We start from the raw sequence: 57671 nt of genomic DNA on the forward strand, positions 1-57671 counted from the left end.
TTAAGTTTAGCTTGGGGAGAGTTATTAAGTTTAGCTTGGGGAGAGTTATTAAGTTTAGTCTGTGGTGAAATATAGTTGACATATCAGGGGAAATAATGGTCCACTTATTTAGGGAAGTATTAGGTTGCTACTTCTCCACAAGATTACTAATAGCAAACGAGAAAGAAAATTTTTTTCCCAAGGTTTATTCAGAGAACAGGTACAGTTTCTTGGGGCTCCGCTCTTATTATTGAGGGACAGATTTTGCTTATTAGTATTTCTCTATTTTTAAGACTTTTGCCTTTCCATATCATTCTTGAAACTGCAGAGTTGCTCACGTTTAGATAATCGGCCATGCTTTTACCGGAGAAATTGAAAACTACTTTTCCTATATACGTAAAAAGCTGACGAGCCCGACATTTTGTATCAAGACGTCCCTGGAAAAAAAGATCTTTATCGGAAAGCTGCATACATTCTTCGACCTTTTTTCTCAGTAATTGTAAAGTCATGCTTCCATCTGCATGCTGGGCCAGTCGCAACTTTCTAAGCCGGTCTTTTTTAAGAACATGTTGAATGAAACTCGAATCTCCAATGATCCAGGAAAGGGCATTGGAGAAGGATTGTCTGCCTTTATGTGCTTCTCTTAGAAGGCTTATAAACTTACTGTTACACGTATTTTTTTGGTATGATTTAATAAATACTTCATAAACTTTAATTTCGTCAGGTCCGGAAAAATGACTCAAAAGAAGATCTTTATCGATTAAAAAATCAGGTTTATTGCCGAGGATTTCGCTATGTCCGCTCCATTTATAGGTGTTTAATCTTTCAAGACTGCATTCACCTGATCTTACCGGGTTGAGGTGAACGTGTCTGATAAGTTCCTTGAGTTTGTTTCCCTGTACTATCACTGATGAAAAACGACTTTTTAGAACGACTCCTTCTCGTTTATTTATTCTGTTATAATGTTTTGCTAAAACCGTGTCCAATCTATGCATAAATGTAGAAATGGAAAAGTGACTTGAGAGTAAAACCAAATTGAAATGATTGTTAACAATTGACCAACCAAGCAAGCTATAGGAATACTTTTGCAAAGTTTTTCTCAGTTCTGAAAGAAAAAATTCTCTGAAAGCATTATTTCCAAACACGTTTAGCTCTGGTAGGCATTTGGTAGTAACGTCGTAAATAACATTTTGAGCGACTATTCTTGGCTTAGTACACATAAGCGTTCTCTTTTTCACTATAAGGAAAACCTTGAACCCAAAGAAACAAGAAAAACTGAGCAAAACATAGTCCAATTAGATGATCGAGACTGAAAAATCGCGTCTGATGTACAAAATAACCTCTGGGGTAAAAAATCACGCCTGGGGTACAAAATATCAAATCTGTTTCAACATCCCCTTACCCCAAACGGCAATCTTTTTGCTCTCACTTTTATAAAAACAAACAGGCAAAAATAATGACCAATCAAGAAGATGACAAGCTCAAAGCTGAACACAATAAAGAAGCAATTAAAAGCAGGGTCATAAATAAGAAAAACTACAGTTACATGGGGGATGCTGTTTTAGGCAGTATTGATGGCTGTGTGACTACATTTGCCGTTGTTGCTGGAAGTATGGGGGGAGGATTTACCGCAGGGGTTATTATTGTACTCGGATTTGCTAACCTCTTAGCCGATGGATTCAGCATGGCGGTCAGTAACTATATGAGATCAAGAAGTGATAGGGAGGAAGTCGAGAGTGCCAGGAAAGATGAGGAGGAGCAAATTGATAAAATTCCTGAAGGGGAAAAACAGGAAATAAGAGAAATTTTTAAAAATAAAGGATTTTCGGGTGAAACACTTGAAAAAGTCGTAGAAGGAATCACTTCAGATAAAAAGCTTTGGGTTAATACAATGATTACAGAGGAATTGGGGCTTCAGATTGAAGGACCTCGACCCAGAAGGGCCGCGCTGACAACATTCTCCGCGTTTCTGTTCACCGGTTTAATACCAATATTACCGTTTGTTCTGTTTCAAAGAGAACTGTCAACCCAGTTTGTCATCAGTATAATTGCCACAGGCATCACCTTTTGGGTCATAGGCATGGTAAAAGGTGTAGTCCTTAAAAGGCCGATCTTGTGGTCCGGTATTTTCACTTTTCTCATCGGTAGCGGCGCTGCTGTTTTGGCCTTTCTTGTAGGATATTTCATAAGTCAAATATACGGTGTCTAGTCTTATAAATCTCTCTGAAGTACTTTTTTTAGAAACTTAGCTGTGTGTGATTTTTTACTGCTCTTAAGTAATTTAAAAGGAGTTCCTTCTGCGATGACGTTACCACCTTTACTGCCCCCCTCAGGGCCCAGGTCAATTACCCAGTCTGCTTCAGCTATTACGTCCAAATCATGTTCAATCACCACAACGGTATTGCCTTCATCTACCAATTTTTGGAAAACACTGATAAGTTTTTCGACATCGCCCATGTGAAGACCTATGGTTGGCTCATCAAGTACATAAAGGGTGTTAACAGCTTTTTTTGTTCTTGATGAAGCTGTACGTAGAGAACGCCTAAGCTCTGAAACCAGTTTTATGCGCTGTGCTTCTCCGCCGCTGAGTGCTGGGCTTTGTTGTCCCAGGGAGAGGTAACCAAGCCCGACATCCTGAAGTAATTTGAGGGTTTTATGGATAGAAGCATGGGAGCTGAAAAACTCTACCGCTTCATCGATACTCATCGCCAGCACATCGCCGATAGATTTACCCCTATAGAGCACTTTCAGGGTTTCAGCTGAAAATCTCGCTCCATTGCATACTTCACAGGGAAGTGAAACATCTGGAAGAAAGCTCATCTCAATCTTGGTTGTACCCTGTCCCTTGCAGGCCGCGCATCTACCACCTTCTACATTGAACGAGAATCTACTTGGTGTGTATCCGCGTATATTGGCTTCATTGGTTCGGGAGTAGAGTTTGCGTATCTCATCCCATAACCCAACATAGGTAGCAGGGCATGATCTTGGGGTTTTTCCTATAGGGGTTTGATCTACCTCGAGAACGCGGGCTATAGACTTATAACCTCTAATGTATTTACATCCAGTAAGTGAAGAGTTTTTAACTGTTTTCTTACTTAGTAAGGTTTTAAGATTATTAAAGAGAATATCTCTGACTAACGTGCTTTTACCACTGCCGCTGACACCTGTGACACATACAAATCTTTCAAGAGGAATAGAAACATCTACGCTCTTAAGATTATGCAGGCTGGCACCCATGATTTGTATGGAATCGTTATTAGATGAACGTTTTGTTGCAGTTGTATGTTCAATTGGTTCACGAAGGTATTTGGCTGTAATGGATGATTTGCTTTTAAGGACCTTGTTTATTGGTCCATGCGAAAGAATTTGCCCCCCTCTAACACCACCTCCGGGGCCAAGATCAATTAGATACTCAGCACGCCTGATTGTTTCTTCATCGTGTTCTACCACCACCACCGAATTCCCTTTGTTTTTTAATGCGTACAGTGTATCAAGTAACATTAGGTTGTCTCTTGGATGAAGACCTATGGTAGGCTCATCAAGGATATAACATACACCCTGAAGATTAGAGCCGAGTTGGGAGGCTAAACGTATTCGCTGTGCTTCACCACCACTTAAAGTTGGTGCTGCTCGATCGAGAGTTAAGTACCCAAGCCCCACACTTTCCAAAAACCAAAGGCGCGAAAGAAGTTCTTTGATAATATCTCTGGCGATTTTTTCTTCTCTTGTGCTTAGTGTTACATTTTGAAAGTAAACGATCGCCTCCTGTACAGTAACAAAAGTCAAATCGTAGATGGATTTACCTTTAAATAAAACTGCAAGAGCTTCAGGACGTAATCGTTTCCCATTACACTTATCGCACAAACGCTCCTCACCATCCCACCACTCATTCCACAAGGCCTCTTCTCCGGTTTGAAGCTCATCAAACCCTTTGATTTTAAGCCCTGTTCCATAACAGCAATCACACCAACCCTGTTTTGAGTTAAAAGAGAAAAGGCGTGGATCCAGATCCTGAAAACCACTCCCGCACTTGGGGCAGTTCCTCTCTGTGGAATAAAGTAATCCTTTGGGGTTGCCTCTTCCGACAATCTCAACCTTTATAGTGCCCTTACCATATTTTATTGCAGTAGAAATATATTCACGGAGAACTGACTCGCTTGAGGTATCAACAATTAACTCTCCAATTGGGAGCTCAATTGTATGCTCTTTAAACCGGTCAAGAGTGGGCCAGTTATCTGTCGGTAAAAACTTACCATCTACTTTCAACCTGGTATAACCTTTGTCCTGTGCCCATGCAGCAAGATCTTTGTATATTCCCTTTCTCGAGCTTACAAGCGGTGCAAGAATCCTGATTTTTTTGTTGTTATTGGTTTTTATCAATGACGAGACAATTGAATCCTGAGAACGCGGTTCTATAGGTATAGAGCAGTCAGGGCAGTACTGAGTGCCAAGTTTAACTAAAATGAGGCGTAAGTAATGATATAGCTCAGTTACAGTTGCGACAGTACTTTTTCTTCCTCCGCGGCTGGTTCTTTGCTCTATCGCGACTGTTGGTGGTACTCCATTTATACTATCGACGTCCGGACGAGCGGATGGCTGCACAAACTGGCGAGCATACGCGTTGAGTGATTCAAGATAACGACGCTGTCCTTCTGCAAAAAGTATATCAAAAGCGATAGTGCTTTTACCGCTGCCACTTACTCCTGTTATTACCGTAAACTTATTGCGTGGAATTGTAATATCTATATTCTTCAGGTTATGCTCCCGGGCATTACGGATAGTAATATCGTCGGGCATAGTCAAAAGATTATTACCTTTAGAATGCTTAACTGCTGCTACAGAGGACACTTTTGTTGATAACAAGGCTGCACCAGTAAAACTGGATGTGCAATTGGCTATCTGTTTTGGGGTTCCCGCGCATACAACTTCACCACCTTCATCACCACCTTCAGGACCAAGATCAATTATCCAGTCACAATTACTGATAACGTCTACATTGTGCTCTATGACAATAACTGAATGGCCGGAATCAATAAGGCTCTTGAATGATTTCATGAGCAGTGAGATATCTTGAAAATGAAGACCGGTTGTGGGTTCATCAAAAAGGAATACAATATTGTTTGCTGTATTGGCCGATGATAAATGGCCGGCGAGTTTAAGCCTCTGTGCTTCTCCACCGCTTAAAGTTGGCACTGGTTGTCCAAGGGTAAGATAACTAAGCCCAACATCTGCTAACGGTTGAAGCTTTTTGCAGATCTGAGGATAACGGACGAATATTAATAGTGCCTCTTCTACAGTTAAATCAAGAATATTAGCTATTGAATAGGGTCGGTCATTTCCTGGACTTAACGTTACATCCTGTATCTCTGATCTAAATCTTGTGCCATTACAATCTGAACATCGAATATAAATATCGCTTAAGAATTGCATATCTACATGTTCATAGCCATTGCCATTACATGCAGGACATCTACCGTTGCCAGAATTAAAACTAAATGTCCCCGGTGTGTATCCTCTGGCTCTTGAAAGTGGCTGTGAAGCAAATAGTTTACGTATCGGATCGAGCGCCTTAACGTAACTGGCAGGATTAGATCGAGTCGTTTTTCCTATTGGAGATTGGTCCACAAAAATCATCTCTGAGACCTGCTCTATACCTTCTATTTTCCCGCAAGCAGCCTTCAGTTCACCACCCTTACCGTTTTGTCGAAGCCAATTATTATAGAGTACATCATGAATGAGAGTGCTTTTACCGGAGCCACTAACTCCTGTAACGCAAACCAGTCGGTTAAGGGGAATCGATACATCGATGTTTTTTAAATTATGCTCAGAAGCTCCACGCACCCGGATACAGTCTTTATTTAGAGCTACCTTTTGTGGATTTGTGCTGTAAACGCTTTTTTCACCGCTTAGAAATGCAGCGGTATTGGAAGTTTTGCATTTGATTAGTTGACTGATCGTTCCATCAAAAACTATGTTGCCACCGTTTTTCCCAGGTCCGGGGCCAATATCTATTACATGATCCGCTGCCCGAATAACATCCGGATCGTGTTCTACAACGATAAGACTATTACCAGAGTCACGGAGGCGTTGTAAAATAGTAATTAATCTGCTAATATCTCTGGGGTGAAGACCAATACTGGGTTCATCAAGAACAAAAAGGGTGTTTACAAGAGATGTCCCCAGTGCCGTTGTAAGATTAATTCTTTGAACCTCTCCGCCACTCAATGTTCGGGACTGCCGATCAAGGGTTAGATAACCAAGACCAACTTCTACAAGATAACCCAAACGTGTCGTTATCTCTTTTAAAATTAGCTCAAGAGCTTCATCATCCTTTACTTCAGAATTCATCTTCTGAAAAAAATGAAAACACTCCCTAAGAGAAAGTAACATAATATCGTGAATCGAATACCCCTCTATTTTCCACCACAGCGACTGATCCTTTAATCTTGCCCCGCTGCATTGCTGGCAAGTTTGATAAGTCCTGTAGCGGGACAAGAGTACACGTATGTGCATTTTGTAGCTTTTAGATTCAAGCCATTCAAAAAATCGATTTACACCATACCAGCAGCCATCTTCCCAGCTGCCTTCTCCTTCAAAAACCCACTTTTTGTGTTTTTTTGAGAGCTTATTCCATGGTTTATCCAGGGGAATCGAACGTTTTCGGGCAAAACTGAGTAGGTCATCCTGGCACTCACGGTAGCTATCTGTTTGCCAGGGACGTACTGCACCTTCCCGCAGGCTTTTGGTTGGGTCGGGTATAACCAGTGAATAATCGACCCCAATAACTTTGCCAAAACCTTTACATTTTTCACACGCACCAAGAGGTGAGTTAAAGGAGAAGTGGTTTGGTTGTGGTTCACTGTAATCTATATCACAGCTCGCACAGTGAAGGCCGGAAGAAAATCGAACAGCTTCTACGCCAATCGTACCATCACTTTCCATCGGATAAACCGAAATAACCCCATTGCCATGCTTAAGTGCATTTTCGATGTCTTCTACTATTCGCTGGCGGTTACTGGTATTTAAATGAACTCTGTCCTGAATAACTTCAATAGTACTACCACTTTTTGAATGGATACGGTTATAGCCCTGATTACTCAGGAGCTCAAGAACCTCTGACTCTGTAAAACTTTCCGGGACCTTGATTTTAAAGGTAAATGCAATCGCAGGTGAGCTTTTCAGTACTTCATTATCTAAGATGTGGCTGTAGATACTCTCTGCGGTTTCTTTCTGAACGATTTTTCCGCACGATTTACAGTAGAGCTTAGCAGCACGGGCGTAGAGAAGCTTGAGGTGGTCATTAAGCTCAGTCATCGTTCCAACCGTGGACCTCGAAGTCCGTACCGGGTTGGTCTGATCAATTGCAATAGCCGGGGGTATGCCACTGATCCGTTCAACTCCCGGCTTATCCATTCTGTCTAGAAATTGCCTTGCATACGATGAAAATGTTTCAATATACCTACGCTGCCCTTCAGCATAGATAGTATCAAAGGCAAGAGAAGATTTACCTGAGCCACTTACCCCTGTAACAACAACAAACTTATTTAAAGGAATAGAAAGGGTAAGATTTTTCAGGTTATTTTGAGTTGCCCCTTCTAGTAATATATGGTTTTTTGACTTTGCTTCTTTTTTGCTTCTACTCATTAGCTTTTCTGGCACCTATTATTCATGGAACATTAAAGATTTTATAGTACGTTTGTGGTTCAAAGAGTGGTATGATGGAGTGCAATGTGTGACTTTTTTTTGTGGGGTGTTGATTAGTATGGCTTTAAGATGCCAATGGACATTTTTTTTTAATTTTCAAATAGTTTCAAATACTCAGAGGAAGTCTTTTCCCAATTATACTCTCGCCTAACGTATGATTGAGCTTCCTGGCGCTTTGCTGCCCTTTTCTTTTCCGGGAGATTGAAATAATTATGAATGGCCTCTGCAAAAGCCCTGTAATTTTTGGGTTCAATGAGATATCCTCCCTCTCTAACACTCTCAACCAGGGCATCGACTGCAAAAGCCACAACAGGCATTCCGGAGTACATACTCTCAAGCTGTGTCATTCCAAACCCTTCTATATCATTTTTATACGGAATATTGGGAAAGACAAAAAGGTCGGCACTGTTTCGAAGCATTGCTATAACCTCATCACTTGGATTCCTGAGAATGATGATACGCTCTTTAAAAGCACTGTTTTCCCGAATCTGGCAGATTCTCTGGTAATCAGGACCATCACCGCCAATGATGAGCTTTATGTCATTATCAAGCATTCCAAATCCATTTTCCAGAAACGCTGCCACGCCCTTTCTTGGTATAAGACGGCCAAAATTAAGTAGAACCCGATCTTCTTTAAATGAAATATTGTACTCTTTTTGGAATTTTTCTCTGAGGCTTTTGCGCCTTTCTTCTGATACCTCCGGTGGTTCTACACCTACATAAATCAGCTTTAGTTTCTGAGGCTCCACACCCAGTTTCAGTGTTGTTGAGCGGGTGTTTTCACTTATCACAGCCACTTTGTCTGCAGTGCGTACCCCATTAACCATCAAATGACGTGCAAAAGCATTTTTATAGGTCATTTCTAATCCATAGACAGTAATCACTATCTTGGATTTACATAGTTTTTTGAAAAACGGTGCAAGAAAACCAGTAACTCCATCAGCCAGGTAGATAACATCGACAGAATTTCTGCAACAAAGAATTGTCCCTTTTATTATTACGTAGGGAATGAACCACAAGAGGTGAACTAAAGAATTACGTCCCAGAGCTAATAGCTTAATGTCGCATTTTTCAGATAAATGTGTGTAGAGCTGATGGCAGTGTGTTTGAATACCGCCGATACTGGGTGGAAAGCGACGCGCGATAAACAGTACTCTGAGGGCCATTATTTCCAGTCCTTAATAAAGAATTGCTTAGTAGGGTATTAATCTTGTGATTGGGAAAAATAATATTATCCAGTGAAGAGTGAAAACCGACGCAGTCTAAAAAGAGTATAAAGCGGGGTACTGTTAAAAGGGCAATCCGACATTCAGGTGAAATCTACCGGGAAAAATTACCTCTGGTAACAAGGGCTGACCGTAATCGAGGCGTACCAATCCTATGGGGATAATCACTCTTATTCCCATACCTACAGCCCACCTGAAATCTTCGAAGCTGAAATCAGTTATATCACTCCATACATTTCCACCATCGATAAACAGCGCCCCTTCCAAACCATCGGTTACTTGGTAGCTAATCTCAACGGGATTAACTATAAGTGCAAAATTACCTCCAGGAAGAATGTCCTCATCATCAAAAGGTGTAACCTCTTCAAGTGTGTATCCTCTTACATCACGTACCGGTGCTTCACCTGTTCTGAATCGCTCCCTGGTTGGAATTGCCTGCTCCTCACCATATGGAAAAGCAATGCCTGTAAAAAAACCACTTGAAACCAACCCTCTCTCAAAATGAAATGGTAAATACCCCCGAAAATCGAAAAGTAACCGTACATATTGGTTACCAAATCCAGCAATTCCAGCGATTTCGGGCTGAACGGAGGCAAAAAGAGCGGACCCCGGATCAACGGCAGATGCTCTGTTATCATAGATAATGGTTGTTGCAATCAGATGAGTGGGGCTGATTGGTAAAAGGGGAAACAGATCGGCAGGAGGCTCTTCTGTTGCCCACTCGGTACGTTCAAGACGAGTCCAGAGATTAAACCGTAAGTTTTGTCTAATTTGGCCCCGGAGGGCAGCTATAGCTCCATCAAAGTATCCTTCAACATTTGTCTCATTTCTCCTCTCAGCGTAAATGCTGAAATCGGCCCAAATCGGAAGGGAAAGAAACCAGGGAACAGAATAGGTTGCCTGTGCGTTACGAACTGGTTGGGACGCACGTCCAAGCAAAGATATGCGGTGCCCTCTTCTGAAAAGATTACGATATGCAGTTTCGATGCTTAAATAAAACTGTTCTTCTGAGTCGTATCCAATACCAGCCTTTAATGTTATAAATGGTGCTTCTCTGAGTTGTACCGATACAGCGACATTAGCTGTATCATGTAGCATGGTTTGTCGTGTTGTGTCGGGTTTTACCTGTACAAAATTAAAAAGTGCTGTGGAATAGACTCTTCTGAGACTCTCGTGAATGACCGGAGTCGACAGTACTGTACCAGAATCAAAAGTTATCTCTCTTTTTACTACCGTTTCATGCACTCGCTGCAATCCATAAATATTAAAGTTTTTTACAATTATCAGAGGTCCCGCATCGATTCTATGATAAACTGTTGCTGTTAAGGTTTGCTCATCAATTACCTGCTTAGAATAAACACTTGCCTGAAGGTAACCAAGCCCCCTTAAACTGTCGCGAATCATTCGCCCATCAGAATGCACACCCGGACTATCAAGAGGTGCTTCCGGTAAAACCTCTATAAACGCATAAATGTCGTTTGATGACAAAATCTGGCTGTTAATAATTTTGACAGTATCAACGACTACCAGGGGGCCTTCCGTTATATCAAGAGTTATGACTACGCTCATGGTGGCAGTATCACGCTCTATATTATGTATGTATACAGAAGCGTAGGGATAGCCAATTGTTCTATAAAGAAGTTCAATGTTTTCAATGTCCTGATCGAGAGTTGCAAAATCAAATTCCTCTCTTATTAAAAAACGAGGTGGGGTGGTCTCCATATTGGCCAGAAGTTCACCTCTGCTCAAGGCCTCATTACCCCGGAATTGCACATCTGCTACAGTCCACTCCTCTTCACTATAGATAGAAACGGTTAAAATAGCTAATATCCAGAAAACCGATTTAAGGTATTGCATATATACTTTCAGCCTATCTTCTAATATATAACCATAACCCAAGATTCCCTGTACCCTCGGTTGTACCGGAGCTGTTTATATATAAGTAGGGTAAAACCTGGTAAGTCAATCTTAAACCTTGTCTATGGGGTTGTCCCAAACGAATATTGTACATAATACAGGTTCTTTCGGTAAGCATTTCTGTAAGAGTCAAAACCGGACCATCTTCACCGGTAAATTCAAGCAGATTTCCTCCAATGTTAACATTAGTAATACCAAGCCACTCTCGTATTCGCCATGCCACCGCCGCGCTTGTGTAGATGCTTATAAGTTCTGCTGGTTCAGTTATATAGTCAGGTAACGCTGTTATAGTTCCAGTAGTGAGAAGGTTAATGATCTGCTCCTCTTCAAGCGGCGGATGAGCGGTAAGAATAAAATTAGGCTCAAATATACTTCCGCTTAGGGCAACTCCCAATTCATAATCCCTTTGACCATCAAATAAAAACGAACGGATAGTGATATCTGATGTAAGGTCAATTAAAGGATCTATCAAATTTAAATCAAATTGCCGTAAAAACCCCTCCCTTAGTTCAGTCTCCCGTTCAAGGTATTTTATTCTGGCCTCAGCAAGGCGCACTTCACCATCTAAATATGGAGCTGAGGGGGTTCCGCTGATGATTACTCTCCCCGTAAGTAACGCTCGGCCAATGTTTGTTTTTACAATCAGATTTCGGTTTAAAAATAGGTCGAAAAAGAGATGGCTTTCATCCAGAAATGCGGGTGGAATAACTTCAGGTACTACTGCAGTTGCCCTGATTTGTTCTAATACATCAATGAGTTCAACATACTGGTAATACCGGGTTTCACCAAAAGTAAGCCCACCTGTGATGCTGTCAACCCTGTTTTCTGATCCGATAGCAGAGAGGTTTAGGCTAGCTATACCGATATCAGCCTGATTATTATATCTGAATCGAAGATCGCTCGCAAGAAGATTGAATTCCAGGCTGTCGATTCCTGTGTCAGATAAAACAAACCGCCCCTGTGCAGAAATAGGCCCTCCAAGAGAACCGCGTGTTTCCAGTGTGATTACATCCCCTGCAAGAAGCAGCTCTCCAAAAAAGGGACCAATCGAACGGTCGATCTGCTCGTGTTCTAACACCAGAGAGTCTACACGCGTATACCCTGAAGTTTTCACCAATGTATCTACTGATACACTGCCTTTTCCGTTGAGTGTGCCGGATGCAATATCTACTTCCGGTAAAAAGGGAGTGAAAAATTGTAAATTCGCATGATTAAATTCAAATTCGCCCCTGAGCCCGTAAAAAGGAAGCCGATCATCGGGCCACTGAAGAGGTATGAAAGCTTCAGCTCTGATAAATCCTTCATCTGGCAGGTCAACCTCAAAATTCTGCAACTCAATATGGTCTGGAGTGATCACCGCAGAGAGTTGTTCTAATTGTGAAAACAAATCTTCGTATCTGAAAATACCTTCAGAGGAATGAAGATAAACTGATGGTTCGCTGATGGTACCATCAAACAAAAAGTTTAATGGGAAAGAGTACACATGTAGTTCTTCATCGGGAATAGTAATAGTGTCTATACTAAGCTGTGATGTGCCGTTAAGCTCCCATTGTTGATCGTGCTTTAAAAGCATGGCATCTATTGTAAGAATAATGTGGGTGTCTAATCGGGGGAAAAGGCTGTTTATTATAGTACCCAGGGGAAAATTATGAGTGGTAACATTTATTACAGAGCCATCCTTTAAGGGCGAGTCAATTTGATGTCTGAGTGGCAGATTAACTGAGAACACAACTGAACTTCTGCTGGTCGCTGCCCCATACACAACAGGGCGGATAAAACTTGACCCAATCAATGTGTCGTTAAACAGCAAAAATTCGCCATCAACCAAAGTAGCTACATCACCCGATAAGTTCTGTTCAAGTTCAAAGCTGACCGAACCATCCGGAAATGCAAATGGCCCCTGCACAGAAAGCCGAAGATTTAGGGAACCTTCTTCTACAATTGGTGCTCCCGCAAGCTCCAGAAACGGGGCAGTGCGCAAATCACTTACCGACACATTTGCCTGAATATAGTCATCATCAAACTCTCCGGAAGCTCTTATCACTCCAGAGCGTATATCTTCATGTTCAATCAACATTAAAAACGCAAACTGGTGCAGATATTCACTCAGTATCAAAGTGCCCCGACTTTCAACTGAAAAACCCTCATTTAACACAAGGAGTTCCTCTAAAGCCAGTGTGTCTGCATAATACGCTAAACTTGCACTGATCTGCTCAACTCGTTGGTGCTCATAGGCAACGTTTTCTCCGTGTACTGAGGCATAAGCCCTCAGGTCAGCAATATCCCCCTGAGCGCCAAAAGTTGCCCAAACCTTTCCATCTGCCTGTGGGGGCATTGGTCCCGCTTCAGAAAGATCGGCACTGAGCATTGCGATAGATCGATTGATTGTAACTACATCCTGTGCGTAACGCAACTCTGCTACAAGTGTATCTAACTGTATACCATACCACTGTATCCCCGGGGAGTGTACACCAAGAGTTGCATAAAGGGCATCAAACCATCCCCCAATCCTACTTTCAAGAAAAAGAGCGCCTGTAGCTGACGGACTGATAAACAATGAACTCAGCAACTCTAAATTTCTCATCGATACAGAAAGATCCCCCCACAGAGTATCTGAATAAAGCATCCCTGCTGCATCGATGTCATTTCCTCGTCCCGTCACACCTCTAAACTCCCATTCATTCTCAAATAATGCCCCACTTATCCTGAACGGTTCATCTTCTAAAGGGGGAGGCATGTGAAATGTCGCTTCCAGCGCTGCTAGGTGCGGAATATCAGGCTCATCATCATCGCCCAGGATATAAACATCAACATCTGCTCTTATTGGGGCAATGGGAAAAGGGATATCAAATAGCTCTAATAAATCGGATATATCGATATCTCTTGAGCTTATGCTAAATTCGTAATCACTAAGCGAAAGCTCCTCTTCCAGTGACCCTTTTAGGAAAACAACGCCATAAGCGTCAACATCACCCAGGGGAGAACGCAATGTAAGATCGGCCTGTATTGAGTCTGGCAGAGAATAGGTGCTGTTTATCAGTAATGTGTCGATCTCGAAATCTTCGATAATGATATTTTCTGAATGGGAGATCAGGCTTCCAAATGGGGACAGTTGGGGACCGTTTACTGTAAGGTCAACATTTAATCTTCCTCCAAGATCTATAACCCCTCCGTTTAAAGCAGGTTCTGCCTGGGTTAGGGGGATAGATGTGTGTGCATAAAGATCCCAGTGTGCATAGGGTTCAGCCGGAATGTCACCTGCAAGATCAATGATCGCCGAATCAGCTTTTACAAATAATTGTTCAAAATTTAAAATCTCATCATTGAAAAATGAACCTGATATATAAATTGAATCAATCGGTCCATTCCAAAGTGGTGAATTAAACCATCCATACGCCAGGGGTATCGTTGCACGGATAGTATCTGGTTGCAGGCTAAGTGAACCAAACGCCAGCAGTTGGGTGTGGATATCGCTTTGAAGGTCTGAGAAACGGAAATCAAAATCTGTAAATTCGAGGGTGTCTATGAAAAACTCAAACAGGGGATCTGGTTCAGGCTCAGGAGGTCCAACCGGAATCAAAGGGAAGCGAAGTGTCCCTTCGTTATCTAATAGTGCAAAAGCCTCTCCGTTTTGAGCTGTGATTTCGGTAATTTGTATGCGCCCCGTTAGTAAGGCGGGGATAAAATATCTGATAGTAACCATTTCTAAATACAGAGTATCACCGAAGGGTTCACCAGTTCCTGCACGTATGTTTTGAAGGGTTAAGGTGGTAAACAGATCTGTTTGAAAATCTCCGATTCGTATCTCTCCCACAATCTCCTCGTTTACAGCTCCTTCGACTCTGTTTAGTATTTCTCTTCTAACCGGCTCCAGGGAAATAAGGAAAATGAGAAACAAAACTATAATTGATGCACTTACAATTATAAAGAGACCAATTTTAAGCCCTATTCTTCTTGCCCGTGGTGCGGCCATATGTACTCCTGAGTTGGCCAGTTATAACCAAAAACACAAAGGGTTGCAAAAGGAATGCCGCGGTTTATAACTGATTGTTTTAGCATTCTTTGGGGGCGTATTTTTCCGGTTATTGGAAGTTAAACGTGTAAAAAAGAACACTTTTTTAAAAAAAAGTGCAATCCAGCACACAATAATCTTTGTACATGGAGCGAAGTACTCGTGTACCTGGAGGTGATATATATGGACAAAAGAATGATTATTCCAGATGAGATTTCACTGGAGCTGTATCTAAAAGAGATTAGTAGAAATGAAGCGTTGCCAGCTGATGAGGAAGCCAGATTAGCTGTTCAAATCAGAAAAGGTGACAAAAAAGCACTCGAAAAACTCATCAAAGCAAACTTGCGCTTTGTAGTCAGTGTCGCTCGTAACTATCAAAATCAGGGGCTTCCGCTGGGTGAACTCATCAGTGAGGGCAATCTGGGGCTTATACAGGCTGCAAAACGCTTTGATGAAAAGCGTAATTTTAAATTTATCTCTTATGCCGTGTGGTGGATCAGGCAGGCAATCCTGCGCGCGCTGGCCGATCGCTCACGCATAACCCGTGTTCCTCTCAATCGTATCGGTGTTATTCACAAAGTCGGTAAAACCCAGTCCAGACTGGAACAAAAGTATAGAAGAATGCCTTCCCTTGAAGAAATCGCCAACGAGCTGGGGATAAATGAGAGTGAGATTGTTGCTATTCAGAAAATCGGTAACCGATATCTTTCCCTGGATACCCCCGTTCAGGCTGATGATAGCTCAGAGCTTATAGATCTGCTTCAGGATGAAGAGCAGGAATTGCCAGACAGCAGGCTTATGGAGCTTTCAATTCACGAAGGTGTCAATCGCATTCTTGATACGCTAAGTGAACGAGAAAAAAAAGTACTAAAACTCTATTTTGGGGTAGGTGAAGATACCGCTCACACTCTCGATGAGATTGGAAGAAGGCTTCAACTCACACGGGAAAGAGTGCGTCAGATTAAAGAAAAAGCGATTCACCGACTCAAAATATCCTATCGCAACAACACGCTGCAAACTTTAGACTGAAAACTCGTCCCTTTCAGTCCCTGCAGGCCGGTGCAAGCCGGCCTGCAACTAAGCTTACACTCCTAAACAAAATTGTTGATAAAAAAAATTACTGAAGAGTTTCCTGGTATTCAAATGCATCTTGTATTGAATAACATTTGCAATTTGTCTCACTGATGAGCATCTTTTCAAAGTGGAAAAGAACAGAGGCGTCTTCGCTAATGCAAGACAATAGCTGTTTGTCACATAAACTTTGCGCTTCCTCAAATCTTCTTAGTCGGCGCAGAATATCGGTGAGTATAAGCTGCTCTTCATGGTAGGAATCTGCAAATGATTCTTTCTGGTCACGACATTTGATAAATAGGTTCAGGGCTTTGTTTCTGCAGTAATCAGCAGATTCATCGAACCCGTTATCATCACAAATCCAGGCACCATGAAGCGTTGTCCAGCCAGCCTCCGCGATTTGGCCTGCAGACAGAACCAACATGGTATAACACAGAAATGAGTTGGCTGTTTCGGGAAACAAAGGATTGTTTAGCTGCTTACGGTAGGGTGACATCTGTATCAACTCACTAAACCCCGAAACACCCATAGTCAGGTCTGGGGAGCAGTAGCCACAAAAAATACAGCGGTGAATACTGTTATAAATGCCTGAACGCTGAAATCCGCTTGGACGCCCGTCTAAATCTCTGGCGCCAGATAAATGAGAAAGAGGACCCGATTCATACTGTTTATTTTTACCACCACATAGGAAACACTCTTTTTCCATCAAAAATACAGTAGACATAGGCTTCCTTTCCTGTTCCGTGTATACTATAATGGTATAATCGGGTGAATCTATTTTTCAATACCTTAACTACAAGATTCTGAAGAACAACACAATATAGGTGTAATGCCGTTACAGGATATATTTTTTGTTTATTACTGTAACTATTCACAGACTTATAAACGAAACGTCAAAAAGGTTATGAAACAGCAGACAACAGCATTCAAATCAGGCTTCATAGCATTTCTGGGAAGACCAAATAGTGGCAAATCTACTCTCATGAATAATATCCTGGAAGAGCAGATATCTATCGTAACCCCTCTGCCTCAAACTACACGGCAAAATATCCGGGGAATATTTACCTCAGATAAAATGCAGCTGGTATTTGTAGATACCCCCGGAATTCATAAAGGGAAATACAGTTTCAATGAAGTGATGATTCAGCAAGCTGCCAATGTCCTTAAAGAACAGGAAGTTGATCTTGTTTGTTATATGGTGGACCTGTCAAGAAAATTTGGTGAAGAAGAGGGATGGGTCGCACAAATGGTCGTTTCATACAACCGCCCTGTTCTTATCGTCTTTAATAAAACAGACCTGTGCCCCGATGTTGAAAAGAAAAAGAGAGAGTTTTTTGGCCTGTTTCCAAAACTTAACTCCTTCCCTCAGCTATCACTATCGGCAATAGATAATGAGGCTAAAGTGACGTTTTTGAATATTGCGGAAAAGTTTATACCGCAGGGGCCTCCTTACTTTGATCAGGATACGCTAACTGATGCACCCATGCGTTTTATCGCCTCAGAGTTTATTCGCAAACACGTTATTCTTAATACCAGGGAAGAGGTGCCGCATGCAACGTTTGTGGAAATAGAATCCTACAAGGAGTCAAAAAAAGGACATGAAATCACCGCAACCATTCATGTGGAGACCAATGGGCAGAGAGGTATAATTGTGGGAAAAAAAGGCTTTCTGATCCAAAAGATAAAGAGAGATGCAAAAGAAGACTTAAAAAACATCCTCGAACAACCCGTTTCTCTATCTTTGCATGTAAAAGTAACTCCCAATTGGAGAGATAATAAGAACTTTCTGCGTCATATGGGGATGCATTAATAGTAGAAGAGGACGAGTATAAGAAGTAATTGCACTCGCCCTCTAAACTAGCTTTGTGGTTAATTGATCATCTAAACCACGCTATGCAGCCTCTCCGGCAGCCTTATGACGGCGCGTCTCCACTCTCCGTGATAGCGCCGGAGAAATCACTGCTACGTAGATTGCAGATAACCCCACCAATGCATAAATAATTCTTGAAACAACTGTTAAGGGGCCAAATATCGCTGCTACAAGATCAAAAGTGAAAAAACCTACAAGCCCCCAGTTGATTCCGCCAATAATCAAAATAACCAGTGCGGTCCAGTCTAACCCATTTAGTTGCCTCATATAATCCTCCAGTATAAACAAATACCTCCAGCACAAACTGAAGTGCTTATCTAAATTCTAAAACAAAATCCATGCCTGAGAAGCAATACACTTTCTCCCCACTTAACCCCTAATTTTAAAAGGCCCCCTACTGTAGTATAATGAAATTTTTGTATATTTAAGATTTGAGAATAGTATTGAGAATCTTACCTCTATTATAAGGATTAGCAAAAAAAATGACGTTCATACTACAGGTACTGTTTAAACGTAAAAGAGCTGCCGGCTTCAAACCTGCCCTGCATACACTCGCCTTTCTCACCGCGTTGCTTTCTATAACCGCTACTTCATCTGCAGCAAACACCCTTTCAAACACCATTGAAAAGGAATTCGAAACCGTAGAAAAGGCCATTGAACAACTCGTCGCTTCGCCTGAATTGAAACGAGCAAACCGGGAGGAGGCAGATGAAAAACTACGAAGATTCACGCGCCAATACCCCATGGTACGTCGCATTTTGAGAACAAATGCAGAGGGGGTTACGATTAATGATATAACTGCAGGGGTGTGGGAAAGTGGGGCAAGCAGAAGTATTGCTCATCAGAACTGGTTTATAACCATAAAAGAATCAAAGAGCGCATATTTTTCCTCTACAACCGATGACAGCGGCACACGGCTGCTCTTTTGGGCATGGCCATACTCTTCCACTTCAGACCCGCAAAGCTTTAGTGGAGCTATAGCTGTTCATATCGATTTGGCTGTAGTTTTTGCGTTACTCGGAGAAAGTCAACCATTTCAAATTAATTACGACCATAGTCCGCTCTACAGGCATGACTGGCAGGGCACCGAACAATCAATAAGTATTCCTCTTGAGATAAAGGGATCCGAGGAGATCTCTTTAGAAATTATCTCAACAGGGGACGAGAAAGAAACTGTCCCGGCTCCACAAAATGATGAAGTTGACCCCACTGTTACCCCCATTGATACCGCCCAAAAGGACCAAAGTGAAGCTGCCTTGGATACGAGTGCCGAAAAAGGTAGATCCGCTTCGCAAAGAAACGTCGATTCGATGTTTCCGGTAATCATTATTGTTTTGATGATCATTATTCTTCTTTTGTTTGGAGCAGGTAAGAAGCAAAATCCTGCTAACCGTAGCAGAAGAAAAACGTCTGTGACCCGTGACCGCTCTTCGGTGTCCCAATCTGAGAAAAAAGGTAATTCGCTGTTTTCACTGTCACAGGCAGGAAAAAGTAGCTTTCCGCCCTCTCTTTCAGAGGTACAACTTTCAGATAAAGAACGGCAGGATGTGAAAGAATCCTCTCAGGAGCAGGCGGTGGTAATATATAAAAAAGCCTATGAAGAGATGGCTAACTGGGTTGTACAGGAATTTGAGCGTTTGGAGAAAAAGGTAGATGGTCTGAATGTTCAGATTGAAACTCTCACCCAAAAATTAAACCAACAGGATGTTGGTGTTAAAAAGAGCTGTTCTGAAAAACTTTCAGATGAGAGCCAATCTGATGACAGCAGAGCTCAAAGATGAGCTTCTGCTGAATCCATAGTTTGAGTGATAAGAGTAGAGATGGTCATGGGGCCAACACCACCGGGAACAGGGGTGTACGCACTTGCCCGGGTCGCGGCGACTGTAAGATCAATGTCACCTACTTTTTCAGGATGGTATCCTGCATCCACCACAACCGCTCCCTCTTTAACCCACTCGCCTTTGATAAACTCAGGCCTTCCCACTGCTCCCACAACTATGTCTGCCTGTGAGATCAATGCAGGAAGATCTTTTGTTTTAGAGTGGCAGATCACTACTGTGGCGTTTCTGTTAAGAAGCATTTGGGCCATAGGCTTTCCAAGTATAGGGCTCCTGCCAACCACCACCGCAAGCTTACCTTCTATTTCTATATTATAGTGATCCAAAAGTTTCATGATACCTGCAGGGGTTGCACTACCATAGGCGCGTTCACCCATTGCCATGCGTCCAAACCCAAGACAGGTAACCCCATCAACATCCTTTTCCAGCGCAATGGAATCAAATGCAGCACGTTCATCAATCTGTTTGGGGACCGGGTGTTGGAGCAAAATGCCATTCACTGAGGGGTCATTGTTGAGACCTTCTATTACATCCAAAAGCTCTTTAGTGGTAGTGCTTTGGGGTAATTCTATACGCCTGGATAACATACCAACCCTGGCACAGGCATTTCCCTTCATCTTCACATAAGTTGCTGACGAAGGGTCATTTCCTACTAAAATTGTTGCAAGCAGAGGTACTCTACCACTCTTTTGCTTGAATTTTTCAACTCGGCCAAGAAGCTCTTCCTCAATCGATTTAGCCAATTTTTTTCCATCAAGAACGACTGCCATATTTGCTGCTCCTCACTTTAGTGGTGAAAGGGAGTAAAAATATAAAAGATGTAGCAGCGCTTTTAAACAATATGTTTCTTTGCACCCATTGTTTGGCTGTAATCTTTTATATTGAAAGCAAGGGGTAAGCGGCTCTGTACACTTATACAAAAAAGGATAACAGATGTTTTTGCGATTATTGCTTCTTTTTACCATCTTTCCCCTAATCGAACTCGCACTTCTTATCTATATTGGCGGCTTAATTGGTGCCCTTAATACAATCCTCATTGTGATTGCCACTGCTTTTATTGGTGCCGCACTGGCTAAAGCTGAAGGACTATCCACTCTCCTTAAGATCCGTACAAGCATGGCAAAGGGACAGATCCCGGCCGAAGAGATACTGGATGGCTTTTTAATTTTAATTGCAGCAGTTGTACTTATCACTCCCGGACTTATAACCGACCTTCTTGGGTTTGGGCTGCTTATAAGACCAACCAGAAAACTATTTAAACGATACCTGAAAAAAACAATAAAACGAAAGATCGATAAAGGATCAATGGAGATTCGTATGCATTGAGGTATGGTTTTTGCATCACTAAAGAAAAAATTTAACCCTTTCATTTAGGAGGATGCATATATGAAGGCGACCGTTAATAAAAGCACATGTATCGGCTGCGAGCTTTGTCCAAGTGTTTGCCCCGAAGTATTTGCAATGGGTGATGATGGCCTGGCGTATACAATTGTCGATGAGATCCCCACTGATGCTCAGGCAACTGCTCAGGAATCTGCTGACAGCTGCCCGGTTGATGCTATCGCTATCCAATAAGCCTTCTCAAACTACCGATTTTTTCACCGCAGTAACTCTTTTCCCCGCTGGGAGAAGAGTTTTTCTGCTTTCAGAGACTACATTTTGCCAAAGCTGCTGATTAAGTAGTAGTTTTTTCCTATACAACTCATTTAAATACCATATAATCTTCTTTAGTTACAGATTATTGGAATGAGAAGGCACAGTAGTGTATTTTTCAGAGTTGAACACTTCTGTGCAGTGCTGATTTTTTGTTCGTAGTACCATTCAGTATTTCAGTGCGTTGGAAAGGAAACCACGATAGGCATATGTTGATATTAAAAAAGGAAAACAGAGTTTTGAGCACCATATCCAAGATTTCGCTATTTACAGTTGTACTTTGCTGTTCAGTAGTTTTGACCCTTGCACAAAACGATTTTAGGAGTAATCAATCCCAAACATGGGACAGCAGGCAACCGTTAGCCTACGATTCTCGCCTTTCCGATTTTCAATCTCCCACAAGAAGTTCTATAGATACACAAACATTTGATCAACAAAGACAGCTCCTTCCTCATCAGCAAAGATTGAGTCGTGAACAATTAGAGCGGATGCGATCTCAGCAGCAACCTCATCAGCTCCAGCCCCCCCGTCAGCAGGAAATGCAGCCCTCGATATGGGACTATGAAACCCATTCCAAGGACCATGACTCAGCACTCCTGTTTGATACGCTTGTAGACTTTCAACCACCAGATTCCTTTGATTTAGCCGATACTGCTGCTTTGACCTATTATGGATACGATCTGTTTACCGAAATTCCTGAAGTGTTCAAACCTTCACCTATAGGGCCTGTTGATCCGGGCTATACACTCGCTCCGGGTGATGTGATGCGGTTATCGGTGTGGGGGCAGGTTGAATTTGAACATGAGCTTACAGTTAATCAAGAAGGTAAGGTGATGATTCCAGTTGTAGGGATGGTACATGTATCCGGCATCCCTTTTGAACAACTCGAACAAAAGTTAAAGGGAATGCTTTCAAGACACTTCTCTGGTCTTACCTCCTCTCCACCTCGCACTTTCATGCATCTTACTGTGGGAAGATTAAGGCCGATCAGGGTTTATTTTATGGGTGAGGTAAAGCAGCCCGGAGGGTATACCGTTTCAAGCTTTGCCAATGTATTCAGTGCTTTATATAGTGTTGGGGGGCCCCTTAAGAGCGGATCACTCAGATCGATCTCTGTCATTCGCAATGACTCCACCATAGCAAACGTTGATCTGTACGATTATCTGCTTAAAGGAAGATCCGATTCTGACGTTCGATTACGCAACAACGATGTGATCTTTGTCCCACCACGGGGGAAAACGATATCCATCTCCGGGGCGGTTTTTAGGCCTGCAATCTATGAGCTTAGGCCAGATGATCATCTTTTATCCCTGCTTCAATTTTGTGGGGGGCCAAAAAGTGCTTCAAACATCGAACAGGCCACTCTCAGACGAATTGTGCCTTTTGAGCAAAGGGCTAATGCCTCACAGATGAAAAAACTGCTCAGTATCGATCTTAAACGCTATCTTGAAACAGACAACGATTTTAAACTCTATGATCAGGACTCGTTGCATGTGTATCCTCTGTTTTCTGATCTGCGTAACTTTGTTCGACTCTCCGGGGCTGTTCAGTATCCCGGTACTTATGAAAGCTCTGTATCGCTCTATGACCTAATATTTAATCATGGAAAAATAATCGATAATAAAACATTTAAGGGACGGGCCGATCTAATCAGATTTAATGATGATCTGGTTACGACTACTGTTATTCCAATCGACCTTAAAAGGCTAAAAAGTGACCAAACCTACAACATGCAGATGGAGCCGGGGGATGAAGTTATCGTCTATGAGCTTGATGTTGTAAGTCCTACAGATCTTAGAATTACAGTGGATGGGGAGGTACGGGAGCCCGGGGTTTACCTCATGAGTTCCAATATGACCGTTGCCGATGCGATCCTTCGCGCAGGAGGCTTTTCGCGCCGTGCACATAAAACCAGAGTTGATGTGTTCAGGCCCGATAACAGTGGAAGAAACAGGCTCTCAAGGGTATTTAATATCGATCTGCCTGATTCACTCAATTATTCCAGTGATAAGGGAAGAGAGTTTGTCCTTGAAGACAGGGATCGAATCGTGGTACGGCCGGATCCTAACTACAGAGAAGAAAACTATATCACTATCCAGGGATTGGTACGGTATGCCGGAACCTACGGCCTTGAAGAGAGAAACGAGCGTCTTAGCGATCTTATAGACAGAGCCGGCGGGTTGATGCCCGATGCTTACCTCAAGGGTGCAAGCATTATCAGAGATGATAAACGACTTGTGGTGGATTTTGAAGCAGCTTATGTTTATGGCAGAAACAGAGAAGACGTGATCCTTCAAAGTGGTGATAGCATCTATATACCCAGCAGGCCCAACAATGTTCTGATCCATGGCCAGGTGAACAACGAAGGCCTCTATGGCTACGTCGAGGGTCAGCGCCTGAGGAGTTATCTGGATCGGGCCGGAGGGGTCGCTGACAGTGCAAACTTCATCCTGGTAACAAAACCCAATGGAGAAACACAGAAACATAGCTTCAGAAGATTTGCCAGAAACCCTAAAATCTCCGATGGCTCTACCATTCACGTTACCAAAAAGCCCCGCAGGGAACCCAGAGAACGTACGGGAGCTTCTGTTTCAGATATTATTAAGGATACTTTGGCTATAATCACCAGCGCAGTAACCATTATAGTTCTGGTTCAGCAGATTAATGATGATTAGATAAAAAATAGGAGGGAATGATTCTGGTGTTTGCAGTGTCATTACCCTCTCTTCCGTTCCCTAAGTACTACTTTCTTGCCTCTTAAGCCCACATCGTTATAAGACTTAAACAACCCGTGTAATAATGGTAAGCACTTTAAGCTAACTTTTTGGTTGTGGTTGTGAAAAACAGATATGTATATTAATCGGTGATAATGGACTTTGAACCGTATAAACTGAAGTTCACACTAAGTGAAAGCAAATGCACTACTTTCACTAAACATAAACCAAAAAAAGGAAGGGACCTATGGGACGATTCTTCAAAAAATCGCTTGTGACAGGGCTGGCAACTGTCCTGGCTGCCTCCTCATCTCTCTTTGCCGAAAATAATGCTGTGTTTGATGATCTCGAACATGGATCAAACCAAAACCTTTTTGGCGATTACTGGTACTTTTATGATGATCAGGGTGATAATAATCCCGGTACATCAGAAGTTGAAAACGCCACTCGGGATGGTGATGAATTACTGTTTGAAGGTGGGTACGGACCTGGTAAGGATTCAGACTACGCCGCAAGACTGGAATTCGCTATGGGTAGTGCCTGGGAAGATCCACAGTGTGCAGGAATGGCTACATGTTGGGAAATTTCTCCATTTGTAGGGATGGGTTCAAATCTTGTTCCAGATGGTGCGGTGTACGATCTTACCGGTGCCACTGCTATCTCTTTTTATCACAGAGGGTCATCTGAAATTCCCGTTGCATTCAGACTTGAACTGGCAACAGTTCTGGATGCTGCTCACTATCAGTACATGTTCACAACTGCTACAACAGATTGGGAGCGTCTTACTGTAGAGATTACTGGTGGTGAAGAAGGAAGTGGTATGCTTGCACAACCAGAGGAATGGGGTGATGAAGCAGATTACGACCTTTCACAGGCTTCAAAGATATCCTGGCAGTTTCAGGGTGAAGAACCTACTGATGGATGGTTTGCTATTGACAGCATTGTGATTCATAATCATGAATTTATTCCTCCAGATATGTGTACTGACTGTGTTGGTGAACCTGACCCACCAGCTAACGAGCCATTCTCAGACTTTGAAGAAAGCGGTACACAGAACGCCACAGGCTTTTACTGGTATGAATATGATGATGGTGAAGCTGGTGGTTCTTCTGATATCTTCTTAGGTGTTGATCCTGATGCAGATGAAGATATGCCTACACTTATCCTCGAGGGTAATGGTAGGGAAGGTAATGGCGCAATGATCGGCTTTGAGTTAGGATCAGCTTTCACCAGTGGCGGTGAAACTGTACAGCCTTTCGTAGGAATTGGTACTAACCTAACCGATGAAGGTCTTGAAAATCCATTTATCTATAATGCAGACGCTAATGATGCTACTGCCCTCTATTTTGAATACAGAACAGATGGCTTAGATAAGATTACAGTCGAAGTTTCAGATCACTTAGCTTTTACAGGTTCACGTGGTGAAGGTGTTGTATATTACATCGATCTTCCAGGCACAGACAATGAATGGAGATCTGCTACTATTCCATGGAGCACATTTGTGCTGCCTACATGGGACTCTGTATTAGACGACTCACCACTTCAGACAGACCGTTTAGCTCAGATTCAGTTCAAACACCAGGGACGTGCAGGTACAGTGGGTGAAATGGCCCTTGACAATGTCTACTTTGTAGGTGCGACCGGTTACGATCCTCAGCCACTAATAGGAAACAGCGTTCTCAATAGCCGTGCTCATTCTGTCGCTACCGGTATCACAGGTGCCTATAACAGAGGAACCGTTACAGTGAACTGGAATCCTTCAACTGAAATTCAGGATGGAAGATTCACTCTGATTAACACCAGAGGTGCTGTTGTTTCATCTGCTCCGGTTACCCGTACTTCCGGAAATCAGATCTCTTCAACACTGAATGCTGCTTCTATTCCTGCAGGACTTTATTTCATACAGGTTAGAGCAAGAGACATTCAGGGTAAGAGTGTAAATCATCAGATTCCTGTAAATATTGTAAAGTAGTTTCTCACTACGCATACATGTAAGAAAAGGCCCTTAACGGGCCTTTTCTTTTTTCTCCCGAATCGAACCGCCACAACTATATAGACCACTAAGATTTATACAGGAATTAAAAAAATTTAAAACCTAATTCGGGGACTGTTTATAATGAAACGACTATCTTGTTTTTTAGGCATTTTGCTTTCGTTATCTGTTGTCGCGCAGCCTTTAGCGCTTAATCTGGACCAGCTACATACTACCCTGATCGGCTTTTACCAGTATCAAAGAGCTGGACGATCCGATGGCAGCAGTGGTAATCCTTATTACAGTAGTATCACTAGTAATGAACCTCATTACTACGATAACCATAATGGTAACTCCCTTGAGGGAGGATGGTATGATGCAGGAGACTTTTTAAAACTAGGACTGCCTCTTGGGTACACAATCTATTGTCTCTTAAAGGGGTATGATGTGTTCCCACACTCCTATGACAGAGGAACCAATGGTATACCCAATGTTCTTGAAGAAGCGAAAGTGGGTACCGACTACCTGTTAAAAGCCATTATTTCAGAAACAGAGGTGGTTATGGATCTGGGAGATCCAAATGTGGACCATATGGGAATGGACGAAAGCGGGCCAGACAACAGCCAGAGAACACAAAGCAGCAGACAAAGAGGAAGAGTTGCAGATGGTGTGGATGTACCAGCCTACTATGCCGCGTCACTTGCACTCATGTCAATAGTGTATCGTGAGTTTGATGAAGACTATGCGGATCAGTGCCTTGAAAAAGCGAAACAGGCATTTAGAAGGGCCGAAACTGCTTATGATCAGGGTAATATGGTAAGTACTCCTACTACCAAACATTCCCACGGGGTACTCTATAGCAACAGTGAAGGACGGGACAAAATGGCTGCCGCCGCGATCGAACTGTACAGGGCCACAGGAGAAACATCCTACCGTGATTGGGCAGAAAGTTTAACCTTTCCTACAATCAGCAATGTAATGGGGTATGGAAATGCTGTGCCTCTGGCTTCTTTTGAAATGTGGAGACAGGGAGTTGGTGCCAGTTCTACAGGCCTCTTAAACGATATGAGTTTTATATGGCGCAACCGGGAGGGGGCCGATAATCCCCGAATGGAAGGAATATATGTAAATTCAGATTGGGGTACAGCAAGAGACGCGGGAAATGCCGCATTTGTCGCTGCCCTGGCCTATATCGTCACCGGAAACGACTCATATATGGATTTTGTGGAGACTCAAATAAACTGGTTAACCGGGAATCACAGTGGTAACAGCCAGTCCTTTGTGGTCGGATTTAGTGGTGGTCCTTCCAGAATTCACCACAGAAACGCCCGTCATTACGGAACTCCTCCTCGTGGTGGTGTGGTTTCCGGACCCGATGATAGAGGGGAATGGGATGATGACTACAGTTACAGAAACTGTGAAGTAGCTCTTGACTATAATGCCGGGGCAATTGGTGCAGTTGCTTTTCTCAAAGACCTAGCCAATCCACCAGCAGGACAGATACAGATTCCGGAGCGTCTCGAAGTTTCACCTCAAAATGTTGATTTTAACAGTAGTGATGTAACCATAAGCGCACGCCTTAGCGGGACTGTTGATTGGACTATCGATATACGAGGGGTTCGTTCAGGAGCCACAAAGCTTATTACTGGATCCGGCAGCAATATCAATGAAACCTGGATTGGCGACGCTGATCAGGGCACATTTATTGTTGGTGAAGAAGTAAGGTTTAACCTTGATGCTGGGGATAATGTCGCGCTGTATCATTTTTCAAGAACTTTTGCAAACATAGAACAAATCGGTGGTGTAAAAGTTTTCCCATTTACAGACAGTGATGTGCTTATTGATGATTTTACTGGTGGTAATACTCCCGAAAATGCTCTCGGGGGAACATGGTCTACTTTTAATGATGGTGTTTCATCATCAAGACCTACCGAAATTACCGAAAGTGCTGTAACTGATGATGGCTATGATGGGTCACCTGGTCTTCAGATTAGGCTTATCGGACAAAGTGGTGAAGATATTCCTTATACAGGGATAAAAACTTCTTTTCATCCTGAAAACAGACCTATGAATCTTGGAGAACCCACCAGTATTGTCTTTGATATTAAAGCCAGCAATACCGAGATACGGGTAGAGGTAGAACAGACTACTATTACCGATGGGGCCTATTATGGGTACACAGTAGGGCTGCACGGTAGTAATCAGTGGACTCGGGTCAGGGTGCCAATTTCTGAGCTTAGACAACCTGAATGGGCCACCGAATCAAAGGACCTTGATCTTAGAAGTGTAAATTCACTAAGGTTTACCTATTATGGAACAAGTATGCCGCAGGTAACCATCGACAACGTTCATATCGAAAACCTTAGCCTTAGCGATGGTGACGTTTCCGCAGCAAGGCGCCCGGTAACTATGGAGCAAACCAGAGCATCGGTTTCCGGTTCATCGTTGAACTACACTCTTTCTGCTGCTGATGCCCGCGGTAATTTGCAGCTTGAGATCTATAACGTTTCCGGAAGACGTGTTGTGAGTAAGAACTTTGCCGGAACAAATCAGGTTAGCATACCACTTTCAGGACTGCCTGCAGGAGTATATACTGTTATAGGAGTTGTGGATGGAAGAAAAATTAATCCATCACGATTCGTTTGGTCCGGAAGATAGCACTAACTTTTAAGCACAAGCTTTATGGCACACTTGCTGATTTGCAGCGGGTGTGCTTTTTTTATTTAAATAGCTCTATTCGATAAGTTTTTTTACAGAACTTATAAGGTGATCGATGTCAAAGGGTTTGGTAACATACGCATCAGCTCTTAGAATAGATCTGCCGATTAACTTATCTCTGGCTGTATCAAGAGCAGTAAGCATTATAATGGGCAGCGTCTCATCGGTGTCTCTTAGAATCTTGCACATTTCCCAGCCATCCAGATCAGGCATAATTACATCTAAAATTACAAGGTCTGGCCGCGTTTCTTCAATACTCTGAAGTGCATCCATACCATTTGAGAATGCCATGACTTCATACCCTCTGACCTGAAGATTAAAGGTAACAAGCTCTCTTATAACCGGATCATCATCAATTACGAAAATCAAAGCTTTATTTGAATTCATCAGTTATGCTCACCTGAAAATATCCTCAATTAAGACCTTTGTTTTGGGACAAACCTTCAAAAGCTATACGGTAAAAGTCCCTCATATATTTTGCATTTCTGTACTCTGAATACCTGCCTACAGAGTTACCCCGATCCAAATGTCCTAAAAAGGTGGAATGACCAGTAAAAATGGAGAGTATAGTAAAACCCGAAAAATTACAGATCTGCAGGATATTCTGGCGGTGCGTAGATGTTTATGGTAGTTAAATTTTCTGTTGGAGAGGCAAAAATCTCGTGTACCTCTCCGGCTTCAATGAGTACTAATACCCCGGGTTTTAGATCGATTGAGAGATCCTCTATTATTGCTTTTCCATTTCCGGAAACGACATAGAGCCACTGATCGCTTTTTAGGTGCATGTTATTGGTGCTACCGGTACTTTGGCCTGCTTCAAGGGCCATAACTGCTGCCTGGGACCGTTCGGTGGCTGCTACTATTTTAAACTCACTATCTGCTTTTATGTGTTTATGATACATCTTCTACTCCTTTCTTTTTATCTATCTGCTTTAAAGAGCATCATCTGTGCCAATGGCTCGTTGTCCCATTTTCAGAAGGTTGAATCGGACTGTATAAGCAGCTCTTCACAACGACCACAATAGGGATTAGCCAGATCCACCTCTTTTCTATGCAATGTGGCTGAGTTATGCATCACACAATAGCCGTGAGGACAGTGCAACAGTCCCAGTGAATGGCCAAGCTCATGCAGTGTCTCCTTTAAGACGCGATTTAAAAAGATCGTCCTGTCGGTATTTCCATCTATCAGATTTAAACGTGGCAGCGCGATAACCAGTTCTTCGCCTTTTAAAACGGATTCTCCCAAAACATACTCAGATCCATCCTCGTAGCAGTCTTCATTGATGTATCCAATTTTGTAGCCGCTTGTATCCTCAAAGTCGTGTAATAATTTTAAAACCGCACGTATGTCATACTGGTTTCTTCGTGTATCGAAAATTCCTGAGGGCAAAATATGCATAGGCCGAATAAACACTTCTGTGTTTAGAATAGTTGAAAGCTTTTGTTGAATATATTCAAGAATAGTCTGCTCTACAGGCCCCACCGGTATCAACGAAATACTTTCTTTCAGTTTCATGTGTCCTCGTTTCATTACAGTAATGGTCATAAAGGTTTGATTCTTTACAGCATCTCTAATTTCATGCCATGGTGATTGTAATCATACTGGAACTCTAATTGCTCTTTTTAACACCAGAACACTTTTTTTTTGCCCTAAAAGATCAGTTGTTTGAAAGGGGGAATGCATGGGCAGAGATGAACGGGAAGCAGTGCGTGAGAATTTTCTTGGGGTTGAAGACGGACATATCTACTTTTTTTATCGTCCTGTTAAGGCAAGCGCAAATGATCTGCGGGATGTTGAACAACTGTATATCGTCATGCATCCACTTGTATCCAAACACTATCGCTTGCTCTCACTTGAAACAGCAAAATTGCCTGAACCCCAAACGCCATTTAACCTTGTTACCGCAACGGTAAACAAAGTCGATCATAAATATCAACCGATTTTGCATGAACTGGATGAAAAGACGGTTACTGTGGATGGTATAGCAACAATGGGCAAAGGTGCAGCACGGCCCTGTGGTGAAGGGGTTTACTCACTTATTCCAGGAGAAAATGGTATGCACCTTTTCTACGTGGTTGAATATTCCGGAAATGATCATCAAATTGTCACACAACTGGGGATCGGTGATGATGGCGAATTTCTCATCGGAGTCTATAACCCCTACTACGGAACCGATATAGAAGATCCCGATCCGGATGTAAGGCCACGCTTCCCGGAATCCTTAAAGAGTGCACTGGGAAACGAGAGGATTGTGTTTAAAGATGTTCACCTTCTCCTTGATTATGAAGAGGCGAGGGTGGGTCTTTTCAGAGAGGCCCGGGAGAGTAAACCAGAGGAGATTCGGCCCATAAAAGAGAAAATGAGCACGGCAGATATATTTTCCGATTTACGACTAAGTCGTGAACAGTATCCTGTTGAGCCGCTAATTAAAGGAAAGTGGCGATAGGTGATATAAAACAGGTTACTTTGTGCTTGAAACAAGCCAGGAAAAGATGCTCAGTACTATTGACCCAACCACGGCCGAGAAAAAAGTGCTGATGGTGAATCCGGGTAAAAGGGCTGCTACAAGGGCCAGCATAGATGCATTTATCACCAGCAGAAAAAGGCCCAGGGTTAAGATCGTAATGGGAAGGGTAAGGATGAAAAACAGTGGCTTTATGACCGCATTAACCATTCCAAGAAGAAGGGCTGCAAATATGAGTGTCGGGATACTGCCGATCCGTATCCCCGGAACAATGTATGCGGTAAGTCCAAGGCCCAGTGCACTTATAACCAAACGACCAAGAAATGCTTTCATAGCTGTTTTATCCTCCGCTTCAAATATAATAAAAGGGTTTTCAGCTATGGGTGTTGATAAGTACCAAGAATAAGCTGGAGTTTTACCGATGGCTCGTTTACGTGAAAAGGTAAGAAGGGAATTGTCCGGAGAAACTATCTCACAGGGTGTTGCAATTGCAGATGCCCTGGTCTTTAAACCCATTGCTCTTGAGGCTCTGGAGATGAACAGCTTTCCCATCGATGATCTTTTAAAAGAGATCACCAGGCTTGATTATGCAATTCAAAAAAGTGAAAACCAGTTACTGCAGATTTTCGATCGGCTTAAAGGTAAAAAGGAGAGTGATGTTTCGGAAATCTTCCAGGTCCAGCTTCAACTGCTCAGAGATCAAAGTTTTATCGATGAGATAAAAAATCTGCTCAAAGCTCAGAAAATGAATATAGAGCATGTAATAGCAAGTAAAATGCGCGTTTTAGAAACGAGATTTAAAAGTATCACTGATGAAGTTATGCGAACCAGGTTTCTCGATATTCAGGATGTTTATCACCGAATACTGAGAAACCTGCTTGAAATAGAGCACGTTAGAACTAATCCGATGCAAAGAATAGAAAATCCGGTGATTTTTGTGGCGGAAAAACTCCTTCCTTCGGATGTGGCGTTGCTGGATTTTAGCAAAATAGTTGGTATAATCATCGAAGAGGGCAGTCGGTTTTCGCATGTAGCCGTTATATCAAAATCGATGAACATACCGGCAATAATCAGAACCCCGGGCGCAGGAACTCTTATAAAAACGGGAGATCCGGTTATTGTAGACGGCTATACCGCAAAAGTAGTGGTTTTCCCAAATGAATCAGAACTATCGGTATATAAAGAAAAAAGAGAATACTTTCTCTCAAGCATAGACCCGAAAAGTAGTAGATTACGGTCTAAAATATGCCAGACCCGTGATGGAAGAAGAATTAAACTGGAAGCAAACATTGGCTCAGTTAATGAAGCGCAAATAGCAATGAAGTACGGGGCCGAAGGGGTGGGCCTGCTTCGTACTGAACTATTTTATATGTCATGCAAACACCAGCCATCAGTTGATGAAGAGGTACGTTTCTATACCGATATAATCTCAATTCTTAAAAACAGACCACTTACGATCAGATTACTTGATCTGGGTGCTGATAAATCACTCCCGTTTCTAAAAAGCTATGAAGAGGAAAACCCACAGTTAGGGATACGGGGAATACGCTACCTGCTAAATAACAAAGAGCTATTTAAAAATCATCTAAAAAGTGTTGTCTTGGTAAGTAAAATTACACGTATAAAAATTCTGTTGCCCTTTGTGGCAATTATTGAGGATCTTGATCAGGCACTAAGTATTATAGATGAAGTATGCAGGGAAACTGATTCAAACAAAGATGATATATCAGTTGGTATAATGGTTGAAATTCCCTCCGTTGCGCTCTCCATAAACACATTTCTTCAAAAGGTAGATTTTGTAAATGTGGGCACAAACGATCTGGTTCAGTATGTTTTTGCCGCAAGCAGAGAAGACAGTGGGCTGGAAGATTACAGACAGAGCATGCACCCCGTTATTTTAAAAATTATTTCCCACATTGTGGAATCAGGCATTGCAAACGATAAAGAAGTCTCTGTATGTGGTGAAGCCGCGTCAGACCCAATGCTGGCTCTGCTTATGGTTGGAGCAGGAGTGACTTCACTTTCCATGCAGCCCAGTTCAATTGTTACGGTTAAAGATGCTATAAATCACTGGGAATTTTCTCACCTGTTCAAAGTATTTAAAGAAGCGGCATTGGTTGACGGAAGCAGGGATGTGGTCGAACTGATCAATCGTAATCTAAAAAAGTCAAAACGATAGATTGAAACGGTGATAAGAGAATAGGTCTGCATAGTGTTCCTTTACTAATCCTGCCAAACGTACTGTTGTAAGAATACAATTGATACACTATTCCATCCTCAACATTATTAAAATCAGTTGTTCAAGGAGCCCTCGTCCGTAGGGACTACCTATATATATGTATATTGGTTATGGAGGAGGATGAAATAAACGCAGAGGGCGCAAAGAACGCAGAGTTAAGACGCAGAGAGAAAAAAAGGAAAGGGCGCAAAGGGGAAACGCTTCGCGATTAGCTTTGGAGAATGTCATAAACACAACTTATATCCTCTGCGCCGGAATTTTCGGATACCCCTTAAATGCAGTCGTTTCCATCCATCAGAGTAACTCCGTTGAAAACCAAATGCAGTGTTCACAAATGATGCACGGGTAATTCGCGCTATGGGGGACGGCCTGCCCTACGCCCGCTTCCATAGCTGTGCGGAGGGCTACGGAGGTCAGGGAAGGACATTGTGCCCGAATGGGTAGAACCGGTGACGTCCCGCGGCAGGCGCCCGGGATATCTCTATGCTTAGCTGTTTCACTATTTTGGTGTTCGTAATGGTTTGCAACACGCTCGGTTAACCCCTACGGAGCTTCGGTTAAGAGCATCTGAGTGCGGGGGAGAGGTTAAGTACCTACAGATTTACGGTTACTCCACGCGGGGTTACCTTAAATCTGTAGGTGTATTAAGCTCCCCCCGTGTGGAGTAACAGTAATGGAGCAGGTACATTACTGTTGCCCCGCGTGGAGGAAGGCTTAAGGAGCTACAACATTAACATTCCCCCGCGCTCAGACAGGCTTAAAGGGCACTATTGTAATACTCCTTATGCTCTCTCTATACCAAAAAAAGGCAGTGGGTATCAGAAATACTTTTTCGATGTATAGTAAAAATGCTTACGGGGATCATTACGAAAGACTCTGCGGGCAAAGGCTCCTATATCATATATCAAATCAACCGTTTCTCGGATTACGCCGTTTCGCTTTGTAGTCGCGGCTTTAATACTATCTCTGTTTATAATGGTATCTGCTATAAGGTGGGATAGTTTCCATGATTCATCATAGGCCTTCTGAATAAGTGACATGTCAAACCCGGTCCCCTCAAGCTCATCCTTTAGATAACGACCCAGATAATTGAGATCGTGGAGATCCTGCACAAGATCTGCTCTGCATTTGCTTTTTGCGTAAGAGGGAATTTGCGCCGAAAGAGGCTTAAGATCATTAACAGCACGCATCTTCGTTACTATTTCTCTTCTTAATCGGCGGCACTTATCTATGTATCGGTTTAGCTGAGCAGTCTCTTTTCTGCAGCCCTCTCTGCATAATACCAGATCAGCTTCCACATGCATACATTGGATTCCCAATACAGTTAATCTATCTGTTTTTTTCCAATCAAAATGAGCCTTTTCGAGGTCCTCTCTGTCATATCTGCACCGTACAACTATATCATTTGCTTTTTGAGCAATTGATGAAACAGCTATTTTCGGAGCTTTAATGGGAACTTCTTTAAAGAATTTATCCATAGTACCTCTCTTGTGTTATTTGAAAATAATTAAGTGGCATTGACTCCAAAAGAGTATTTTAGAAAATGTTAGCGTTAACCATATGCTATAATCGGGAATAGGAGTAAAGTATCTTTCGGATAGAACAAATTTGGTAGAAGGGACTGCGAGTCATGGCTAAGAACGCCTCATTTACCTGTACTTCAACCCACCATGGTTGAGGCACTCAGTGTGCATCTGGTAGAAGATTTTCAGACTAAAGTTAAAACCTTTTTCAGTATTCTTTAGTAGCATCCCCTTTTTGATATGGCGCCTGTTAAAATGGATTAGCTTCTTTGCTTTCAAACTTAACGGGGGTAACGGTATTTTTATCTGTCGTATAAGGGTGCAAAATGAGCGCGGGCGCGGAAATATAACGGTTGAAAGTAAGGTCTTCTGTATTCCTTCCCTGACAAACATTGACATACCCCTGTGCATTATTTATTATGTGGGATACTCTGACCAGATACCAGAATAGTGCATACCAAATTGTTGAATAATGTCGTATTGGAAAAGGATGGGATAAATGAAACTGCCAGTAAAAGGAATTTTACTATTTATTTTGTTGTTATTTCTGCTTCGCTGTAAATCCCCTACACATCCCTTTGAAAATTATGATCGTGCAGATATAGAACATATCGAGTTATCTGAGGAACAAAACTTCGTTGTTAATGATACAGTGGGCTTGATCATCGAAATAACGATGCCTCATCTTTTTAACAGTATCACGTACCGTTTTGATGATGGGGAGGAAAGAAGTATTGAGTTTAGTTCAGCTGAAAAACACAAAGATACGGTACAAATAACCCACCTGTTCACTTACGATGGTGAATCTGAACTAACTATCACCGGATACCTTGGCAATGAGACGGTTATTACTTATACTGCGCGATTTAAAGTAGATCTCCCCAAAAAACAGCACAGTGTTATTTATACGAGTAGCAGTCATGATGAAGGAGATGTGCCAACTGATACCAACAAATACAGGGCTAATGATACGGTTCTTGTTCAGAATAACACCGGTGATCTTACAAGAACCGGTTATAGTTTTGCAGGGTGGGTACGAGATTCTGAAGAGCAAAAAAGGGTGTATTCAGGAGGAGACACACTTATAATTGGTGAAAAAAATGTTACCCTTAAGGCAAAGTGGGTTGTAGTAGAGGAGGAAACTGCCTACAAACTAACCTATCAAAGTGCCCAAAGTGACAGTGGTAATGTACCAATTGACACCAATTCATATAAAACCGGTCAGAGTTTAACCGTTTCGGGTAATATTGGAGGTCTGCAAAGAACCGGTTACAGCTTTGCAGGGTGGATGAAAAAAGTAGAAGAAGATACAAAACACTACTCAGGCGGGGATACACTTGTAGTTGGAGAAAAAGATATAACCCTTAATGCTGTTTGGGATATTGTTGAATACACAGTTATTTTTGAGCCCCGAAACGGAGAACGTGAAATATCGAAAAATATACCCCATGGCTCAACAGTTGACCTGCCCGAAATACCTGAACAGAGCGGCTATGTATTCTCCGGTTGGTTTAAAGATACGACCGGTACAGAGATATGGGATTATGATGAGGTCGTTACTTCAGATATCACTCTTTTTGGAAATTGGGTTTCTGCGGAAAACCTGTTAGTGTTTTATTCCAATGATGGAACTAATCGTTCCTACTATCAGGAGATCCCTTTCAATGAGACTGTTTCGCTAAAGACTGTTACCTTTAGTAGAGAGGGTTACTTTTTTAAGGGATGGGCATCAGATCCCGAGGCCGCGACTATAGAGTATGAAGATGGTGAAGAGTTTACTATGACCGCGGAAGAAGCTGTGCTGTATGCTCTGTGGGGTTTGGATACCAATACCATCACCTTTCATTCAAACGATGGTCGAAGCCATACAACGAATCAGTACGCGGTGACCAATAGTGACGTTTTCCTTAGGGATAACTCTTTTGATCGCAGGGGACACAGTTTTGAAGGCTGGTCATTAAATGAGGAGAGTGATTCTGTCGCGTTTACGGATGGTCAGCAGATTACAATGAAGGCCGGAGATTTGAATCTTTATGCTGTATGGAGTACAATCAGGTATAGCATCATTTTTCATAAAAACGATGGAAGTGGTGACACTGCGCTCGTTAAAGCTCCAATGGATGATGAAGTAGTGTTGGATAATCCTTTCAGCCGTGACGGGTATGAGTTTGATGGCTGGGCACTTAACGAGACCAGTAGTTCGGTTAATTATGACGAAGGAGAGCAGGTTGCAATTGATGGTGACCTAAGCCTCTATGCCGTGTGGGATGCAATTAGTTATAGTATCACCTTGCTTAAAAATGACGGGACCGCTGATACTGTTACAATCACTGCTGCAACAGGTGAAGAGATAGAGTTGGATAACCCCTTTAACCGTGATGGTTACGAGTTCGATGGCTGGGCACTGAGTGGAGATGGTCAACAGGAATACAGTGATGGTGAAAAAGTCACTGTAGAGCCAGACGGTTTGACACTCTATGCATTGTGGAGTGCTAATACCTATGAGGTAACATTTTACAAAAATGATACAAGTGACAGTACGGCTGTCCGTAGCGCACAAACAGATGAAACTGTTAGTTTGTCTCTTCCGTTTGCTTCCCTTACCGGGCACAATTTTGATGGTTGGGCAACTGCTCCTGACGGAGATGTAGTTTACAGCGACAGTGTGATAAGCATGTGGCCTGGAAATATTAATCTGTATGCGGTTTGGAGCGTAAAAGAGTTTACCATTACCTTTGATAAAAACAGTAGTCAGGCAACCGGTAACATGTCTCCCCAAACGTTCAATTTTGGAGATAGTCAGGAGCTTTATGCCTCTGTTTTTTCCAAAGAGGACTGGAAGTTTATGGGGTGGTCGGAAAGTGCAGACGGAAGCGGCACTATTATAGAGGATGGGGCAGAATATGAGATGGGTTCGGAAGATATTACTCTCTATGCAGTATGGAGACCGAAGCCAGTAATGGTGGCTTGTGGTAGTCAACACACAATGCTTCTCATGGCAGATGGAACACTGTGGGCTACTGGAAGAAATGAAGATGGGGAACTCGGAAACGGTGAATCTGGGCAAGGAACTTCCAATACAACTTTTGAAAAAGTTAAAGAAAATGTAGAGTATGTTTCAGTCAGGCAAAGACAGACCATGGTGATTAAAAGTGATGGAACACTCTGGGCAACAGGGAATAACTGGATGGGGCAGCTTGGTAACGGTAGGACACGATCGCACGAGGAACAATTTACAGAAGTTCTCACAGATGTGGCTCATGTTGCTACTGGGGACAACCATACTATGGCAGTAAAAAACGATGGAACACTTTGGGCAACGGGTAGTAATGTCATGGGGCAATTGGGAAATGGTACTGAGATAGATACGAGTGTGTTTGTTGAAGTACCGCAATCAGAAAGCTTTGTTCAAGTAACAGTTGGAGTCTCTTCTTCTATGACCCTTAAAGAGAACGGTACCTTGTGGGGAATGGGGAGTAACAGTAGCGGCGAACTTGGCTTAGATACTCTTAGTCGCATTTCTGTTCCTACCAAGGTTGATGAAAACATTGAGCTAATTCTTTCCGGAGGTTTTTTCAGTGCTTCAACTACTATTGATGGTAGAATCAAGGTAACAGGGAGAAATTATTTCGGTCAATTTGGAGACGGTACAACTGAAGATAGGACTACTTTTTCGGAGTTATCACACACCAATGTTAGTAGCTTATCTCTTGGAGCTAATCATACAATGTTCCTCCTTGAGAATGGCAGCTTGCTTGCAACTGGATACAATACTTACTGGCAGCTTGGTACAGGAGATCACCATGATGTACATACCCCTGTAGTGGTTGCACTGGATGTAGCTTATGTCTCTGCAGGAATTACCCACACAGTTGCTATTAAAACTGATGGGACAATTTGGGCTACAGGCTCGAATTCGCGTGGCCAGTTCGGTAATGGTACCACTGAAAGCAGTAGTGAATTTATACAAATTCCTCTGGATTTTTATGAACCATGATCAGGTTTCTTAGTGGAACTCTAAACGGTACTAATTGCTTTTCCAACTAAATTACGGCTGTAGTCTTAATTATAAAAAATAAGGCTACGGCCGTAAACCGTTAATGAGGTGTTTGGTCGGCGGGATTTTCACCAAAGACAAATCTAGGTTGTCGCCTTTTTACTCCGACTTCCTGTTTCGGCCCGGGGAACTCTTTGCGAACGTTTCGTACAACCATCAACCAAAAGCAATCGGAAGGTTACTCACCCTCACCCTCTTTATCCGGAACCACTCTGGTAATCATGGAAGTTTTGCGCCCAAGCGAATCGTAGGTGTATTCGGTGTAGTTGGTGAGAACAAAGCCGTCTTCAAGGTTTGAGTAGTTTTTAAGGCTGAAAAAGTAGATTCTTTCTACCTGGTTGTGTTCAGTATAAGTGTAAAAATTAAACCGTATGACATCACCCTGGTTAGAGTAGATTCCTAAACTGTATTCATATTCCCGTTTCTGAGAGGGGGTATAGGTGTAAAGTTTAATTATGAATGGATCTTTATCTGGTTCTTTTATGTATTCAGCACATAAGCTATCGAAAGGTGTAATATAGTACCATCTAATATCATTGAATTTAGGCTTACCATTACGAATTTCAATAGATTCAATATATTCATCTTTAGGAGTAAAGGTAAATTCAACACCTCTGAATTCTTCATCATCGCGGCACTTTCTCTTTTCACTCTTGCGCTGACCCCATGAATTGTAGGTAACAAGGGTAGAGCAATTGGTCTTGGGATAGACATAGATTATGTTGTTGTTGTATTTTATTTCAAGATAATTATTAGTTGTATCAAAACTTGTTTGGGATATTGATATTGCTTGTATGATAATGGTATCTTCATGCGAGTGATGTTTTTCGAAGCTCTTACTTGCAGGAAAACCTTCAATATTAAGGTATCTAAAAACACTGTCAACCTTATCAGAATCATCTTTATAGAAATAATACCAACTATCACTCTTATGTGTATGGTTAGAAATATCAACCATATTATCGGTAACTTCAGGCAAATGTAGGTTATGTTTTTGAATAAAGTGCTCAGGGTTAAATTTTTTTTGTCCCATCACCATCGTAGTTAAAAATAAAACAATTAAAGTTATCTTCATTATATGTACCTCAGTAATAGTATTGATGTATAAGTTTTGATGCATGTTCTTCAAACGTCTCAAAATCAAAAGCGTATATAATTTTTGTGTTGTTATAGTATTTTGGATACCGGTCTAACAGAAAAAGTTTTCCTTTTCCGGTAAGTGCTTCTTTGTACTCTATCTGGCCTTTCAGCTTTTCAATCAGATTATCGAATTGTTTATTTAAGGAGATGTGGGGTATTCCCCTGTTACGTGCCCATTCTCTATAAAGCGCTTCTTCTGACATCTGAACATAACGAGCTCTGTTTTCCCGTACCCACTCATCCCTTCTCTGCTTTTCCTCTTTCCACAATGAACCGATCTCTTCAAGCGCACAGAGCATCTCTGTAAGGCTGTTCTGATACGGTATATCAGGATCGGTCCTTACTCCAAACCGGTCATAAATCTTAAGTTCTTCATTAAAATAGGTGATTATCGAGCTGTCGGTGTTAAACTTTTCGGTAGTTTTGGAGATAATCTCATCTACATTAAAATACCTGACCCTCTCTCTCATTATTCCAAAAAGAGTAGAAACATTGTTGATGGCAACTAAATCGACCTCCTGAACCCCGGGAACATCATCTTTGTACTGCAACAAACTCCTGATATCATCCATGGCATCAAGGGTAACACTGCATGCGTCCCGTGCGCCTTTCACTCCCGCACAAAGAATCCGTAGCAGCGCAAAAAACTCCATCGTCGCATTGGTATTCCCTAGTTGGTTTAAAAACAATATAAATTGGTCGGTGTTGCCTATCATGCCCCCGTTTATTCCGGCAATGGCTCTCTGGGTCATCTCTCTTATGTAGTTACGGTTCCGGTGAAGCACCGCGAGTGAATCCACATGGCTTCTGATCGATTTAAATGAATTAATCGTGCCAAAAAGATTCCCCAAAACCGCACCGGACTGACGTGAAGATGATTTGGCCAGTGCCTCCATTACATCAGGAGTGGTGATTTTTGATACTACATTTCTGTATCTGCAACTATACAGCATCCTTACCGTATTAGCAGAGCCATTTCGGTACGCCCGTGCAACCCGGGAAAGCCTCAGAAAACTTCCGTAGGTAACCACACTACCAAATATCTGCAACAATCCATCAAAGGTATTCCCCTGAATGAGCCGCAACGCTCCGGTTACAACTCCAGCACCAGGAAGCAGTGCCATAATCTGAACAGCGGGATTATTAAGAAACTCATCTATTCTTTGGTTGCGCTCAATAATCTGAGAATAGGTGGTTATCTGTTCGATATACTCCGCGGGCGGATGAGAGTCTGTTTTAAGATACTGTGCTATAGCTTTCTCAAGCTCATCTAACCTGTTAACGTAAGGCATTATAAATGTATTTATATAGGTTACAATCTGATCCCAATTTTCACTTTGAGCACTTTCCATCTGCTCTAAATACCGGATCGCGTCCTTGTAGTTGGCAAGTACCTCATAATATTCGTTCACCGCACGAATATGCTGAAAATAGGGGTTGTTTGAGGTCTTTACAAGATGTTCTATTTTCTCCAGTGCCTGTTCTACTGTCTTTGTCTCTCTCTCAATTACAGCGGTAAGTGAACTACTATGATCATAAGTTCTGGCAGGGGGAGCAAAGGATTCCCAATCAGACATGCCATTTAAGAGGGTGGTGCAGTGTAGCAGATTTAAATCATTCAGTTCCGTCCGTGTATGGAGCATCTGTAGCAACTGCTCGTAAGAGTACTCTCCAAGAAAATAGGACACCGCACTGTGGGAGCTGCCCAGATAGGTTCCGTCCTGGTTTTCCAGTATAAACCCAATCTGAAACTTCCCATCTGCTGAGGGTTCTGTTTTGGTCCCTATGACCACCGGAAAGGTGGGAGCTTTGGTGTCGTTGTCTGCCCTGTTAAGCACCGTATCAGATTCGTTACAAAACGTAATAAGAAAAAAGGGATATAGTGGCGTTTGAGCCCAGTCTACGGGCTTTTGCGGTTTCATGGAGGAGAAGATAAATTGCCCACCGCGGTGTTCAAGTTCGCCCTCAAATACCGCGACTGTCTTGTCTGCCTTGCTTTCGTTAACGATACAGTTGGTTTCATTGAAATCATTTTCAAGCTCAAGAATTTTTACCCGCACCGCTTGCTTTTCGCCTCTCGGTATAGGAGTGCAATGCTTAACAAACAGTCGCATGACATCACCATTTGAAGTGATCAGGTCGGAATCAAGAAAACCACTGAAATCCACCGGGTTAGCAGTATTGCGCACTTTAAGAACAACCTTAGTAGTCATTGTGCGCCTCCCTCTTTTGCATCAGGAGCCGTAACGATAACGGGTTGCACGGGATAGGGACCATTTCCGGCAATCCAGTTCAGTGCATGCGTAACAACGTGTCCCTCGTATTCACACTGTACAGTTAGTGCGGTCTAAGTGATCCCCGATACCTCGAGCGCTCCGTCGCTGAGAGTGTCATTAAACAGCTCTTCAGTACCGGTTTTTAGAATAGCTTTAACTCCCTGAACACTTCTGTTACAGTTGTCGATAACTGTAACTAACACCCCGCCTCTGATATCACCCTCTGCGGGCATCTCTAAAACCGGGCTGTTTATAGTATTTTCTCCCCGCGTATGGGAGATGTTTTTAATGCTATAGGAGCAGGGGGTCATAGGATCTTTTCTCCATGCATTGTAATGCCGGTTGCCAACAAACCACAGGTGTTCGATATTTATCAGCGCAGTGCCATCACTGTCAAGTTCGCCTGTTACCTCCTGGCACAGATCCTCCTCCTCGCCATCAAAAGTACAAAATAGTTTACCTCTAAGTTTTACTCTGATTGTCTCCTTTAGAAACTCAGCATTCACCTTAAGAAAGCACTGATCGTTGTGGCAAAAACCATTTGGTCCAGGGATCCACTCTGCGGAAAGAAGACGGACCTCGGGTTCGGGTGGCTCCTCGTTTGTTTGATCACCTTCAACCCCGGTGATAAATTTAGGTGGTTCTTCTGGTTGGTCTTCTTTTTTGCTTTCTTTTCGTTTTACCGGAGGCGGCGCGACACTCCAGTCAAGGTCTGGGTGGGTTAAGGACATGGGTAATCCTTTGTGGTGTTCAGGTGTTTCTATGGGTAATTAAGTTTGTAATTAACACTATTAATATAAATAAGGTAGGGTGAGGAGTAAAGGTAAGTGCCATGCTGGCAGGGGACTGGTAAGGTGGTTGGGCACGGGGAAAAATGGAACAGCATTATAAATGCAGAAAGTACTGGTCTGTGTCTTGCTGATTACTATAAACAGATGGGTTTTGATTTAGAACTGTAGTATAAAGTGAGCCAAACGAAAATGAAAAAGAGGCTGTTACTTTATCTATTGATAGTAAGTGTTTTTTGGGGGTGTCTTAAGGAAGATGCCTTGAGTGTACTTAATGGCCATGACCTAAGAGAGGCCGGGCTATATTTGGGGCCACTTGATCCGATTGAAACAGGGTTTGGCAGCAGAGGTCCATTTAAGGTAAACTACCAAAAGATTTCTGGTGTACATGAAGACAACAAGGATATACACCTCTTCATTCCCCAAAAAGAAGGCGAAGAAATAGCGGAAGAAAAATATCCGGTGGTGTTCTTCTCTCAGGGATTTGCCATGTCAGATCCTTTCATTTATGATGTCTTTATAGATCATATTGTAAGCCAGGGAGCAGTAGTGGTGTTTGTACCTCACCGAAACATCTTCAGGCTTCCAGGAGGGCCGGGTAACTACGAAATGCTTTTTGATGGCTATACTAAAGCAGTAAGAAAAGGGATCTCTTTTATAGACACTTCAAGAATTGGTGTAGTTGGAAGATCTTTTGGGGGGGGGGCTGCACCATGGCTAACATATAAAATGATAAATGAACATGGGTGGGGTGAAGATAAAGCATTTATGTTTATAATGGCTCCCTGGTATTTTCATAAAATAACAGATGAGCAGTTAGCAAGTTTCCCCGACCATGTTAAGCTGCATATTCAGGTGTATAGTGATGACAAAATCAATGATCCGGCAATAGCTTCTGAACTTTTCGGGACTATATCAATTCCCGAAAAAAATAAACTATTCAGCATAGTGTACAGTGATACCGGTAAAGATTACAATGGCGATTTCTATATCTACAGCGCAAATCATCAGGTGCCCAAAAGTAATGTGGACACCAGAGCTGTTTATGATGGATATCTTTACCATGCCGTTATAAAACAGTATCACATACTTTTTGATAGTGTGATGAATCAAGAAAGCGAAGCAATGGAAATCCTCAATACGGGGTTAAAAAATCCCAAGCTGTGTTCTATGGGTGTATGGCCTGATGGCAGGGCTGTTCGCCCCATTAAGGTAACCCGTAACCCCCAGTTGGACAAAGGATCTTTGTCGTTCTATTTTCCATTTACCAGTATTTTAAACCCCCGAAGATAATTAAAAGCTTGCTCTAAAAAAATGATATGGTTATATTCAGTATCAGAACTTTTTTCTCTCTCCTTTTTTTCTTTCCCGGCAAAATGTTTTTCAATGGATTCTGGTATAAACTCTATCTGAGGGGTTATAAAAAATGAGGGCAGATCAATGCTTCAATACTCTTCCTCTTTTTGAGTTCACTCACTTGCTAAACATGAGCGACAGGGCTGGAATGTTTCAGCATGCCAAATTTTCACTTCCTGATTATTTTCACGGTTACTGTACCGATGATAATGCAAGAGCTTTAATTCTCACCATTAAGCTTGAGCAGCTGGGGATTGTGACACCCGAGCTGAAGCGTATTGCTTCAAATTGTCTTGCGTTTCTTTATTACGGGCTTAACAGAGACTCTAAACGCTTTAAAAACTTTATGGATTTTAAAAGGGAGTGGCTTGAAGAGCAGGGGTCTGAAGACTGTCATGGGCGCGCTTTGTGGGCTTTGGGGTATGTTGTTAGTACTTCGGCTCAAAAGTCTCTAAAAAATGTAGCTTCGTTGCTACTTAAGGACGCTACTTTGTCACTGCTCTCGCTAACTTCACCCAGGGCGTGGGCGTTTTCATTGCTGGGGGTGTATGAGCTACTGGAAAGCACCTACAGGGGAGATCATGAGATGGAGCAGATAAGGGATGAGCTGGTGATGAGGCTTATGGGGTGTTATGAGAGGTGTGCAGATGAGAAGTGGTGTTGGTTTGAGAATGTCTGTACCTATTCAAATGCTAAGCTTCCCCACGCACTTATACTTTGTGGGTTTCAGAGTGGAAGAGAAGAGGTGGTAAATGCGGGCTTAAAGACACTTAAATGGCTCTTAGAGGTGCAGACTGCAAAAGAGGGCTTTTTTACTCCTGTTGGGTGTAATGGTTTTTATCCCCGCAAAAGCTTGCGCGCACAGTTTGATCAGCAACCAGTTGAGGCAGCCTGCATGGTGTCTGCATGTAGTGATGCCTTTAGGGTTACCGGTGAGCGGTGGTGGCTTTTAAAAGCGGCTGATGTATTTCAGTGGTTTACGGGAAAAAATCAGTTGGGTGTGTCATTGTACGATTCATCCAATGGGGGATGCTTTGATGCTCTTACAAAGGAGGGGCTAAATTATAACCAGGGAGCAGAATCAACTCTGTCATTTTTGCTGTCTCTTGCAGAAATGTACCACCTACGACAGGAAGCACTAACTGCTGCTTCTGGGGCAACCGAAGACCGATTGCTCACGACAGGGGGAGGCTAAACGAAAATCAGGTTTTCAAGAATACTTTTGATTACTCCAGGAGAGAGTGGTTTTGCAAAAACAAAATCTATACTAAATGATCGGCTTTGGTCCTTTAAAAAGGAAGGGTTATCGTTTCCGGTCCACAGGATCACAATTACTCCTGGTATCTTTTTCTTTGCATAGTCGCTTATTTTTACCCCCGCATCCGTTATTTCATCACTGAAGCAAAGGTCAGTGAGAATGACATGGTAGTGGTTGTTGCTGATAAGCTGTTTTGCTTCCTCAAAGGATTGGCAGGTGTCGATCAAAATATTTGCTTCCTTGAATATTTTTCTCATCGCAAAAAGAACCGCAGGGTCATCATCGATTACAAGGAGTCGTTTTCTTTTCCTTACGGTGCTTACTTTGGCGGTGGTAGTGGACTGCTTAAGAGGGATTAACAAAGTTACCTCCTCATTGAGGTTAGGTGTTTGAGTAACTGGCTTTTCAACCGCTTAAACAGAGGGTAGCAATTAACGTGCCACTACTTTGATGGGCCTGGTAGCACGGTGGTGGGCAGGGTTACAGGATTGCTGGAAAGATGCGCTAAACCCTTTAAAGGTAATGGGTTAAAGGGGTGGCCAGCAGGGGCCGCGTGTCGGTGTAAGAACACGCGCCCACTTATCAAACTTACCTTTTTTTCTTCTTTTTTTACTTTTATAAATCTAAGAATTCTCATTCTGACATGTTTTGTTTCATAAATGAAGACAGGATACTCTTCCTTTCTGTTGCTGCTTTCATCCTTTAAGCAGTGCTCGGCATATTTGTTGCAACTTTATTTAAACAGAATGAAAAGCAAATCACAGTACTAATCGTCAATATACAGGTCTGGTTTTAGGATATAACTCGTTAGGAGGAGGCGTTTATGTTTTATAAATCTTTGGAGACATTTTTCAGAACAGCTTTGGCCGCGACTTTTTTCTTCTCTATAGCGGTGTTGGCTCAGGAGGAGCAGTCTCAGGTAGAGTTTATAAAAGGAGATGCGGTGAGGATTTCGGTATTTCCGGAAACGGAACATTTTTTAAATGGTATTTACCCAATAGATTCAAATGGCGAGATTATTTTACCGCTGATTGGTAGATACAATATAAGCTCAATGAGTAACACTCAGCTGAGTAGTTTTCTTCAGAGCACCTATCAGCAGTACCTGCGTTTCCCCGAGGTTCAGGTTACGCCTCTTATGAGAATTAGCATGTTGGGTGGCTTTGATCAGCCTGGAATGTACTATATAGAGCCGCAGCGTTCCCTGTGGGATCTGGTTCATTTAACAGGGGGGCCCAATTTTGAAGACGGGCTCAAGAGGATGCGCTGGGAACGGGGTCGGGAACTAGTAAGTAAGGACCTTATTCCTATCCTGGAGTCAGGGATGTCGCTAAAAGATGCAGGCTTTCGCACCGGGGATCAGGTATGGACACCAGATGAGGCGAAGGAAGGGTTTTGGTCCTCTGTTGTTCGCGATGTGGTTATACGGGACATTCTGCCCATGGCTACTTTTACCCTCTCGTTGTTTGTAAGCCTGGCTACAATCAGAAACAATAGTGATTAATATAAAAGGGATGCAAATAAACTGAAAATAGTTCACCAGAACAGGAGTGTGATGAAGTGACTTTTAGAAATACAGGAAACCAAAACAAATTTCAGTTGGATCACTTTATCCATCTGGTTAGAAGGTATCTGTGGTTTATTCTGCCACTTTTTACAGTGGTTATGGCTCTATGGGTGTTTTTTGCCTATAAGATGGGAGCGTTTACCCCAGAGCTGGAAGCCACGGCAATTTTACGATTTGATGATCCGCAGAACCTTAGTGCAGTGGATGATAGGGTAGGGTATGAGGTTGAGAGCAGAGCTGTACTGGTTAAAAGCAGAACTCTGTTGGAAGAAGTGGCAAGAAAGCTCTCGCTTCAGCTTTTAACGAATAGAGTTTCAAGAGAAGAGGTGTTTGACTCTCTAAGAGTTGGTATAGAAGCCCCACTGGGTAAGTACCAAATAGATATAAGTGGCAGCGACTATAAAATTTTCTATAGTAATTCAAATGCTGGTATAAGAAACAGGGTTGTAGCCAAGGGGGCCGTTGCGGATCTTGATTCACTGGTAATGCCGGGAGTATATCTGTCATTTGCTCAGCGCTATAGAGAGGATCCCTATACGGTGCAGTTTACCATAATGCGTCTGAGGGATGCAGTTGATTATATCCTCACAAATCTGGATGTAAATGTAAGTGAACCGGTTGGCTCGGTACTGAGCATTACTATGGCCGGTCAGGACTATCCGCTTATAAAACGAGTGGTTAATACTATAGCAAATGATTTTGTACGCGAAAACTCAAGTTCAAAAAAGGGGCGCAGGGGAGAGATACTAACAGTACTCGAAAAACAGCTTGAAATTGCTAAAGGTGAAATGAAAGAAGCCGAAAGGGCGCTTCAGAACTTTAGAAACCAAAACCCCACTGTAGGACTTCCGGATGCAACCATGCCGCCCAGTGTACTTTCTGATCTTCAGGAGAATGAAGCGGCCTTAAGCTCCTATATCAATCAGGCTAACTCACTGATGGAGCGTTACCGAAACACTTCCAGCCGGGAGCTTTTGCCTATCCTTAGTGAAATGGTGGCATTCTTAGCTTCTCATGGGGCAGGAACCGCTCCAGGACTTCAAAGCGAGCTTAACTATCTCTCAGAGCAGGAGCGAATATTTCAAAGAGAATACTCTCCATCCCATCCTCTTGCAATCGAAAACCGAAACAAGATACGGGATCTTGGAAGTAAAATTTCATCCGCGCTCAATACCCTAACAAGCGATCTTGCGCGCAGAAGGGATGAAAATGCCAGAAGAATAAACAGTATCCACAGTAACCTGGCAGCACTACCAGCACAGGAGATTGAGTATGCCAACTTAACCCGACAGTATGAGGTTAACGCCGAAATCTATGCAACTGTACTGAGCCGCTATAATGAGGCAAAAATTGCCAAAAACATAGAAATGGGTGATGTCTATGTGCTTGACTATGCAGTTGAACCGGAGGGGGTAGTTGATTTCAGAACCTTGATTATGATCTTTGGGGCAGGGTTTCTTTTCAGTATGACTGCTGGTTTAGGCCCTGTTTTAACGATAGATCATTTCGACAGAAAGGCAAGAACCGAAAAGGATCTTCAGCGCCTGACACCACTTTTGCTTCTGGAGTCTATACCGGTGAAAGGAAAATGGGAACAGGGCATAAACACCACCGAGGGGGGAGAGATAGATTCAAAGCTTATGGCTGCCGATTACTCCCATAACTATGTGGATGAGACCTACAGATCCCTAAGGGCAAAAATACTGCTCAGTCTCTTTGAGGAGAAGAGAAAACGGATTCTTATCACCAGCCTTAATATGGGTGAGGGAAAGTCATTTACTGCTTCAAATCTTGCTATCACTATGGCTCAGCAAAACCTTTCCACTCTTTTAGTGGATGGAGATATGAGAAGGGGTACACAGCACCGCACCTTTGGTCTGGATAAAAAGCCGGGGCTTTCAAACATTCTAATGGATAGAAAAGAGCTTGACCGAACCAATTGTACAAATCTCCTCAGACCCTCTCATATTTCAAATCTCAGCATACTTTCAAGTGGTGTTTCTGTGCCAAATTCTGCAGAACTGTTAAACTCTTCCAGGTTTCGATTGCTGTTGGATCTTTTAGGCGAGCATTTCGAAGTAATAATTATGGATACTCCCCCTCTTGGAGTAACAACTGATGCTGTGGGGGTTCAGAACTCATTTCACAAGTACATAGTAGTTGTTCGTGCGGGGTATACAAATATCGCCCATTTGAACCGTAAAGTAGGAGAATACCCGGGATTAAGGAAAAAGGTGCTGGGGCTGGTTTTTAACGGTGCACCTTACAGACGTTCTCCATATTATCAATATAACTCATACAGGTACTGAAATTATGTGTGGAATAACAGGTATATATAATCCGGATCCTAGCTGTCCCGTAGAGTGGGAAACTCTGATGACGATGACACGTGCACTTGAGCACCGGGGCCCAGATGATGAGGGGTATTATATTGGAGATGGGGTTGCTCTGGGGCAACGGAGATTAAGTGTGATTGATATAGCGGGTGGAAAGCAGCCATTGGCAAATGAATCTCGTAGTGTATGGGTAACTTTTAACGGAGAAATCTTTAATTACCTGGAATTAAGGCAGTTTCTGCTAGCTAAAGGACACAAGTTTATAACAAAAAGCGACACAGAGGTTCTGGTACATCTGTACGAAGAATTTGGGCCCGATTTTGTGAACAAGCTAAACGGGCAGTTTGCTATCGCTATTTGGGATAAAAAAAATAGAGAGGTATATCTTTTTCGAGACAGAGTGGGGATTCAACCTCTCTATTTTTGTTCCCCGTTTGGGGACACGGTGCTCTTTAGCAGTGAGGTTAAGGCGTTGTTTTGCCATCCGGGGGTGAAAAGGGAGGTTGACAGAATCGGTCTTGAGCAGATTTTCACTCTTTGGGTTACTGTTCCCCCCAGGACGGTTTTTAAGGATATTTATGAATTGCCACCCGGAAGTTATGCACGAATCAGGCCCGGAAAGATCGACATAGGCAGGTACTGGAGCGTTAAGTTCCCTTCAGCGGGGGAGCATTCATCTAAAGCTCTTGAACATTCGATGGAAGATTTACGGGAGCTTCTTTATGATGCTGTGAGGCTTCGGTTAAGGGCCGATGTTCCGGTTGCCGCTTATCTTAGTGGAGGGCTGGACTCTTCTATTATTACCTCCTTAATTAAACAGGAGCACAAGAATAAACTTCAGACATTTTCAGTCGGCTTTAAGGATGATCTCTATGATGAGGGGATGTATCAGAAGATTATGTCAGAGCGTCTTGGAACCGATCATCGCAACATAGTTGTAGACTATCGCCATATAAGTGATATGTTCCATGATGTCATCTGGCATGCTGAGAGTCCCATGATCCGTACTGCACCGGGGCCGATGTTTGCACTCTCAGGGTTAGTTAAAGAAAATGGTATGAAGGTGGTGCTTACAGGAGAGGGGGCGGATGAGGTTTTTGGTGGCTATAACATATTTAAAGAAAGTCTGGTCAGGCGGTTTTGGGCCAGAAATCCCGAATCCAAAATCCGCCCTCTTTTACTTAAACGTCTCTACCCTTATATTCAGGGTGGTACAAACGCAGCTGCTTTTTGGCAGAACTTTTTTAAGCGTGGCCTTAAAGAGGTCTCTGACCCCTATTATTCCCACAGACTTAGATGGTCAAATACTTCAAGGATGAAGCGTTTTTTGGCATCGGAATATAGAGAGGGCTTAAATGAAAAGCAGCATGTTTTTGATGAGCTTGACAGATATTTAGATCCGGAAATGCAAAAATGGCACCCGCTTTCTCAGGCACAGTATTTAGAGATGGTTTTGTTTATGCCTGGCTATTTGCTTTCTTCCCAGGGGGATCGAATGATGATGGCAAATTCAGTCGAAGGGCGTTTTCCGTTTCTTGACCACAGGGTTATTGAGTTTGCCAATTACCTTCCTCCAGAGCATAAATTGAATATTCTTAATGAAAAATTTATTCTCAAAAAAGCGTTTTCTGAATTATTGCCTCAAGAGATTCATCAAAGATCAAAGCAGCCCTACAGGGCACCGGTAGGAAGATGTTTTAAGTCTTCCAAGGAAAATATCGCATCTGCGGCTCTTTCCCCTGACTGTATAACAGAGGTATCGATGTTTGACAGTTTTGCCGTAAATAGTTTATTGCACAAATTGAATTCAGATCAAAACCTGAGTGCTTCTGATGATATGGCTGTGGCTGCTATAGTATCCACACAACTGCTTCACTATCAGTTTATAAAAAATGATAAATTTCAGGCAGGTCAAAACAAATATTCAGCAAATCTGGTTGAAAAGGTAAAGTTCAAAAAAGATATGGTTCTAAACAAACAGAGGGGGTAAGTTGCTTTAACCAATGTATTACAAATATGGTAAATATCTAAATAAGGGGACTAAAGCTGTGATGTGGATTCTTTTGGGTTTAACTACTATGGGATTGATTTTGATTACTTTACACTTTTTTACCAGAAAATCTAAAACAGGTAAAGTATACTTTCCGTATATTAAAAGAAAAACCGAAAATGGTAACCAGAAATTCCCGCTTCACCTGTATGTAGCGATATGCAATCACTATTCTCCCTTTTGGAATGGTGTAAGTCAGGAGATTGCTGAGCACAGAGTTATTACCTGGTGCAGAGAGTATCGAAATTTTGCCAATAAACATCGGGATAGTAACGGAAAAAGGCCAGTCCATACCATTTTCTACGACGAACAGCAGTACAATGCTAAATTTTTAGATTCTTTTAGTAAGTTATGTTGGGAAGGCTTGGCAGATGTTGAACTATTACTTGAATCGGGGGGCAATAGCGGAGAACAGTTCAGCAGGAGAATAGAGGATTTTAGAGATGTGTTGTTTCATCATCATGGTCTCTTAAGAAAAGATCGCTTTGGTGAAATCCGATTCGGTGCTATTCACAAAAGTACGTCAGCAAACAAATCCGCAATAACTGTTCAGGATAATACAGAGTTATTTTCCATTTTGAAATCGAGTGGCTGCCTGGCCTTGTTCAACAGTCCTTACACTCATAAGAGTAGTCAAAAAGAGGAGCATAATGGAATATATTTTATACCTCAAAACGGGTATGATGATTTGAATTCAAAAAGAACGCTTGTTTTTGCCGGATTGGATAAATGGATTGACAATGAACTTTTATACATTCAGGGCCCAATGGCTTTAAACTGGAGAAACCGGGTATGTGGGCTCATACCAAGAGTAGAAGATGGAGAGTTGGGGAATTGGGCAAAGGTCACTCCGCAGCGGGTTCAACTATGGGTTAAGTGTCCGGTGAAGTTGCAGGGGATTTCAAATCATATATTTATTAAACTACATACATTTGGTGCGGTTGATTCCAATGTGCGTTATATTTTCGGAGAAAATGGGTATCATTCACTTTGCAGCGAGCTGGAGCAAAAGTATAATGACGGTGAGCGTTATAAGCTGCATTATGTTTCTGCTTATCAGATGTATTCAAAAATCCGACAACTTTGTCTCAAGGAGAAAATGGCTGGAAACACACAAAACACTCCATAAGTACCTTCATTATTTTCACCAATAATATTTCATAAGATGTTTGACGCAAAAACCAGTACATTGTATTTTCCCTCTTCACTAAGAAGGGGAAGAGATAATTATGGCAACACAGATCAACCCAGAGCTTAGCTTCAACGGTCTTACCGTACTCTACAAAATAGCCCAACAACTCGCTTCCGGCAACGAACTTGAGGAGATGATGTCTGCTATCTTGGAGATTTTGGAAAACAATGCTGGTATGAAGCGGGGAATGATTTCGATATTGAGTCCTAAAAAAGAGGAGCTTACGGTTGATGTGGCCAGGGGGATTTCTGAAAGCGAGAAGCGAAAAGGCCGCTACAAACCAGGCGAAGGAATCACCGGGCGTGTTGTTGCCTCCGGCAGACCGGTAGCAGTACCAACCCTTGAGAGTGAGCCAACATTTTTGGATCGAACAGGAGCCCGTAAGGGGTTAAGGCAGTCTGATCTTTCCTTTCTCTGTGTACCCATCAAGGCCGAGGATGTAGTAGTGGGAGCGTTATCGGTGGATAAGCTTGCGGTTGAGGATGCGGTAACTTTGGAAGGTGAGCTGCGATTTCTGGAGGCTGTTGCTGATCTGATTGCTCAGGCTGTACAGTGCAGGCGACGTCAGTATGATCTTATTCAGGCATTGGAGAGAGAGAACACTGAACTGCGCCGCTCCCTTGAGGATAAAGGCAAACCGGATCAGATGATCGGTAACAGTTCAACAATGAGGGATGCCTATCGCCAAATCGCAATGGTTGCTCCATCCGTTACCTCGGTGCTTATACGGGGAGAGACGGGTACCGGAAAAGAGTTGGTGGCAAGGGCTATTCACCAAAAGAGCCCTCGTAAGGATAAGGCTTTTGTTGCTGTTAATTGTGCAGCTCTTCCTGAATCCCTTCTTGAGAGCGAACTTTTTGGTCATGAGAAGGGTTCATTCACCGGGGCAACTTCAAAGAGGATTGGACGTTTTGAAGCTGCCGATGGTGGCACATTGTTTCTGGATGAAATAGGGGAGATGCCTCCCTCGGCTCAAAGTCGTCTTCTTAGGGCTATTCAGGAAAAAGAGTTTCAAAGAGTCGGGGGTACAGACGCAATAAAGGTGGATGTGCGCCTTATCTGTGCTACAAACAGAAACCTTGAGTCTGATGTTCAGCAGGCACGATTTCGGGAAGATCTCTACTACAGGATAAATGTATTCACAATTATCCTCCCACCGCTGCGCGAACGCGGTGCCGATGTGTTGCTTCTTGCAGATTATTTTGTAAGAAAATATTCTAAACTCCATGATAAGCCCATAGAGAGAATTTCAACCCCTGCCATCGATATGATTTCTGCTTACCACTGGCCCGGTAATGTACGGGAGCTGGAAAATGTTATGGAGCGTTCGGTTATTGTAGCAACCGGAACTGTTATCGATGGCCATGACCTTCCACCTACATTACAGGTCAAGGATATAGTTTCTCAAAGCAAACGGAAGGACACCTTTGATAATCTGGTTGCAGCGTATGAAAGGGAGCTTATAATTGATGCCCTTAAGGATAAAAAGGGAAATCAAACAGAAGCGGCGAAACTACTAGGAACCACTAAACGTATTATTCAGTATAAAATAAACAAGTATAATATAGACTTTACGAGGTTTAAAGGTGGTGAGACTGAACTTTAGGAATTATTCTACTATTCAGGTGGAAAACAAAGTTTAAAAAAGGAGCACAGTTGCTGCGCTCCTTTTGGGTTTTGACTAAACGATCTACCCTACAGCTTCGACGCCTTCTTCTCCGGTGCGTATTCTGATGCATCGTGGTAAATCGAGGATGAAAATTTTACCATCACCGATTTTTCCGGTTCTTGCACCCTTCGTTATTGCATCTACTGTGGGTTGCACAAATTCATCATTAACCGCTACTTCAATTCTAATTTTTTTTAGCAGGTTAACCTCTACTACATTGCCTCGATAGTTTTCTGTATATCCTGCCTGTTGACCGCACCCTATAACGTTGGTAACGGTCATTTTTCGTATGTTGTTTGAAAATAAGGCTTCCTTCACATCGGGCAGTTTTGTCGGTTGAATAATAGCAATAACCAATTTCATATCATCTCCTTGTTTTTTTAATTTTCGGTGTTAAAGATTTGGAAACCGGCATATGCTTCAAGTCCATGTTCCCCGATATCTAGTCCCTGAAGTTCTTCTTCTTCGCTTACCCTGAGTCCAACAGTTCTCTTAATTACTGTAAAAAGAATCAGTGCCATAACAAATGCCCAAATAAACACACTCACGACTCCTATAAGCTGGACCCCAACAGGACCAAACCCACCACCAAAGAAAAGGCCGTTTACACCGCCATATTGTTCCTGGGCAAACAAGCCAGCGGCAATGGTTCCAAATGCGCCGCATACACCATGAACACTGATTGCACCAACCGGATCGTCTATTTTTAAAACTTTGTCGATAAAAAGAACAGAAAAGACCACAATCACTCCACCAATCAGACCAATGATTACTGCACTTAAGGGTGAAACATCTGCACAAGGGGCAGTGATCGATACCAGGCCGGCGAGAGCACCGTTTAAGGCCATGGATGCGTCAGGTTTACCTAGTACAATCCATGCTGTGATCATTGCGGCAAGAGCTCCAGATGCTGCAGCAAGATTAGTGGTTACAGCTATGCGCCCGATTGAAAGGTCGGTAGCTGCAGTGGTTGAACCGGCATTAAATCCATACCACCCAAACCATAAAATAAATACTCCAAGAGCTGCCAGAGGGATATTGTGACCCATAATAGCTCTGGATTTTTTATCCTTCCCGTATTTACCAAGACGTGGGCCCAAGATGATCGCTCCAGCAAGAGCTGCCCATCCACCTACAGAGTGTACTACAGTTGATCCGGCAAAGTCGATAAAACCAAGGTTCTCAAGCCAGCCTTCCCCGTTAAAGAGTCCGCCCCATGCCCAATGGCCCGATATTGGGTAAATAACGGCAGAAATGATTATACTATAGAAAATATAGGCACTGAATTTAGTTCTTTCTGCCATAGCACCGGATACGATTGTTGCAGCTGTTGCAGCGAAAACTGTTTGGAAGATAAAAAAGGCAAAAGGCCAGTCGGCTATATCAGGGATCGCATCGGTAAGGAAAAATCCACTGGTTCCGACAACACCACCCATCGTGGTCCCAAACATTAAACCAAACCCAAGTACCCAAAAACCAAGTGAGCCCAGGGAAAAGTCCATCAGATTTTTCATCATTATATTGACACTGTTTTTAGCCCGGGTGAAACCTGACTCAACCATCGCAAAACCAGCTTGCATAAAAAATACCATAAACGCGGCGATAAGTGTCCAGGCTGTATCAAGAGAATCCTGAAGATGACCAATGGTTACATTGTCTTCTGCAAAAGTAGGCCAGGCAGAAAATAATAGCACAGTTAAAGCAATTTTTAATTGTATAGTTTTCATGAGTAGACGCCTTATTGTTAGAATGAAACAATTATCTCCATGCCAAGAGCATAACCAGGATCTTCACTGTTTGTGGGAAATGCCGCTTGTCCCCAAATCCACCATTCAACTCCATCTGCAGGGAATACATAGAATGTTGGTACTAACCACACCTCATTATCATCATCGTCATCAAGAACAAACCAGTGGTATTCAATTGGTAACCCAAAGGCTACAACATCGTTAAAGGCGTAGCCGGGTTCAAAGTAGAAAAACATTTCATCTTCAATACCAAAAAGTGGCGACTCTGGAGAGTTAATCTCATCAAAATCAAACAGTCGATAAAAAGCAAATGCGGTGTAGAAATTTGCCATTTCCATATAGGGCTCAACAAGTAATGTGAGTACATTGTATCTATCCTCAGCTCCATAGTTTGTAAATCCTATATCTGCTTTGATATCCAACATTCCAAAGCTGCCATTGTACTCTGCTCCACCAAAGAGATTAAATCCACTGAAATCTTCAAGGGCACTGCCCCTGATACCGTAAGCTAAAGAGAGTGAATGGTTTTCGTTAATGCCAATTGAACTTACACCTATTGCATCAACGGTGTTGTAATCAACATCAGCGACTCCCAGAATTAGCTCTTGAGTAACAGAGCCTAAGTCCAATGAATAACTTAAACCTCTTGTAAAGCTCTCAGGTGTAATCATACTACGTCTTTTATAGAAGTAGTAGTCAAATGTGCCAAATTGATATACCAAGTCCCCAACACTGAACGTGCCGTATGGACTGGCGTAGGTTACATCAAACCCGTCAATGTTTACCTGTAACCATCTCTCAGATGGGTCACCCTGGCCTGCAGGAATACGGCCACCTGAGGGAGCGTAAGCGTCTGAGTTTACCGTTACATATAAATTCGCACTGACATTGTCGCTAAAAATGAATTCTGCCCCTAAATCGAGCTCAGAATTGGTGAAATAATTTCCGCTGAAATCTGTCCATACATCTGTATCGAGATACCCACTGATAGATAGGTCAGGTTGGGAGCTCACAGGTAGAATAAGGACCAAAACACATAAGGTTAAACAACTAATAGTAAAGCGCATATAATCTACCCTTTCATAAAAAAAAGAATTACATAAGTTAATAAGTTGCAACTTGTCGGGAGAAATATGCAACAGATGTGCCAATCAAAAGAAAGGTGTTTTCGGGGCTAAAAAAGGCACTTAGATGAAGAAATCGTAACACAAAAAAGTATCAGGTACAATTACGTAGCACAATAATGGTATTCAAGGCAAGGGGTAAAGAGGAACTCTGATTATAATCAGTAAAATGAAGACAAATCTTGGAGATTACGTATAAATAGGTCAGC

The 57671-nt window shown here is 42.5% G+C and carries 40 protein-coding genes; 21 read left to right on the top strand and 19 right to left on the bottom strand.

What is annotated here, in order from left to right:
* Positions 1–188 precede the first annotated feature (188 nt).
* Positions 189–1199 carry a hypothetical protein gene (locus QA601_08820; protein ID MDG5815179.1) on the bottom strand — a complete coding sequence of 337 codons (1011 nt, stop codon included), beginning with the start codon at positions 1197–1199 and terminating at the stop codon, positions 189–191.
* Between the two features lie 236 nt (positions 1200–1435).
* Between QA601_08820 and QA601_08825 the strand changes: the two genes are divergently transcribed.
* A complete protein-coding gene (locus QA601_08825) occupies positions 1436–2188 on the top strand; it encodes a VIT1/CCC1 transporter family protein (protein MDG5815180.1) in 753 nt (250 codons plus the stop codon).
* A gap of 2 nt (positions 2189–2190) precedes the next feature.
* Here the strand turns inward: QA601_08825 and uvrA are convergent, their stop codons facing one another.
* The 4 genes from uvrA to QA601_08845 all read right to left on the bottom strand — a co-directional run bounded on the left by uvrA (position 2191) and on the right by QA601_08845 (position 14799).
* The gene (gene uvrA, locus QA601_08830) at positions 2191–7623 is read right to left on the bottom strand and encodes an excinuclease ABC subunit UvrA (protein ID MDG5815181.1); all 5433 of its coding nucleotides are present in this window, start codon (positions 7621–7623) and stop codon (positions 2191–2193) included.
* 149 nt (positions 7624–7772) lie between these two features.
* Positions 7773–8849, bottom strand: coding sequence for a glycosyltransferase family 4 protein (locus QA601_08835; GenBank protein MDG5815182.1), 1077 nt, complete (start codon positions 8847–8849; stop codon positions 7773–7775).
* 123 nt (positions 8850–8972) lie between these two features.
* Positions 8973–10766, bottom strand: a complete 1794-nt coding sequence (locus tag QA601_08840; GenBank protein ID MDG5815183.1) for a BamA/TamA family outer membrane protein — start codon at positions 10764–10766, stop codon at positions 8973–8975.
* A 13-nt stretch (positions 10767–10779) separates the two neighbouring features.
* Positions 10780–14799 (bottom strand): translocation/assembly module TamB domain-containing protein, encoded by a 4020-nt coding sequence (locus QA601_08845; GenBank protein ID MDG5815184.1) that lies wholly within the window; start codon positions 14797–14799, stop codon positions 10780–10782.
* 222 nt (positions 14800–15021) lie between these two features.
* On the opposite strand from QA601_08845, the gene QA601_08850 reads away from it, so the two are divergent.
* Positions 15022–15867, top strand: a complete 846-nt coding sequence (locus QA601_08850) for an RNA polymerase sigma factor RpoD/SigA (GenBank protein ID MDG5815185.1) — start codon at positions 15022–15024, stop codon at positions 15865–15867.
* Positions 15868–15955: 88 nt separating this feature from the next.
* On the opposite strand, the gene QA601_08855 is transcribed toward QA601_08850, so the two are convergent.
* Complete coding sequence (locus tag QA601_08855) at positions 15956–16633, bottom strand: hypothetical protein (protein MDG5815186.1); 678 nt, start codon at positions 16631–16633, stop codon at positions 15956–15958.
* Between the two features lie 180 nt (positions 16634–16813).
* On the opposite strand from QA601_08855, the gene era reads away from it, so the two are divergent.
* On the top strand, positions 16814–17719 hold the full coding sequence (gene era / locus QA601_08860) for a GTPase Era (protein ID MDG5815187.1): 906 nt from the start codon (positions 16814–16816) through the stop codon (positions 17717–17719).
* 81 nt (positions 17720–17800) lie between these two features.
* Here era and QA601_08865 read toward each other — a convergent pair whose 3' ends face one another.
* Complete coding sequence (locus QA601_08865) at positions 17801–18046, bottom strand: DUF378 domain-containing protein (GenBank protein MDG5815188.1); 246 nt, start codon at positions 18044–18046, stop codon at positions 17801–17803.
* Positions 18047–18261: 215 nt separating this feature from the next.
* On the opposite strand from QA601_08865, the gene QA601_08870 reads away from it, so the two are divergent.
* Positions 18262–19560, top strand: a complete 1299-nt coding sequence (locus QA601_08870; protein MDG5815189.1) for a hypothetical protein — start codon at positions 18262–18264, stop codon at positions 19558–19560.
* Here QA601_08870 and folD read toward each other — a convergent pair.
* Entirely contained in the window at positions 19551–20387 is an 837-nt protein-coding gene (gene folD, locus QA601_08875; protein MDG5815190.1) for a bifunctional methylenetetrahydrofolate dehydrogenase/methenyltetrahydrofolate cyclohydrolase FolD, read from the bottom strand. The genes QA601_08870 and folD overlap by 10 nt on opposite strands.
* Positions 20388–20550: 163 nt before the next feature.
* On the opposite strand from folD, the gene QA601_08880 reads away from it, so the two are divergent.
* The 5 genes from QA601_08880 (at position 20551) to QA601_08900 (ending at position 28614) form a co-directional block, all read left to right on the top strand.
* Entirely contained in the window at positions 20551–20943 is a 393-nt protein-coding gene (locus QA601_08880; GenBank protein MDG5815191.1) for an FxsA family protein, read from the top strand.
* Between the two features lie 60 nt (positions 20944–21003).
* Entirely contained in the window at positions 21004–21192 is a 189-nt protein-coding gene (locus QA601_08885; protein ID MDG5815192.1) for a ferredoxin, read from the top strand.
* 287 nt (positions 21193–21479) lie between these two features.
* Complete coding sequence (locus QA601_08890) at positions 21480–23945, top strand: SLBB domain-containing protein (protein ID MDG5815193.1); 2466 nt, start codon at positions 21480–21482, stop codon at positions 23943–23945.
* A gap of 286 nt (positions 23946–24231) precedes the next feature.
* Positions 24232–25956 (top strand): CIA30 family protein, encoded by a 1725-nt coding sequence (locus tag QA601_08895; protein ID MDG5815194.1) that lies wholly within the window; start codon positions 24232–24234, stop codon positions 25954–25956.
* Positions 25957–26100: 144 nt separating this feature from the next.
* A complete protein-coding gene (locus tag QA601_08900; GenBank protein ID MDG5815195.1) occupies positions 26101–28614 on the top strand; it encodes a glycoside hydrolase family 9 protein in 2514 nt (837 codons plus the stop codon).
* Between the two features lie 75 nt (positions 28615–28689).
* Here the strand turns inward: QA601_08900 and QA601_08905 are convergent, their stop codons facing one another.
* The 3 genes from QA601_08905 to QA601_08915 form a co-directional block, all read right to left on the bottom strand.
* Complete coding sequence (locus QA601_08905) at positions 28690–29061, bottom strand: response regulator (protein ID MDG5815196.1); 372 nt, start codon at positions 29059–29061, stop codon at positions 28690–28692.
* A 197-nt stretch (positions 29062–29258) separates the two neighbouring features.
* Positions 29259–29576 (bottom strand): cupin domain-containing protein, encoded by a 318-nt coding sequence (locus QA601_08910; protein ID MDG5815197.1) that lies wholly within the window; start codon positions 29574–29576, stop codon positions 29259–29261.
* 71 nt (positions 29577–29647) lie between these two features.
* Positions 29648–30190, bottom strand: coding sequence for a hypothetical protein (locus QA601_08915; protein MDG5815198.1), 543 nt, complete (start codon positions 30188–30190; stop codon positions 29648–29650).
* Between the two features lie 166 nt (positions 30191–30356).
* Here QA601_08915 and QA601_08920 point away from each other — a divergent pair, with 166 nt between their 5' ends.
* Genes QA601_08920 through ptsP form a run of 3 tightly spaced genes read left to right on the top strand, consistent with a single transcriptional unit; the run spans position 30357 to position 33318 of the window.
* Entirely contained in the window at positions 30357–31121 is a 765-nt protein-coding gene (locus QA601_08920) for a hypothetical protein (protein MDG5815199.1), read from the top strand.
* 22 nt (positions 31122–31143) lie between these two features.
* Complete coding sequence (locus QA601_08925) at positions 31144–31545, top strand: hypothetical protein (GenBank protein MDG5815200.1); 402 nt, start codon at positions 31144–31146, stop codon at positions 31543–31545.
* 15 nt (positions 31546–31560) lie between these two features.
* On the top strand, positions 31561–33318 hold the full coding sequence (gene ptsP / locus QA601_08930) for a phosphoenolpyruvate--protein phosphotransferase (protein MDG5815201.1): 1758 nt from the start codon (positions 31561–31563) through the stop codon (positions 33316–33318).
* Positions 33319–34196: 878 nt separating this feature from the next.
* Here ptsP and QA601_08935 read toward each other — a convergent pair.
* Positions 34197–34856, bottom strand: a complete 660-nt coding sequence (locus QA601_08935) for a hypothetical protein (protein MDG5815202.1) — start codon at positions 34854–34856, stop codon at positions 34197–34199.
* Between the two features lie 544 nt (positions 34857–35400).
* Between QA601_08935 and QA601_08940 the strand changes: the two genes are divergently transcribed.
* Positions 35401–38898, top strand: a complete 3498-nt coding sequence (locus QA601_08940) for an InlB B-repeat-containing protein (protein ID MDG5815203.1) — start codon at positions 35401–35403, stop codon at positions 38896–38898.
* Positions 38899–39136: 238 nt separating this feature from the next.
* Here QA601_08940 and QA601_08945 read toward each other — a convergent pair whose 3' ends face one another.
* The 3 genes from QA601_08945 to QA601_08955 all read right to left on the bottom strand — a co-directional run bounded on the left by QA601_08945 (position 39137) and on the right by QA601_08955 (position 43105).
* Positions 39137–40033 (bottom strand): hypothetical protein, encoded by an 897-nt coding sequence (locus QA601_08945; protein MDG5815204.1) that lies wholly within the window; start codon positions 40031–40033, stop codon positions 39137–39139.
* Positions 40034–40043: 10 nt separating this feature from the next.
* Entirely contained in the window at positions 40044–42311 is a 2268-nt protein-coding gene (locus tag QA601_08950) for a hypothetical protein (protein ID MDG5815205.1), read from the bottom strand.
* A 134-nt stretch (positions 42312–42445) separates the two neighbouring features.
* On the bottom strand, positions 42446–43105 hold the full coding sequence (locus tag QA601_08955; protein MDG5815206.1) for a hypothetical protein: 660 nt from the start codon (positions 43103–43105) through the stop codon (positions 42446–42448).
* Between the two features lie 96 nt (positions 43106–43201).
* Between QA601_08955 and QA601_08960 the strand changes: the two genes are divergently transcribed.
* From QA601_08960 to QA601_08970, 3 genes are all read left to right on the top strand, one after another.
* Positions 43202–43333 (top strand): hypothetical protein, encoded by a 132-nt coding sequence (locus tag QA601_08960; protein ID MDG5815207.1) that lies wholly within the window; start codon positions 43202–43204, stop codon positions 43331–43333.
* A gap of 90 nt (positions 43334–43423) precedes the next feature.
* A complete protein-coding gene (locus QA601_08965) occupies positions 43424–44455 on the top strand; it encodes a hypothetical protein (protein MDG5815208.1) in 1032 nt (343 codons plus the stop codon).
* A 133-nt stretch (positions 44456–44588) separates the two neighbouring features.
* Positions 44589–45713 (top strand): hypothetical protein, encoded by a 1125-nt coding sequence (locus tag QA601_08970; GenBank protein ID MDG5815209.1) that lies wholly within the window; start codon positions 44589–44591, stop codon positions 45711–45713.
* Here the strand turns inward: QA601_08970 and QA601_08975 are convergent.
* Positions 45710–46138 (bottom strand): response regulator, encoded by a 429-nt coding sequence (locus QA601_08975; protein MDG5815210.1) that lies wholly within the window; start codon positions 46136–46138, stop codon positions 45710–45712. The genes QA601_08970 and QA601_08975 overlap by 4 nt on opposite strands.
* A gap of 461 nt (positions 46139–46599) precedes the next feature.
* Between QA601_08975 and QA601_08980 the strand changes: the two genes are divergently transcribed.
* The 5 genes from QA601_08980 to QA601_09000 all read left to right on the top strand — a co-directional run bounded on the left by QA601_08980 (position 46600) and on the right by QA601_09000 (position 54527).
* Positions 46600–47280: a polysaccharide biosynthesis/export family protein gene (locus tag QA601_08980; protein MDG5815211.1), complete on the top strand. Its 681-nt coding sequence runs from the start codon at positions 46600–46602 to the stop codon at positions 47278–47280.
* 56 nt (positions 47281–47336) lie between these two features.
* Entirely contained in the window at positions 47337–49652 is a 2316-nt protein-coding gene (locus QA601_08985; protein ID MDG5815212.1) for a polysaccharide biosynthesis tyrosine autokinase, read from the top strand.
* Positions 49653–49656: 4 nt separating this feature from the next.
* Positions 49657–51669, top strand: coding sequence for an asparagine synthase (glutamine-hydrolyzing) (gene asnB / locus QA601_08990; protein MDG5815213.1), 2013 nt, complete (start codon positions 49657–49659; stop codon positions 51667–51669).
* A gap of 58 nt (positions 51670–51727) precedes the next feature.
* Positions 51728–52858 (top strand): hypothetical protein, encoded by a 1131-nt coding sequence (locus tag QA601_08995; protein ID MDG5815214.1) that lies wholly within the window; start codon positions 51728–51730, stop codon positions 52856–52858.
* Positions 52859–52958: 100 nt separating this feature from the next.
* Complete coding sequence (locus QA601_09000) at positions 52959–54527, top strand: sigma 54-interacting transcriptional regulator (protein ID MDG5815215.1); 1569 nt, start codon at positions 52959–52961, stop codon at positions 54525–54527.
* Between the two features lie 84 nt (positions 54528–54611).
* Here QA601_09000 and QA601_09005 read toward each other — a convergent pair whose 3' ends face one another.
* Genes QA601_09005 through QA601_09015 form a run of 3 tightly spaced genes read right to left on the bottom strand, consistent with a single transcriptional unit; the run spans position 54612 to position 57405 of the window.
* Positions 54612–54953: a P-II family nitrogen regulator gene (locus QA601_09005; protein ID MDG5815216.1), complete on the bottom strand. Its 342-nt coding sequence runs from the start codon at positions 54951–54953 to the stop codon at positions 54612–54614.
* 17 nt (positions 54954–54970) lie between these two features.
* Positions 54971–56317 (bottom strand): ammonium transporter, encoded by a 1347-nt coding sequence (locus QA601_09010; GenBank protein ID MDG5815217.1) that lies wholly within the window; start codon positions 56315–56317, stop codon positions 54971–54973.
* Positions 56318–56334: 17 nt separating this feature from the next.
* A complete protein-coding gene (locus QA601_09015; protein ID MDG5815218.1) occupies positions 56335–57405 on the bottom strand; it encodes a hypothetical protein in 1071 nt (356 codons plus the stop codon).
* Positions 57406–57671 lie beyond the last annotated feature (266 nt).

The sequence above is a fragment of the Chitinispirillales bacterium ANBcel5 genome (genome assembly GCA_029688955.1).
GTDB classification, from domain to species: Bacteria; Fibrobacterota; Chitinivibrionia; order Chitinivibrionales; family Chitinispirillaceae; genus Cellulosispirillum; species Cellulosispirillum alkaliphilum.

Excerpts from the sequence above, each read along its gene's own strand:
- QA601_08820 (MDG5815179.1), bottom strand. The coding sequence starts at position 1,199 with ATGTGTACTAAGCCAAGAATAGTCGCTCAAAATGTTATTTACGACGTT.
- QA601_08825 (MDG5815180.1), top strand. The coding sequence starts at position 1,436 with ATGACCAATCAAGAAGATGACAAGCTCAAAGCTGAACACAATAAAGAA.
- uvrA (MDG5815181.1), bottom strand. The coding sequence starts at position 7,623 with ATGAGTAGAAGCAAAAAAGAAGCAAAGTCAAAAAACCATATATTACTA.
- QA601_08835 (MDG5815182.1), bottom strand. The coding sequence starts at position 8,849 with ATGGCCCTCAGAGTACTGTTTATCGCGCGTCGCTTTCCACCCAGTATC.
- QA601_08840 (MDG5815183.1), bottom strand. The coding sequence starts at position 10,766 with ATGCAATACCTTAAATCGGTTTTCTGGATATTAGCTATTTTAACCGTT.
- QA601_08845 (MDG5815184.1), bottom strand. The coding sequence starts at position 14,799 with ATGGCCGCACCACGGGCAAGAAGAATAGGGCTTAAAATTGGTCTCTTT.
- QA601_08850 (MDG5815185.1), top strand. The coding sequence starts at position 15,022 with ATGGACAAAAGAATGATTATTCCAGATGAGATTTCACTGGAGCTGTAT.
- QA601_08855 (MDG5815186.1), bottom strand. The coding sequence starts at position 16,633 with ATGTCTACTGTATTTTTGATGGAAAAAGAGTGTTTCCTATGTGGTGGT.
- era (MDG5815187.1), top strand. The coding sequence starts at position 16,814 with ATGAAACAGCAGACAACAGCATTCAAATCAGGCTTCATAGCATTTCTG.
- QA601_08865 (MDG5815188.1), bottom strand. The coding sequence starts at position 18,046 with ATGAGGCAACTAAATGGGTTAGACTGGACCGCACTGGTTATTTTGATT.
- QA601_08870 (MDG5815189.1), top strand. The coding sequence starts at position 18,262 with ATGACGTTCATACTACAGGTACTGTTTAAACGTAAAAGAGCTGCCGGC.
- folD (MDG5815190.1), bottom strand. The coding sequence starts at position 20,387 with ATGGCAGTCGTTCTTGATGGAAAAAAATTGGCTAAATCGATTGAGGAA.
- QA601_08880 (MDG5815191.1), top strand. The coding sequence starts at position 20,551 with ATGTTTTTGCGATTATTGCTTCTTTTTACCATCTTTCCCCTAATCGAA.
- QA601_08885 (MDG5815192.1), top strand. The coding sequence starts at position 21,004 with ATGAAGGCGACCGTTAATAAAAGCACATGTATCGGCTGCGAGCTTTGT.
- QA601_08890 (MDG5815193.1), top strand. The coding sequence starts at position 21,480 with ATGTTGATATTAAAAAAGGAAAACAGAGTTTTGAGCACCATATCCAAG.
- QA601_08895 (MDG5815194.1), top strand. The coding sequence starts at position 24,232 with ATGGGACGATTCTTCAAAAAATCGCTTGTGACAGGGCTGGCAACTGTC.
- QA601_08900 (MDG5815195.1), top strand. The coding sequence starts at position 26,101 with ATGAAACGACTATCTTGTTTTTTAGGCATTTTGCTTTCGTTATCTGTT.
- QA601_08905 (MDG5815196.1), bottom strand. The coding sequence starts at position 29,061 with ATGAATTCAAATAAAGCTTTGATTTTCGTAATTGATGATGATCCGGTT.
- QA601_08910 (MDG5815197.1), bottom strand. The coding sequence starts at position 29,576 with ATGTATCATAAACACATAAAAGCAGATAGTGAGTTTAAAATAGTAGCA.
- QA601_08915 (MDG5815198.1), bottom strand. The coding sequence starts at position 30,190 with ATGAAACTGAAAGAAAGTATTTCGTTGATACCGGTGGGGCCTGTAGAG.
- QA601_08920 (MDG5815199.1), top strand. The coding sequence starts at position 30,357 with ATGGGCAGAGATGAACGGGAAGCAGTGCGTGAGAATTTTCTTGGGGTT.
- ptsP (MDG5815201.1), top strand. The coding sequence starts at position 31,561 with ATGGCTCGTTTACGTGAAAAGGTAAGAAGGGAATTGTCCGGAGAAACT.
- QA601_08935 (MDG5815202.1), bottom strand. The coding sequence starts at position 34,856 with ATGGATAAATTCTTTAAAGAAGTTCCCATTAAAGCTCCGAAAATAGCT.
- QA601_08940 (MDG5815203.1), top strand. The coding sequence starts at position 35,401 with ATGAAACTGCCAGTAAAAGGAATTTTACTATTTATTTTGTTGTTATTT.
- QA601_08945 (MDG5815204.1), bottom strand. The coding sequence starts at position 40,033 with ATGAAGATAACTTTAATTGTTTTATTTTTAACTACGATGGTGATGGGA.
- QA601_08950 (MDG5815205.1), bottom strand. The coding sequence starts at position 42,311 with ATGACTACTAAGGTTGTTCTTAAAGTGCGCAATACTGCTAACCCGGTG.
- QA601_08955 (MDG5815206.1), bottom strand. The coding sequence starts at position 43,105 with ATGTCCTTAACCCACCCAGACCTTGACTGGAGTGTCGCGCCGCCTCCG.
- QA601_08970 (MDG5815209.1), top strand. The coding sequence starts at position 44,589 with ATGAGGGCAGATCAATGCTTCAATACTCTTCCTCTTTTTGAGTTCACT.
- QA601_08980 (MDG5815211.1), top strand. The coding sequence starts at position 46,600 with ATGTTTTATAAATCTTTGGAGACATTTTTCAGAACAGCTTTGGCCGCG.
- asnB (MDG5815213.1), top strand. The coding sequence starts at position 49,657 with ATGTGTGGAATAACAGGTATATATAATCCGGATCCTAGCTGTCCCGTA.
- QA601_09000 (MDG5815215.1), top strand. The coding sequence starts at position 52,959 with ATGGCAACACAGATCAACCCAGAGCTTAGCTTCAACGGTCTTACCGTA.
- QA601_09005 (MDG5815216.1), bottom strand. The coding sequence starts at position 54,953 with ATGAAATTGGTTATTGCTATTATTCAACCGACAAAACTGCCCGATGTG.
- QA601_09010 (MDG5815217.1), bottom strand. The coding sequence starts at position 56,317 with ATGAAAACTATACAATTAAAAATTGCTTTAACTGTGCTATTATTTTCT.
- QA601_09015 (MDG5815218.1), bottom strand. The coding sequence starts at position 57,405 with ATGCGCTTTACTATTAGTTGTTTAACCTTATGTGTTTTGGTCCTTATT.